The 57,671-nt window shown below is 46.6% G+C and carries 56 protein-coding genes (2 of these 56 only partly in view); 45 read left to right on the top strand and 11 right to left on the bottom strand.

Annotated features, from left to right (window positions below; all coding sequences use genetic code 11):
• Positions 1-420, bottom strand: the start of a protein-coding gene (locus tag ACJJIV_RS05610) for a multidrug effflux MFS transporter (RefSeq protein ID WP_444891053.1). It extends 780 nt beyond the left edge of the window; the window shows 420 of its 1,200 coding nt (coding positions 1-420); its start codon is at positions 418-420; its stop codon lies beyond the left edge, outside the window.
• 534 nt (positions 421-954) lie between these two features.
• On the opposite strand from ACJJIV_RS05610, the gene ACJJIV_RS05615 reads away from it, so the two are divergent.
• Complete coding sequence (locus ACJJIV_RS05615) at positions 955-1,926, top strand: glycosyltransferase family 25 protein (protein ID WP_444888256.1); 972 nt, start codon at positions 955-957, stop codon at positions 1,924-1,926.
• Positions 1,927-2,102: 176 nt separating this feature from the next.
• Here ACJJIV_RS05615 and ACJJIV_RS05620 read toward each other — a convergent pair whose 3' ends face one another.
• From ACJJIV_RS05620 to ACJJIV_RS05635, 4 genes are all read right to left on the bottom strand, one after another.
• Complete coding sequence (locus tag ACJJIV_RS05620) at positions 2,103-2,540, bottom strand: potassium channel family protein (protein ID WP_252084886.1); 438 nt, start codon at positions 2,538-2,540, stop codon at positions 2,103-2,105.
• The gene (gene tadA, locus ACJJIV_RS05625; RefSeq protein WP_444891054.1) at positions 2,527-2,982 is read right to left on the bottom strand and encodes a tRNA adenosine(34) deaminase TadA; all 456 of its coding nucleotides are present in this window, start codon (positions 2,980-2,982) and stop codon (positions 2,527-2,529) included. Before tadA ends, ACJJIV_RS05620 begins: the two co-directional genes overlap by 14 nt.
• Before the next feature lie 73 nt (positions 2,983-3,055).
• Positions 3,056-3,859 (bottom strand): putative RNA methyltransferase, encoded by an 804-nt coding sequence (locus ACJJIV_RS05630; RefSeq protein WP_444885808.1) that lies wholly within the window; start codon positions 3,857-3,859, stop codon positions 3,056-3,058.
• On the bottom strand, positions 3,856-5,490 hold the full coding sequence (locus ACJJIV_RS05635; protein ID WP_444891055.1) for a GMC family oxidoreductase: 1,635 nt from the start codon (positions 5,488-5,490) through the stop codon (positions 3,856-3,858). The genes ACJJIV_RS05630 and ACJJIV_RS05635 overlap by 4 nt, the downstream gene beginning before the upstream one ends.
• An 83-nt stretch (positions 5,491-5,573) precedes the next feature.
• On the opposite strand from ACJJIV_RS05635, the gene ACJJIV_RS05640 reads away from it, so the two are divergent.
• The 3 genes from ACJJIV_RS05640 (at position 5,574) to ACJJIV_RS05650 (ending at position 7,735) form a co-directional block, all read left to right on the top strand.
• Positions 5,574-6,263, top strand: coding sequence for a class I SAM-dependent methyltransferase (locus ACJJIV_RS05640; protein WP_444891056.1), 690 nt, complete (start codon positions 5,574-5,576; stop codon positions 6,261-6,263).
• A 409-nt stretch (positions 6,264-6,672) separates the two neighbouring features.
• Positions 6,673-7,161, top strand: a complete 489-nt coding sequence (locus ACJJIV_RS05645) for a hypothetical protein (RefSeq protein ID WP_444885811.1) — start codon at positions 6,673-6,675, stop codon at positions 7,159-7,161.
• Between the two features lie 76 nt (positions 7,162-7,237).
• The gene (locus ACJJIV_RS05650; protein ID WP_444888252.1) at positions 7,238-7,735 is read left to right on the top strand and encodes an RDD family protein; all 498 of its coding nucleotides are present in this window, start codon (positions 7,238-7,240) and stop codon (positions 7,733-7,735) included.
• A 27-nt stretch (positions 7,736-7,762) separates the two neighbouring features.
• Here ACJJIV_RS05650 and lptG read toward each other — a convergent pair whose 3' ends face one another.
• A complete protein-coding gene (gene lptG / locus ACJJIV_RS05655) occupies positions 7,763-8,824 on the bottom strand; it encodes an LPS export ABC transporter permease LptG (RefSeq protein WP_444891057.1) in 1,062 nt (353 codons plus the stop codon).
• Positions 8,817-9,947, bottom strand: a complete 1,131-nt coding sequence (lptF, locus tag ACJJIV_RS05660; RefSeq protein WP_444891058.1) for an LPS export ABC transporter permease LptF — start codon at positions 9,945-9,947, stop codon at positions 8,817-8,819. Before lptF ends, lptG begins: the two co-directional genes overlap by 8 nt.
• A gap of 187 nt (positions 9,948-10,134) precedes the next feature.
• Between lptF and ACJJIV_RS05665 the strand changes: the two genes are divergently transcribed.
• The 6 genes from ACJJIV_RS05665 to ACJJIV_RS05690 all read left to right on the top strand — a co-directional run bounded on the left by ACJJIV_RS05665 (position 10,135) and on the right by ACJJIV_RS05690 (position 17,449).
• Positions 10,135-11,601: a leucyl aminopeptidase gene (locus ACJJIV_RS05665; RefSeq protein ID WP_444888249.1), complete on the top strand. Its 1,467-nt coding sequence runs from the start codon at positions 10,135-10,137 to the stop codon at positions 11,599-11,601.
• Between the two features lie 89 nt (positions 11,602-11,690).
• On the top strand, positions 11,691-12,122 hold the full coding sequence (locus ACJJIV_RS05670) for a DNA polymerase III subunit chi (protein WP_444891059.1): 432 nt from the start codon (positions 11,691-11,693) through the stop codon (positions 12,120-12,122).
• Between the two features lie 15 nt (positions 12,123-12,137).
• Positions 12,138-13,001 (top strand): hypothetical protein, encoded by an 864-nt coding sequence (locus ACJJIV_RS05675; protein WP_444891060.1) that lies wholly within the window; start codon positions 12,138-12,140, stop codon positions 12,999-13,001.
• A gap of 148 nt (positions 13,002-13,149) precedes the next feature.
• Positions 13,150-15,924, top strand: a complete 2,775-nt coding sequence (locus tag ACJJIV_RS05680) for a valine--tRNA ligase (RefSeq protein WP_444891061.1) — start codon at positions 13,150-13,152, stop codon at positions 15,922-15,924.
• A gap of 576 nt (positions 15,925-16,500) precedes the next feature.
• The gene (locus ACJJIV_RS05685) at positions 16,501-16,995 is read left to right on the top strand and encodes a hypothetical protein (RefSeq protein WP_444885818.1); all 495 of its coding nucleotides are present in this window, start codon (positions 16,501-16,503) and stop codon (positions 16,993-16,995) included.
• 52 nt (positions 16,996-17,047) lie between these two features.
• Positions 17,048-17,449: a hypothetical protein gene (locus tag ACJJIV_RS05690; RefSeq protein ID WP_444891062.1), complete on the top strand. Its 402-nt coding sequence runs from the start codon at positions 17,048-17,050 to the stop codon at positions 17,447-17,449.
• Positions 17,450-17,592: 143 nt separating this feature from the next.
• Here ACJJIV_RS05690 and csrA read toward each other — a convergent pair whose 3' ends face one another.
• A complete protein-coding gene (csrA, locus tag ACJJIV_RS05695) occupies positions 17,593-17,781 on the bottom strand; it encodes a carbon storage regulator CsrA (protein WP_282951427.1) in 189 nt (62 codons plus the stop codon).
• A 1,288-nt stretch (positions 17,782-19,069) separates the two neighbouring features.
• Here csrA and ACJJIV_RS05700 point away from each other — a divergent pair.
• From ACJJIV_RS05700 to ACJJIV_RS05810, 22 genes are all read left to right on the top strand, one after another.
• Positions 19,070-19,759 (top strand): hypothetical protein, encoded by a 690-nt coding sequence (locus tag ACJJIV_RS05700; protein ID WP_444891063.1) that lies wholly within the window; start codon positions 19,070-19,072, stop codon positions 19,757-19,759.
• Positions 19,760-19,816: 57 nt separating this feature from the next.
• Positions 19,817-20,215 (top strand): hypothetical protein, encoded by a 399-nt coding sequence (locus tag ACJJIV_RS05705; RefSeq protein ID WP_444891064.1) that lies wholly within the window; start codon positions 19,817-19,819, stop codon positions 20,213-20,215.
• Positions 20,216-20,638: 423 nt separating this feature from the next.
• Positions 20,639-21,061, top strand: a complete 423-nt coding sequence (locus ACJJIV_RS05710; RefSeq protein WP_444891065.1) for a hypothetical protein — start codon at positions 20,639-20,641, stop codon at positions 21,059-21,061.
• A 143-nt stretch (positions 21,062-21,204) separates the two neighbouring features.
• On the top strand, positions 21,205-22,377 hold the full coding sequence (locus ACJJIV_RS05715; protein ID WP_444891066.1) for an SIR2 family protein: 1,173 nt from the start codon (positions 21,205-21,207) through the stop codon (positions 22,375-22,377).
• 2 nt (positions 22,378-22,379) lie between these two features.
• The gene (locus tag ACJJIV_RS05720) at positions 22,380-24,215 is read left to right on the top strand and encodes an ATP-binding protein (RefSeq protein WP_444891067.1); all 1,836 of its coding nucleotides are present in this window, start codon (positions 22,380-22,382) and stop codon (positions 24,213-24,215) included.
• A 582-nt stretch (positions 24,216-24,797) separates the two neighbouring features.
• Positions 24,798-25,196 (top strand): hypothetical protein, encoded by a 399-nt coding sequence (locus tag ACJJIV_RS05725; protein WP_444891068.1) that lies wholly within the window; start codon positions 24,798-24,800, stop codon positions 25,194-25,196.
• 107 nt (positions 25,197-25,303) lie between these two features.
• A complete protein-coding gene (locus tag ACJJIV_RS05730) occupies positions 25,304-25,765 on the top strand; it encodes an SF0329 family protein (protein ID WP_444891069.1) in 462 nt (153 codons plus the stop codon).
• Between the two features lie 775 nt (positions 25,766-26,540).
• Positions 26,541-27,098, top strand: a complete 558-nt coding sequence (locus tag ACJJIV_RS05735) for a hypothetical protein (protein WP_444891070.1) — start codon at positions 26,541-26,543, stop codon at positions 27,096-27,098.
• An 801-nt stretch (positions 27,099-27,899) separates the two neighbouring features.
• Positions 27,900-28,412, top strand: a complete 513-nt coding sequence (locus ACJJIV_RS05740) for a CbrC family protein (protein WP_444891071.1) — start codon at positions 27,900-27,902, stop codon at positions 28,410-28,412.
• Positions 28,413-28,509: 97 nt separating this feature from the next.
• Positions 28,510-28,923 (top strand): hypothetical protein, encoded by a 414-nt coding sequence (locus ACJJIV_RS05745; protein ID WP_444891072.1) that lies wholly within the window; start codon positions 28,510-28,512, stop codon positions 28,921-28,923.
• Positions 28,924-29,501: 578 nt separating this feature from the next.
• Positions 29,502-30,146, top strand: coding sequence for a hypothetical protein (locus tag ACJJIV_RS05750; protein ID WP_444891073.1), 645 nt, complete (start codon positions 29,502-29,504; stop codon positions 30,144-30,146).
• Between the two features lie 656 nt (positions 30,147-30,802).
• Complete coding sequence (locus tag ACJJIV_RS05755; protein ID WP_444891074.1) at positions 30,803-31,285, top strand: YcxB family protein; 483 nt, start codon at positions 30,803-30,805, stop codon at positions 31,283-31,285.
• 124 nt (positions 31,286-31,409) lie between these two features.
• Entirely contained in the window at positions 31,410-31,778 is a 369-nt protein-coding gene (locus ACJJIV_RS05760) for a DUF6559 family protein (RefSeq protein WP_444891075.1), read from the top strand.
• Positions 31,779-32,378: 600 nt separating this feature from the next.
• Positions 32,379-32,873, top strand: coding sequence for a T6SS effector amidase Tae4 family protein (locus ACJJIV_RS05765; protein ID WP_444885832.1), 495 nt, complete (start codon positions 32,379-32,381; stop codon positions 32,871-32,873).
• Positions 32,874-34,042: 1,169 nt separating this feature from the next.
• Positions 34,043-34,630, top strand: a complete 588-nt coding sequence (locus tag ACJJIV_RS05770) for a hypothetical protein (protein WP_444891076.1) — start codon at positions 34,043-34,045, stop codon at positions 34,628-34,630.
• Positions 34,631-35,123: 493 nt separating this feature from the next.
• Positions 35,124-35,369 (top strand): VF530 family protein, encoded by a 246-nt coding sequence (locus tag ACJJIV_RS05775; RefSeq protein ID WP_252084859.1) that lies wholly within the window; start codon positions 35,124-35,126, stop codon positions 35,367-35,369.
• Positions 35,370-35,977: 608 nt separating this feature from the next.
• Entirely contained in the window at positions 35,978-36,664 is a 687-nt protein-coding gene (locus ACJJIV_RS05780; protein ID WP_444891077.1) for a DUF1963 domain-containing protein, read from the top strand.
• A gap of 432 nt (positions 36,665-37,096) precedes the next feature.
• The gene (locus ACJJIV_RS05785; RefSeq protein ID WP_444891078.1) at positions 37,097-37,375 is read left to right on the top strand and encodes a hypothetical protein; all 279 of its coding nucleotides are present in this window, start codon (positions 37,097-37,099) and stop codon (positions 37,373-37,375) included.
• 82 nt (positions 37,376-37,457) lie between these two features.
• Positions 37,458-37,733, top strand: coding sequence for a hypothetical protein (locus ACJJIV_RS05790; protein ID WP_444891079.1), 276 nt, complete (start codon positions 37,458-37,460; stop codon positions 37,731-37,733).
• 563 nt (positions 37,734-38,296) lie between these two features.
• Entirely contained in the window at positions 38,297-38,917 is a 621-nt protein-coding gene (locus tag ACJJIV_RS05795; RefSeq protein ID WP_444891080.1) for a class I SAM-dependent methyltransferase, read from the top strand.
• A gap of 808 nt (positions 38,918-39,725) precedes the next feature.
• Entirely contained in the window at positions 39,726-40,970 is a 1,245-nt protein-coding gene (locus ACJJIV_RS05805) for a cytochrome-c peroxidase (protein ID WP_444891082.1), read from the top strand.
• Between the two features lie 28 nt (positions 40,971-40,998).
• Positions 40,999-41,199 carry a hypothetical protein gene (locus ACJJIV_RS05810; RefSeq protein ID WP_353505467.1) on the top strand — a complete coding sequence of 67 codons (201 nt, stop codon included), beginning with the start codon at positions 40,999-41,001 and terminating at the stop codon, positions 41,197-41,199.
• A gap of 100 nt (positions 41,200-41,299) precedes the next feature.
• Here ACJJIV_RS05810 and ACJJIV_RS05815 read toward each other — a convergent pair whose 3' ends face one another.
• Together ACJJIV_RS05815 and ACJJIV_RS05820 are read right to left on the bottom strand one after the other, a co-directional pair.
• Positions 41,300-41,440: a hypothetical protein gene (locus ACJJIV_RS05815; RefSeq protein WP_252084852.1), complete on the bottom strand. Its 141-nt coding sequence runs from the start codon at positions 41,438-41,440 to the stop codon at positions 41,300-41,302.
• 30 nt (positions 41,441-41,470) lie between these two features.
• Positions 41,471-41,881: a reverse transcriptase domain-containing protein gene (locus ACJJIV_RS05820; protein ID WP_444891697.1), complete on the bottom strand. Its 411-nt coding sequence runs from the start codon at positions 41,879-41,881 to the stop codon at positions 41,471-41,473.
• Between ACJJIV_RS05820 and ACJJIV_RS05825 the strand changes: the two genes are divergently transcribed.
• The gene (locus ACJJIV_RS05825; RefSeq protein WP_252084851.1) at positions 41,837-42,058 is read left to right on the top strand and encodes a hypothetical protein; all 222 of its coding nucleotides are present in this window, start codon (positions 41,837-41,839) and stop codon (positions 42,056-42,058) included. The genes ACJJIV_RS05820 and ACJJIV_RS05825 overlap by 45 nt on opposite strands.
• Positions 42,059-42,672: 614 nt before the next feature.
• A complete protein-coding gene (locus ACJJIV_RS05830; protein WP_252084850.1) occupies positions 42,673-42,906 on the top strand; it encodes a DUF5062 family protein in 234 nt (77 codons plus the stop codon).
• A 259-nt stretch (positions 42,907-43,165) separates the two neighbouring features.
• Here ACJJIV_RS05830 and ACJJIV_RS05835 read toward each other — a convergent pair whose 3' ends face one another.
• Entirely contained in the window at positions 43,166-44,575 is a 1,410-nt protein-coding gene (locus ACJJIV_RS05835; protein ID WP_444891083.1) for a YdgA family protein, read from the bottom strand.
• Between the two features lie 722 nt (positions 44,576-45,297).
• On the opposite strand from ACJJIV_RS05835, the gene ACJJIV_RS05840 reads away from it, so the two are divergent.
• From ACJJIV_RS05840 to nuoJ, 11 genes are all read left to right on the top strand, one after another.
• Positions 45,298-46,854: a transposase gene (locus ACJJIV_RS05840; protein ID WP_444889496.1), complete on the top strand. Its 1,557-nt coding sequence runs from the start codon at positions 45,298-45,300 to the stop codon at positions 46,852-46,854.
• 47 nt (positions 46,855-46,901) lie between these two features.
• Positions 46,902-47,624: a DUF3885 domain-containing protein gene (locus tag ACJJIV_RS05845; RefSeq protein WP_444891084.1), complete on the top strand. Its 723-nt coding sequence runs from the start codon at positions 46,902-46,904 to the stop codon at positions 47,622-47,624.
• Positions 47,625-48,078: 454 nt separating this feature from the next.
• On the top strand, positions 48,079-48,492 hold the full coding sequence (ndhC, locus tag ACJJIV_RS05850) for an NADH-quinone oxidoreductase subunit A (RefSeq protein ID WP_252084847.1): 414 nt from the start codon (positions 48,079-48,081) through the stop codon (positions 48,490-48,492).
• An 18-nt stretch (positions 48,493-48,510) separates the two neighbouring features.
• Positions 48,511-49,158 (top strand): NuoB/complex I 20 kDa subunit family protein, encoded by a 648-nt coding sequence (locus ACJJIV_RS05855; protein ID WP_444891085.1) that lies wholly within the window; start codon positions 48,511-48,513, stop codon positions 49,156-49,158.
• Between the two features lie 41 nt (positions 49,159-49,199).
• Positions 49,200-51,005 (top strand): NADH-quinone oxidoreductase subunit C/D, encoded by a 1,806-nt coding sequence (nuoC, locus tag ACJJIV_RS05860; RefSeq protein WP_444891086.1) that lies wholly within the window; start codon positions 49,200-49,202, stop codon positions 51,003-51,005.
• 130 nt (positions 51,006-51,135) lie between these two features.
• Positions 51,136-51,702 (top strand): NADH-quinone oxidoreductase subunit NuoE, encoded by a 567-nt coding sequence (gene nuoE, locus ACJJIV_RS05865; RefSeq protein WP_444885847.1) that lies wholly within the window; start codon positions 51,136-51,138, stop codon positions 51,700-51,702.
• On the top strand, positions 51,680-52,954 hold the full coding sequence (gene nuoF / locus ACJJIV_RS05870; protein WP_444891087.1) for an NADH-quinone oxidoreductase subunit NuoF: 1,275 nt from the start codon (positions 51,680-51,682) through the stop codon (positions 52,952-52,954). Before nuoE ends, nuoF begins: the two co-directional genes overlap by 23 nt.
• 56 nt (positions 52,955-53,010) lie before the next feature.
• Complete coding sequence (nuoG, locus tag ACJJIV_RS05875) at positions 53,011-55,851, top strand: NADH-quinone oxidoreductase subunit NuoG (protein ID WP_444891088.1); 2,841 nt, start codon at positions 53,011-53,013, stop codon at positions 55,849-55,851.
• Positions 55,852-55,854: 3 nt separating this feature from the next.
• The gene (nuoH, locus tag ACJJIV_RS05880) at positions 55,855-56,811 is read left to right on the top strand and encodes an NADH-quinone oxidoreductase subunit NuoH (RefSeq protein ID WP_252084841.1); all 957 of its coding nucleotides are present in this window, start codon (positions 55,855-55,857) and stop codon (positions 56,809-56,811) included.
• Between the two features lie 40 nt (positions 56,812-56,851).
• Positions 56,852-57,370: an NADH-quinone oxidoreductase subunit NuoI gene (nuoI, locus tag ACJJIV_RS05885; protein ID WP_252084840.1), complete on the top strand. Its 519-nt coding sequence runs from the start codon at positions 56,852-56,854 to the stop codon at positions 57,368-57,370.
• 165 nt (positions 57,371-57,535) lie between these two features.
• Positions 57,536-57,671 carry the beginning of an NADH-quinone oxidoreductase subunit J gene (gene nuoJ, locus ACJJIV_RS05890; protein ID WP_252084839.1) on the top strand. It continues 389 nt past the right edge of the window, so the window shows 136 of its 525 coding nt (coding positions 1-136); it begins with the start codon at positions 57,536-57,538; its stop codon lies beyond the right edge, outside the window.

The raw sequence follows: 57,671 nt of genomic DNA on the forward strand, positions 1-57,671 counted from the left end.
AATCACCAACATCACCGTAGTCATTAAGCGAGTGGCCTGGGTACCTGTGTAATAATCTCGAATCACTGCCCTGGGGATCGACATCACCGAAGCGGCACCAACGCCCTGTAAAAACCTTAAAGCGATCAGCGCCTCTATAGAGGGCGCCAGAGCACAACCGATAGAAGCCAGGGTAAAAAGAACCAATCCAAAATACAGCGGTGGCTTTCTACCAAACATGTCCGAAGCGGGGCCATAAAATAGTTGGCATACCCCAAAAGCAACAAAGTAAGATATCAGGGTGTACTGAGCAGCCTCTATAGGGGCTCCCAAATCCTGGGCGATATCCGGTAGGGCCGGCAGATACATATCAATAGCAACAGGCCCAACACAGCTCAATAACCCCAGAATGAGTGCCATCTTAATAAAATTCAACTTCATAGAATGTCCAATAAATCAGGCTCGGAAATACAAAAAAATCGAAATGTCGCTATCAGGAAATAACCTGATGCTTCCAGAGTAAATTCTCTTATTTCATTCAAGCTAGCGCTCTTGCAGTACAGAATACCTGCCTAGGTATAAGAAATGCGAACACAAACGTTTACAGCCCAAAAGTCGGCTCAACCCCGCAATCTTTTTACTCCCCAATTCCCACAGTTATTCAGTGGCAACTAAAAGCTCTATCGCCCAGAAGTACTGACCATTTCCTAAAAGCCTATACCGACTGGATAGTCGGACATTAAGATTAGCCAAGGCAAAATTTTGGATGGCGATGACCTAGGAGGATAGCGTTCAAGACGCTGGGGGTTAGGTAAAAATAGATGAAATTATGCATTCACTCCCCTACTGAGCCTGTTGAACTGCCTTTTTAGCCCTCTGATGATGGGGTAGAAATATGTTCGAATCCTATATCTCACTAGCCAGACTGCAGTTTACTATCGGTGGTTTTATCCGTTCACAGAGAAATCAGAAATTGTGGCACTAGAAAAACGCCGCAGGAATCACTCTGTACCCAGTTGGTCATTAGCGGCTGCAAAAGCCGAACGTTTGCCCCTGCGCTCTCGCCACCGCTTTGCCCCACAAATTCCTTTGCGCACTCGGCCGGCACTCAACCGGCGGCAGCAAAAAACCCCTTTGTTTATTGCCCACACGCCCTGCTGGGTAATCACAATGTATCCAGAGGGCGAAACTGTAAATCGGTTACTGGGAACCCTGAAATCTCAGCGCCTTCGTGCCAGCCAAGTCGCTGGCGTTGAAGGGCGCAATGGTATACCCAAGCTTGAGGACGATGAGGTTCTCTGTAACGCCATCACGCGTTGGCGTCACTTGTGTGAGCTGAAAAGTTCTGAGATTGGTTGTTATCTGGCTCACCTTCGCGCTATTCGTCAGGCTTATCAGGCTGGTCTACAAAGGGTATGTATCCTTGAGGATGACGTTCAAGTGGAAGGTGACTTTGCCAGAGTATTGGCGGAGCTGGAGCGATTGCCCCCAGAAGTGGAAATGATCCGTTTGATGGGCCTGAAAGTACGCAAGCGCAAGATCATCCGATCCCTCAATGATGGTGTGCACAAGCTAGTTCGCCCAGAGCGGGGCTGGTGCGGGGCCCAGGGTTATTTGATCAATCGCTGTGGAATGGAAAAGGTTCTGAGGTATGCCAGGCGGATTTTCGAGCCTATCGATAAGGTCTTTGATCACTTTTGGCAGTTTGATCTGAAGCTTTATGGTATCGAGCCCCATCTACTATGGGAAACCGAACACATTTCCAGTATCGAAAAATCTAACGTCCACAAGGCCAAGGTGGCCCGTTGGCTGTATTGGCTACACCCTTTTGGCAAGCTGTGGCGCAGTATTGAAAGACATAGCTACCTATATCGTTTTAAAGGCGATTTTTACCCAGCAGAGAAACCAAAGAAACGCCCAGGGCGCACTGCCCGAATGAAACTCTAATTCAAGAGATAACCAGGGCGCCTCTGAATAATTCCGTGATGCCTCTGGGTTTCAGAGCCGTTCTCTATCAAAAAGTGGCTTTGCACAAATATCTAAGACCTTTCAAGAGAGCACAACGCATAGTGTGAACACTCCACAAGGCCCGCATAGATCTTATGGAATTATTCAGTGGCTCCCTAGATATCCCAATAGCGCTGCATTTTTAAAAACATGAAAGAGGCCGTCCAGGTAATCATGACCAACCCCGTTAAAGCCTCTAAGCCAGCAGTGAAGCGTAGATGCCCCAAAGGCTCAATATCGCCAAAGCCAAGGGAGGTATAAGTGGTAAATGAGAAATACGCACAATCAAGTAGGCTGCCGTTGAAATTACCTTCTAGTGTGCCGAAGTAAGGCGAATTCACCATAAAGTAATAGCCATAGGCGAAGAGCCAGATTTCCGCTACGTGAGCCAAAAGGGCACCAAACACCCCCAGCACTATGGCAAAGTTGTGCCGCACCGGTAGCCAGCGCCCCAGGTGCACCAAAGCATTGAGGACTTCATGATGAATCAGCACCACAATAGCAACAATGATGCTGTTCACCGCAAAGGCAAAAGCCAATTCAGCGTCGATCATGGAAAAACTCGCGCACCAGCCTCCCGGCCTCTTCAGCCATCACACCAGACTCCACAGAAATTTTGTGATTGAAGAAACCGGCTTCACCAAGCTTCAGCTGGCTTTCAACCACACCGGCACGTGGCTCTTTGGCACCAAAAACCAAACGACCAACACGCGCATGCATCAGGGTTCCAAAACACATGGTGCAGGGCTCGATAGTGACGTAAAGCGTGGTATTTGGCAGGCGGTAGTTTTGCTCTGCCTCCGCCGCGTGACGCAATGCGACAACTTCCGCATGAGCGCTGGGGTCACAGTTGCCAATAGGGCGATTACTGCCCTCGCCAATGATTTTACCTTCCCGCACCAATACGGCCCCAACCGGTACTTCTCCCCGCTCTGCGGCAAGCTCGGCTAATTCCAGGGCTCTGCGCATAAACGCATAGTCTTTAGGTGTCGCCATAACTCTTTCTTAGACCTCTACTACACGGAGTACCAGCACATACACAAAGTATTTCGCTGTCATTTCTACTAGATTATTTTCTCTTGATGAAACGACGAACAATAAAATCCGCCTCGAGAACCAGGCTTTCCTGCCCTTCCAGCTCCGCGCGAGCCTCTCGATTGCCCTTCCAGGCAAAAGGCGTCATCGCGAGAAAATCCGCAATCGCTTCGTGCCCGCGCAATTCAAAAGGAAAACAGCAGCGTAAATCAACCTCGGGATACAGCCCCTCAATCAATTTTGGGGCTGGGTGTTTACGAGGCTCCCGGTAGAGGTGTCCCTTCAAACTCCACAAGTGATCCGGACCGGGAGAAACATCCAGCAAATGCCCCCCCTCCTTTATTACCCTAAGCATCTCAGTATCCGGTGCAGGCGCAAAAATACGTAAGAGGTGATCCACGCTATTTGAAGCCACTGGCAGGTTGGTATTGCTGGATACAACAAACTGAGCACCACTGTCGGCTTTAGCCGCCATACGGACGCCTGACTTGGAAATATCTACCCCGGCCAACGCATGGCCGTGCCATCCGGCAGACTCCAACTGGCGTAAATAGTAACCTTCGCCACAACCGATATCCAAAAGCCGGCGCCCAGACTGGTAGGGCAGCAGCGCGGTAATCGTGTCCACTAGTGGGCGATAATAGCCCGCCTTGAGAAAGCGGCGACGGGCATGCAGCATTTCTGTGGAATCTCCCGGGTCCTTGCGCCGCTTGCGATAGACGGGTAACAAATTAACGTAACCCTCCCGCGCGCGATCAAAACTGTGCCGGTTACTGCAGTGCCAGGTATCTTTACCCAGCGTCAATGGCGTTGCGCAGAGGGGACATTGCCAAATCATTCAACTTCCTGAACTTGTGTATTCTTCATCATTGAGGGAGGGGTGCGCTGTAAAATAAGATCCGCTGCCTTCTCCGCAATTGCGATCACCGGTGCATTGGTATTACCGCTGACCAGGGCCGGCATTATGGAGGCGTCCACAACCCTCAGTCCATCTACTCCATGTACTTTTAACTCCGCATCGACTACTGCGAGATCATCATTGCCCATCTTACAAGTGCCCACCGGGTGATAAATTGTCTCGGCATGCTGACGAATATAGTGTTTGATGGAAGCCTTGCTGCTGAGCTTATGCTCCGGCAGCCAGAGGCGCTTCTGGTAGCGTTGTAAATCTTCCTGGTGAATGATGTCCCGAGCCATTTCGAATGACTCCAGCATCACCTGCATATCTTCGGGCTCGCTAAGATAATTGGGTTGGATACTCGGCAGGGCCTTGGGATCCTCTGTATTGAGAGTTATTTCACCACGGCTTTTGGGGCGCAATGCACATGCATGTAAGGTGTAGCCATACCCCGACTGTTTATTGAAACCGTGTTCAAAGGATGGCACTGCCGTGAAGTGGAATTGTATGTCCGGGCGGCCGTTGGCCAAGGTTGAACTCGCGAATCCCCCCGCTTCGGCAACATTACTGGTCAATGGGCCCCGATTCAGGAAGAACCATTCAGGCGCACGCATGGCGTGCTTCACTCTCGCCCACAAGTCATTCGAAAAAGTGATTGGGTCTGAGGTCTCCACCACCTGAGAGATATCGAGGTGGTCCTGAAGGTTTTTACCCACCCCTGGCAGGTGGTTCTGCGGCAGAATATCAAACTTACGCAGCTCCTCTTGTGGGCCAATGCCTGAGAGCAATAGCAAGTGCGGGGTCTGTATTGCGCCTGCGCAGAGCAATACCTCCTTATTGGCCAATATTTTTTTACCATTGAGCAATTCCACCCCCACAGCCCTGTCACCTCTCAATATCAGCCGAGCGACTGGACTACGCGTGAGTACTCGTAAATTGGGACGCTTTTTTATCGGATGTAAATAGGCTGCAGCAGCAGAGCACCGCCGACCTCTGCGCTGTGTTACCTGGTAAAAGCCCACTCCATTCTGCTGGCTGCCATTAAAATCACTGTTTGCCCGGTGTCCAGCAGACTGAGCTGCGCGCAGGAAAGCCTGCCCAGACTCAGTTTTCCACTTCAGATCACTTACCGTGAGCGGTCCATAGCCACTATGGTGCGCATCACTGCCACGCTCATTGCCCTCCGAGAGAAGAAAGTAAGGCAATAAACTACGCCATCCCCAGCCTGCATTACCTGCGGCTTCCCAGGCATCATAGTCTTCACTTTGACCACGGATATAAACCATCGCATTAATCGCGCTACTGCCACCGAGGGTACGGCCTCTCGGCCAGAACAATCGACGCTTGTTCAGGCTTTGCTGTGGTTCCGTGTAATGGTGGAGGTTATAGTCTGTGCCTGACATCAACATCCCGATACCCAGGGGCATGGATATCAATGGACTGCGATCCGGAGGCCCTGCCTCGAGCAGGCAAACACGATGCTGCTCATCAGCACTCAGCCGGTTGGCCAATACACAGCCGGCAGAGCCGGCACCTACGATCACATAATCAAACACCATTTGAGTGGACATGGGACCTCAGCACCTTTGCAGCTGGATTTTCCTCGACGGTACACTCAACCTCGTCAAAATTACAGAGATGAAGGAACGCAAAGATGAGGGATTGCGAATTTAGTGACAATAAAGTCCTACGCAGCTGGCACAATAATGCCGGCGAGTGGGTGAAGGTGGTGGATCGGGGGGCAATACCCAGCCGCAGGCTGATCACCGACCAGGCAATTTTTGAGGCTGTCCTTGCGCATAATCCCTCCAGCGTGCTGGATATTGGCTGTGGTGAAGGATGGCTATCCCGCCGCCTAGCGGCAGAGGGCATGGATGTCTGGGGGATTGATGGCGTGGACGAGTTAATTAATGAAGCCAAGCGCCGAGGGCAAGAACGGCAACAATTCCGTACTGTTTGTTATGAAGAGCTAGATCCGCAGGCATTTGAGCGTAAATTTGATTTGATTGTATGCAACTTCTCTCTGATTGGGGAGGAAGCCACCAATGCCATTTTTCACAGGGCTTGCTCCCTGCTCAACCCACAAGGGTATCTACTCCTCCAAACTTTACATCCCCTACTCTCCTGTGGCGATGAAAAGTACCTGGATGGATGGCGACCGGGTTCCTGGCAAGGTATAGACGGTGATTTTCAGGAGGCAGCGCCCTGGTATTTCCGTACGCTATCAAGCTGGACCCAATTATTCATCGAACATGGATTGATGCTCACCACCCTGCAAGAACCCCTCAACCCAACCACCGGAAAACCTGCCTCATTAATCCTGGCAGGACAAGTTTGCCCTTAACCCCTGAAGCAGTTACTGGCGCCAGTTTTTGAATGCCCGGTTATCAGCGTAGTCGCTTTCAGCGACACTTTCGCGCTCAAGTCTACTGAAACCCCACAAGCTCCCCTCAAATACGGCGCTCAAAGCAAGACCGTTTTTTCATCAACCATGGCGCACCAATATCAAAAAAATAATAAAAAAACATTGGCGCTCTCCTGATCACAGCTACGACTGCTTGGACAAAAATGGAAAAGGGTCCAATCCATGCGGCTTTCAGGGATGTTTCCGACAATTTGCGACTGTCCAGTAAGTGAAGTAGCAGAAGCCGCCTATTTTCTATGGGAAAACGCTTCGAGGTGGGTATCCCATAATAAATTCAACGACCGCTTGCGGCCTTCCGAAATGAGATGCAACACCTGGGGTAGATAGAATGGCACTCTGCAGTTTCAGAATCAGACCGGGCAAATCCTTACCCAAAACAGTTGGATTACTGCTTTTTCCCACCTGTTGTATCTGCTCTGCGGACGAACTTTTTATCCCCGATTCACAACAAGCCCTAAATATACAATCCGTGAACCTGTTTTTCTCCGACAGTGCCTTCGCCATGGACAATGCTGCACTATTCCAAGCCGCAGATTATCTTCGCAGTAATTCCATGAATAGTACGCAACGACGCCTCAACTACCAGTGGCTACAAATGCATACCTACCCCAGTGAGTTTCGACCAACCACTGGCGGTAAGGCACTATTCAAAATTGTTAAGATTGGTTTAGATACCTACAAGCAGCGCAACAAGAGCACGGTGCAGAAAAGTCTTCTGCGTTACACCACCAACCGGGGCAAGATAGGCAACTCGGTAGATTATGGCATCAACCTTTCTGACGACAAATTCAAGATTTCTTTCGAGTACGAATTTTAGACCTGGCAGACGACTTGCCCTTGCCCTCCCCTAGTTTTGTTAGAATCTCCGCCAATCGATTTTGGCGGAGATAGCCGTGAGCAGCTCAAGTACCCCTTCTTCATTTCCCGAACTTCCAATCGCCAGCGTCGGCCGGCGCTTGGCGGCCCTGATGTACGACCTGCTAATCCTGATGGGACTAATGATGGTGTACGGCTTTATCGCCCTGCCAGTGGCCTCGGTATTTGGTGGGTTAAGCTGTCAGCCAGAAGCTATGGATTACAGCCCTTGTGTCGGCGGACCAATTTATCAACTGGGCGCTCTAGCGGTAATCGCCGGCTACTTCTTCTGGTCCTGGCGGGTAGCCGGACAAACTGTGGGAATGCGCGCGTGGCGCTTGATCGTGGCGAATCCAGATGGCGTACAGCTTACTTGGCGCCAATGTATCCTGCGAGCCATTGTCGCCCCTCTCTCTATCGCCTGCCTGGGCCTCGGCTACTTTTCCGCCTGGGCCCGCTCCGACAAGGCTACTTGGCACGACTTGATTTCAGAGTCTCAAGTGCGCCTTTTACCCAAAAAGAAGAAAAAAGGGTAACTGCCAACAAATTAAGCTCAAGGGGCCCTATCGGGCCCGCTTGAGTAATAGCCAGCCCGCACCAAAACAAAGAAGAACCGGTAGCAGTACAGCCAGCAGTGGTGGAAAACCAAAAACCAGTGAAGAGGGGCCGAGTATCCCCTGCACAGTTTGGAAGATGATCCCCACCATAATCCCGGTAAAAACTCTCAACCCGGTGGTTACTTCACGCAGTGGGCCAAAGATGAAAGAAATTGCCACCATAACCAAACTGGCAATGGTCAGTGGTTGCAGTATTTTCTTCCAAAACTCCAGCCAGTAGCGCCCGGAATCTTCACCCTTACGATCCAGGTAAGTACCGTAATCCCAGAGGTTACGCGGGGAAAGGTCTGAGGGCAGCGGCACGATCAGGGCAAACAACTCCGGTGAGACCTCCGCTTTCCATACACTGGTTGGCAGGTCTTTACTCTGCGTATCTTCCCCCAGGAACTGGGTGCTGCGACTGTTCTTAAGTAGCCACTGCTCATTCTGAAACTGCCCCCGTTCAGAGAACTCCACCCATTGCAGCTCCCGGTTATCCGCAAAGTGATAACGGGTTACGCCATAGAGTTCACCATCTGGCAGGGCAGCATTAAAGTGCACAAATTCGCCACTGTCTTTTAACCACATACCACTTTCGAGGCCACTCGCTTCAAGCTCACCCAGGGCGCGTGCTTTGTTGTTCTCGGCGATTACATTGGTCTTAGGAATCACAAACTCCGCCAGGGCCAAACCGATAAAAATCAACAGAATGATTGGTTTCATTACCGCCCAGGCAATACGGCCGATAGAGACACCAGCCGCACGCATAACGGTCAGTTCACTGGTGCCTGCCAGTGTTCCCAGCCCCACCATACATCCCACGAGGGCGGAAAAGCCCAACTGCTCGTAGATACGCCCTGGCAATCTCCACAGGACATATTGTATTGCCTGGCTAAAGCCGTAATCGCGCTTGAAGTCCCCCAATTGGTCGACAATGGCGGAAATAATATCCAGGCCGAGAATAATCAGCAGCACCACGAAAACCGCTAGGGCAATGGTACGACCAATATACATATCCAGCTTATACATCGGCCGACTCCTTAACACCTTCCGGCAATAGTCTGGGTTTAGGACGCCAATTCCTCGCCGCCAGAAGCAATAACCCAATTAGTAGGAAGGGCGGGTGTACCAACCAGATCACCGCGGGGTTGGCAAACTTACCATCCTCAACAGCCCCGCGAACCCCCTGGAGGATTAGCAGATAAATAAGATACAAAAGTATCGCGGGGAACATCTTGATAAAGCGTCCCTGGCGCGGGTTGGTGCGCGATAGCGGTACTGCCAGCACCGCAACCACCAGCACCAGCACCGGCAAACTCAGCCGCCAGTAGAGGTAGGCTGTCTCCCTGGGATTATCACTGCCAATCAGCTGCGTAGTGGGAGCAGACTCAATCTGGTCGCGCCAACGGCTGCGCAGTCGTGGCGCCTCCATCAACACTTCATAGCTGGAGAACTCCATCTGCCGGTATTCCCGCTGTCCTGGTACTCCCTCATAACGGTAGCCATCGCGCAGTACCAGGTAACGCAGCCCTGTCTCGGGGTCGATTTGCTGGACCCCTTCCTTGGCGCGAGTAACCACCTGACGATTCGCCTCAGTCTCAGCTTCAGTGGCCCTCAACTCGGCGAGGAACACTCCCAGCATGGTGGACTTATCCTCACTCAGGGCCTCTGCGTAATACACTGCCTGGCCACCACTGGTGGAAATAAATTTCTTCGGTATCAGGTGATCAAACTCATTGCGGGATTTTTCCGCGTTGAGCATCAGGTTGGAACGCTCGGCACCAGCGGGGGTCAGGTACAAACTCATTGATGCCACAAACAAAGCCACTGCCAGAGCCGGTGCCAGGGTGTAAAACAGCAAACGCCATTCACTGAAACCACAGGCGTGCAGCACTGTCATTTCGCTCTCTATATAGAGGCGCCCATAAGCCAAAAGAATCCCGACGAATAATCCCAGTGGCAATATCAATTCCAGGAATCCCGGTAAGCGGTAGGCCATTAAGGAGAAAAGGATATTAGCCGAAAGATCCCCTGCGGCGGCTTCCGCAAGGTATTTCACAAATCGGCCACTCATCACCATTAATAGCAAAACTGCGCTGACCGCCAGCGTGGCAAACAGCAGCTCGCGGCAGAGATAGCGGAAAATAATCACAGGGCGAACGAATTCCTTGGTGACAGCGGTGTGATGAATTGGACTTCAGTCGAACAAGTTGCCCACTAGGTACAGCAATCCATAGACGAGCAGGTTAAACTTGTGCGACGCATTATCACTAAAAATTCTTGCTATGTCTCGGTTCAGAGCTATGCAATCTATTGTCAGATTTTAAGGAAAGCGAAAAATGCAGTTCTCCGCAAAGGTCTCGGATATCTCCAAACAGCGCGCAGCCTGTTCCGTTATTTCAGCTGATGCTAAAAATGGCTTAAGCCCCAGCGGTAAAAACCTCGATCAACTCGCAAAAGGAACCATTGGCAAAATTCTCAAGCGTGGTGACCTGGGCGTAAAACCCGGCAGCACCCAGTTAATCGACCTGCTGGACGGACCCAGTGAGCGAGTGCTGGTCGTTCGCACCGGCAAGGGAGACATCAGCCAGGCAGAGTTCCGCAAACTGGCCAGCGCCAGTGCCGCAGTGGTGAAAAAGTTCAAAGACGCTACCAGCTACCTGTGCGAGCTCGAAGTAAAAGGGGCTGATAAAACCTGGCAAGCCCAGCAGATTGCGCTGGCCACAGGTCTGGCCACCTACCGCTTCACCCAGTGCCTCACTGATGCCAAACCCTACCCTCTCACTAAATTCACCCTGCATGCCATTGATCGCAAGCAGCTAAAAACCATCCAAAAAGGGATGGAGATTGGTGCCGGCCAAGCACTGGGAAGCAATGTAGCACGGGAACTGGGTGATCTGCCTGGCAATATCTGTACACCCAACTATCTGGCAGCTCAGGCCCGCACACTGGCCAAAAAACACACAAAGCTCTCCACAACTGTGCTCGACGAGAAAAAAATGAAGGCGCTTGGTATGGGCGCACTCCTCAGCGTAGCAAAAGGCAGTGACCAGCCCCCCGCCCTGATCGCCATGAACTACAAGGGTGGCAAAACCAGCGAAAAACCCATTGTGCTGGTGGGCAAAGGCATTACCTTCGATAGCGGTGGTATCAGCATCAAGCCCGGTCAGGCTATGGATGAAATGAAATACGATATGGGCGGTGCGGCCAGTGTTTTCGGTGTGATGAACGCCCTGGTGGAGCTGCAGCCATCTATCAATGTGGTGGGCCTGGTCGCCGCCGCAGAAAATATGCCCAGCGGCCGCGCCAGCAAGCCCGGTGATATCGTCACCTCCATGTCCGGAAAGACTATTGAGATTCTGAACACCGACGCCGAAGGCCGCCTGGTACTTTGCGACGCACTCACCTATGCCAGCAAGTACAAGCCCCGCGCGGTCATCGATATCGCCACTCTCACCGGTGCCTGTGTAATCGCTCTCGGCCACCACGCCACTGGCCTCTATGCCAATAACGAAGAACTCGCCCAAGACCTGCTCAAGGCCGGCGAAACCAGTGGCGACCGCGCCTGGCAAATGCCTCTTTGGGATGAGTACCAGCCCGCCCTGGACTCCAACTTTGCCGATATGCAAAACATCGGCGGCCGCGATGCCGGCTCTGTAACCGCCGCCTGTTTCTTGTCCCGCTTTGCCGAAGAGTACACTTGGGCACATATGGACATCGCCGGTAGCGCGTGGAAATCCGGTGCCGCCAAAGGGGCCACCGGACGTCCGGTACCGCTTCTGGTGGAATACCTGCTGGGAAAATAACTGGCAAAAGCGCACAATAGCCGCCCCCGAGCGGCAGCCGTAACGGCCCCTCGCGGGCCGTTGTCGTCTCTGTACAAATAAAAGCCAGCATGACCCGTATCGACTTTTACATCCTCTCCTCCGATCAGCCCCAGCAAGCGGATATCTTCGCCTGTCGCCTGGCGGAAAAGGCCTATCGCAACGGTCTGCGGGTTCTGCTTGCCGTGGATAACCAGGAACGTGCCGAGCAACTCAACCAACTGTTGTGGACCTTCCGTGAAGACAGTTTCCTGCCCCATGCCAACCAAGTGAATGGCGAGCAGGCAGCCATCGAAATCAACTGCGGTGAAGATCCGCAGGCACACCACGGCCTACTGATCAACCTGTGCAGCAAAGTCCCCAACTGGTTCAGCCGCTTCGAACGTCTCGCCGAGATCGTCGTTCAAGAAGCCAATGCCCTGCAACGCTCACGATCGCGATTTGGTCACTTCCGCGATCGCGGATATCCGTTACAATCCCATAAGATCAACCAGAGCATGTAATCACTAACTACCGCCATGTCCGGTCGAAAGAACAAGCACAAGCAGCGCGGACAACCACGCAAACCTTCCAGCGAGCTGCTCGATGAGCTGAACTCACTGCACGACCTACTCAACAGTGACGATCTCGATGAAATCCCACTGCTCAACCAGGTAGCGGGCCAAGCAACGGGGAAGGATGAGCCAAAAACCCTAACCGCTGCGCCTCCTACAGAGCCGCCATTGTTATCCACCGAGCCAGAAGCCCCGCCCCCTTCCCCAATGGATGACGCCTTAGAAGAGGAACTGCTTCAGCAGGAGGACCTGCCCATATTGTTTTCCCCAATCGAGGAGACACTGGGCGAAGAACATAAAGTGCAGTTGGCCGAATCAGATCTAGCCCTATTGCGCCCCTTACAAAACCTGCCCGGCAAAACAACCGCAGAACCCCAAATGCAGGCTTCCCAGGAAGCGTCAGCCCATGGCGATAATGACCAGCCTGGCAATAACGCTCAATCGAATAGTGAGGGGACTGACATTGATCGTACAACCGCAACGGATACCGCTGCGGAGGCTCCCGTACCGGCACCCGACAACCCCTTCTTGCCAGCCCATATTCGCTCGCGGCTTACCGGGGGGCGTATTCCATCCCATGAAAGGCAGCCCCAAAACAAACCCGAGGCCATAGAAACCGCCAGCGCGGGTACCCGTACCCAGGCATTGGTAATGGCCCAGGCGATTGCAGAAAAGGAGGGGCCAGTAGAAAAATTGGAGCCCTCAGAGAAAGAGCGCCAGCGCAACGATTTGATTGAAGAATTGGTAGCCCAACAGCTTCCCCAACTGGAAAAACAGCTGCGTGCCCAGATAGAAAAAGTGGTCGACGAGCTAGAGATCTGGGACTGAGTGCGATTTAGCCCCAAAGCTGCCTTTTGCCCACCCTACCCCCGGCGGTATAATTGCCGCCTTTTCCGCGCAGCCCGAGCAAGCACCAGACTATCCTGAGCCAAAACGCTGTGCACGCAGTCAGTTAAACACAAGGTTTCCCGCCCGCATGGACAAAACATACCAGCCCAACGCCATCGAACAGCAGTGGTACAAAACCTGGGAGGAGAACGGCTACTTCAAGCCTTCCGGGGATACTGAGGCCAAGCCCTACAGCATTATGATCCCGCCGCCGAACGTCACCGGCAGCCTGCATATGGGCCACGGTTTCCAGGAGTCCATCATGGACGCCCTGATTCGCTACCACCGCATGCAGGGAGACAACACCCTGTGGCAAGTGGGCACCGACCATGCCGGTATCGCCACCCAGATGGTGGTAGAGCGCCTGCTGGGCGCCGAAGGCGTATCCCGCCACGACCTGGGCCGCGACAAGTTTATCGAGAAGGTCTGGGAGTGGAAGGAAGAGTCCGGCGGCACCATTACCCGCCAGCTGCGCCGCCTCGGTGCCAGCCCCGACTGGTCTCGCGAACGCTTCACCATGGACGACGGCTTCTACAAAGCGGTGCAGGAAGTCTTTATCAAACTGTATGAAGACGGCCTGATTTATCGCGGCAAGCGCCTGGTGAACTGGGACCCGAAATTCCACACTGCGATCTCAGATCTGGAAGTATTAAACGAAGAGAAGCAGGGACACCTGTGGCACTTCCGCTACCCGCTCTCAGACGGCTCCGGCCACTTGGTAGTTGCCACTACCCGCCCGGAAACCATGCTCGGCGATACCGCCGTAGCCGTACACCCGGAAGACGAGCGCTACCAGCACCTGATTGGCAAGACCATCAAGTTGCCCCTGGCGGATCGCGAAATCCCGATTATTGCTGACGAATACGTCGACCGTGAATTCGGCACCGGCTGTGTAAAAATCACCCCAGCCCACGACTTCAACGACTACGAAATGGGCCAGCGCCACAACCTCGAGATGATCAACATCCTCGATGCCGACGCCCACCTGAACGACGCAGTGCCGGAAAAATATCGAGGCATGGAGCGCTTTGCCGCGCGCACCCAGATTGTCGACGACCTGGACGCCCTCGGCCTACTGGAAAAAGTAGAACCCCACACCCTCAAGGTACCTCACGGGGACCGCTCCGGTGCAGTGATCGAGCCCTGGCTCACCGATCAATGGTATGTAAAAACCCAGCCCCTGGCCGATGAAGCCATCGCCGCCGTTGAAGATGGCCGCGTTGAGTTCGTACCGAAGAACTACGAGAACATGTATTTCTCCTGGATGCGCGATATCCAGGACTGGTGTATTTCCCGCCAACTGTGGTGGGGCCACCGCATCCCCGCCTGGTACGACAACGACGGCAATGTCTATGTTGGCCGCAGCGAAGAGGAAGTGCGCGAGAAGCACAACCTGGGCGCCGATATCAGCCTGCGCCAGGACGATGACGTACTCGACACCTGGTTCTCCTCCGGCCTGTGGACCTTCGGCACCCTGGGCTGGCCAGAAGATACCGAAGAACTGAAAGCCTTCCACCCCAGCTCCGTACTGGTCACCGGCTTCGATATTATTTTCTTCTGGGTTGCACGCATGATGATGCTGACCCTCTACTTCAAAAAGGAAGTACCGTTTAACACCGTGTACGTGCACGGCCTGGTGCGCGACAACCACGGCCAGAAGATGTCCAAATCCAAGGGCAACGTGATCGATCCTATCGACTTGATCGACGGTATCGACCTGGAGACCCTGGTAGAGAAGCGTACCTCTGGTCTGATGCAACCGCACCTGCGCGAGAAGATCGAAAAGCAAACCCGCAAGGACTTCCCCGAAGGTTTCTCTGCTTTTGGTACCGATGCCCTGCGCTACACCTACTACTCGCTGGCATCCACCGGCCGCGACATCAAGTTTGATGTGGGCCGTATTGAAGGCTTCCGCAACTTCTGTAACAAGATCTGGAATGCCTCCCGCTACGTACTGCAAAACTGTGAAGGACAGGACTGTGGCCAGGACAACAGTAGCGACTTCGAGCTGACTATCGCCGACCGCTGGATTATTTCCCAACTGCAGCGCACCGAAATTACCGTGCGCGAAGCGATGGATACCTACCGCTTCGACCTCGCCTCCCAGGCCCTGTACGACTTTATCTGGAGCGAGTACTGCAGCTGGTACCTGGAACTGTCCAAGCCGGTACTGTGGGACGACAACGCCTCCGACGCAGTGAAGAAAGGCACCCGCCGCACCCTGATCCGCGTACTGGAAACCATTTTGCGTCTGGCCCACCCGCTGATGCCGTTTATCACCGAAGAAATCTGGCAGCGTGTAAAAACCCTCGCCGGTGCTGAAGGCGATACCATTATGTTGCAGCGTTATCCAGAACCTAACAAGAATAAGATTGATGAAGAAGCGGAAGCGGCTGTTGCCTGGTTGAAGCAGGTAACTGACGGCATCCGTAATATCCGTGGTGAAATGAAGATCGCAGAGAAAAAGAATATTCCTCTCTTCTTCAAAAATGGCTCTCAGAGAGATCAAGAACTACTAGAGCAGTCTCGCAATCTTCTAATCAAACTGTCGAACCTTGAGGGGATAACCTGGCTGGAAAGCGGCGAATCCGCACCCGCTTCCGCTACCGCCCTGGTAGGTGAACTAGAGCTGCTAGTACCCATGGCCGGCCTGATCGACGTTAAAGCCGAGAGTGCGCGTCTGCAAAAAGAGATTGATAAACTTTCCAAAGAACTCGCACGGGTTGAAGGCAAACTCAACAATCCCAAGTTTGTAGACAAAGCTCCCGAAGCCGTTGTTGCCAAGGAGAAGGACAAGCTCGCGGAAATGAAAGGTGCTCACGAGCGTCTGCAACAGCAGCTTGAGGAAATCAGTAACCTTTAAGGCTTCTGTAATCCGCTCCAATAAAGAGCGGATCTGATTTAAAAAAGGGGGCTCTGCCCCCTTTTCTTTTTTTGATATAAATCAAACTGCCCCTTCTAGCCCTAATGCCTTTCGATTTTCTATCAACTTCAGAACCCGAGTATGTGCGCAATGTACCTGCATCGCTTATGAGTTTGTCAGCTCCAAAATCAGCTTTACCGAGGTGGTATACGACCTAAAGCGCAGTGAAACGCTTCAGGCACTGCTCAATTTTCTACCCTCCTAAGTAACTGATAAGAAATCAACATGATTCTGAATCGGTTTGGCTGTTATTTTTTATAGAGATCCTGATTGGAGATATTACGGAATTATTCAGAGACTCCCTATGTATAACAGCGAGTAAAAGAAAGTTTATTCATTGGGGACAGTGACCAAAGTAATTATTTTTGAACTTGGGACAAAGGTCCTAGATTCTATGTGATTTATTCATTCGTCAAGGTTATTACGCACTTCTTCATTAGATTGATTCCAGGGTGGCAATCATGATAATAGTGGTCAGAATGATTACTATATAAATGTTAAGTGCCAGGAGATCTAATGTTCGACCTGAATATAGATAATAAAAACAATCTCCATGTCATTGAAAATGGCAATGAACATATAATCCCTATTGTAATGGAGTATTGGAATACCAGAGATTTAATACTTCACTGGGGATATGAAACATACGACTTACTAGATGGTTATGCTTTGAGGTTTCTTTTAACAGGAATGCATGTTCTTAAGGGGCAAGGTTATATAAGAGCATTTCGAACAGTTAGGACACGTAACAAAATTCACTTTGATGATGTTCTAATAGTGGCGCCATGGAACGTACAGCAATGGGAGCCAATAGAAGCGCTCGAATATATTGTATCTCCGCATACTCAAACGGTTTATGACTATCAATTTAAACTCCCAGATAGAATTCCTGAGTTTTTTGTTACAAGTGATGAGCTCTCTTTCTGGAATAATGAGACAATAGAAAAAGATCCTCTGGCAGGTACTTATGAGCCAAAATATAAGCTATACACAGAACAACAAAGCACCTAACCAGCGAAGGCGCACAAAAGTCGCCGTTGCTGCGTACTTAAGGCTATAGATTATGTATCGAGCAGGTGAGGAAATCATCAATAAGGGGCTGAGCCCATTCACTCGCATACTACTTGGCTTTGTATCAGGAATGTTTGGCCTTGTAATGATCATCTCTGCACCGCCAACTGATAAAGCAATCGGCTTCTATGTCTTTGCTGGTGCTTGTTTAAGCATTTCATTTGCATGTATCTTTACTGGTAGAGTTCGTCAATTTTTCGGTAGCTTAATTGGTCTTGGATTGTTTTCTGCATCAATGTGGTATCTTTTAACTCAGCTACTACATGGCCCACTATTCTCGGCACGCTCAGAGCAATCTATTCTAAATGCAGTGTTATTTCTCGTTTTCTTCGGTGTTCCAGGTGTTTCTTATATATTCAAAGTTAGATTTGGTTTTGTACGTAAAAAGTCTTAACAAACGCAATCACGCGGACCGGCTTTAAGCTGTCTCCGCTTCGCTACATCAACTTAAAGCCATCCAGCGTTGCGGGCGTTAACTCTATCACCCGGCGGACTGAACACGCCAATGCGCGCGCTTGCTTCGCGCGTTCCGAAATCTCAACCACCTCCATCCCCCAACACCGGCTCCTTTTGCAAACGTCTATAGATTTCCTCACGGTGAACGGGTAGGGATTTGGGAGCACGTATGCCTATCTTTACTTGATTACCCTTAACTTCCAATACCGTAATTGAGACGTTAGCTCCAATCCGTAAGTTTTCACCCGTCCGGCGCTTTAAGATCAACATAATTGCTTCCTATGAATACTCAAACCATACGTAGACCTCCCTTAATGGAAGGATTTGAAAGTAACTTTTAAGGAAAGCAAGGTGGGGCGCGAGAACGGTAGGCATAGAGGTAAAAAAGCCAGACGCAACGCTTCCAGAGCCAGGGGACATGCCCCAACCTGCTGAATGAACTCCACTTTATTGAAGACGAGCGGGTTTCTAGCGTATGATCCATATAGCCATTTTGATAGGTCGATTATCAATTTGGTTAGCTGGCCCCAGGTGTTAGCGCACCTTGGGTCAGCGCCTTTTACTTACTCTTACGTCACGCTACCGTTCTCCTTTGAGGGAATGGTTTTAGAAAATTCTTGATTCTCTCGAATCTCTTTGGTCATCGGCCTTTAGAAGGCTGCTCAATGACGACCCAAATACCGATAAATATCCACCGATTTTACGCAGCTTTGACACTAAAACAAACTGAATAAAATCCAATAAGATTATTTTTGTGCCTATATTTTTTTGTTGCTAGCGATTTAAAATTTAGGCTGCAAATAAAAATGGCCATGAAAATTAATACCCCCACCCGCTCCCACACTGAAATTCAGAAAACAATAGATCATCAATACTGATGAAATATCTTCCACATATCTACAGAAAAGGTCTCTCGATATATCAAACAGCATGTAAATTTTTAGGATATTACTACAGGATTTAGAAGCCTCTGAACAACTCAATGATGCTTCTAATTACAGAGCGGTCACAATCAGAGCCTAGCTTCGCAGGAATGTCTAGACCTTACAAGCTGTCGCAACACGGGGTATCACTATGAAAGCCCCCTCGAGCCGAGGCTTGAAGGCCACAGCTGCTGCGTTGCAACACCTGTAAAGGGCTACCGTCATTCACGGCAAACTGCACCTAATATCTGTAGCCTTCAAAAGCCGAAGAGATATTACGGACTGATTCAGAGGCACTCTAGATACCTTAACCACTCCCCAATTAATACCAGCCTATAAAAGTTTGTGAGTGCTAGCTTAGGGGTTTACGTTCATATTGACCTTTATATTGGAGAACAAGAAGATACACAAAAAAAAATTGTGAAATCAATGGGTTAAGAACTGGTGTTAAAATCGGGATAGTAGTCAAAGTGATCGCTTTTCCAGTTAGTACACACGTATCAGGTTGCTTTAAGTCTATGGTGTTAAATAGAAATTTAGGCTGTGGAGTAGAAATTGATTCTGAGGTAATAATCATGATAATAGTGGTCAGAATAATTACTATATAGCTGTTAGAGCAAATCACGAGATACTTAATGGAAGATTTACTAAATAACGGATGGGTCATTGGAGTTGGAGGCGGTATTTTAAGCGGCCTTTTTGTTACTTGGCTTACGAGAACACTATTCTCCAAAAAAGACCAAAAAGAATTAGCGATAAATATATCTTCTGCGAATCGTGAAATTCTCTATGCCATCAGGCCTGAGATCTCTGAAAATGAGCTTCCATCCTTTGAGGTGGTTGATGCGTTAAAAAATGCTACCGCTAGAAAGTATAAGATCGAGCCAGAAAGGTTATTTAGCACTACTCAGATAATCGAAGAGCTAATTAAAGAGATTATGGATTCAAGTTTTATCTCTTCAGCAACTAAGAAATCTTATTGTGAAGCACTAAATTCAATCATCCCTGAAGCGACTGAAAGTACACCTGAAGAAATAGATAACGAGTTTTTTGTAGCGAAGGTTGAGTACAAGGAAAAAATGACAATGCTGCTGTCAATGACAGTAGGTACTATTGCAGCATTTGCAACAATGTTTTCCCTTGTAAAGAGTACCTTTGATTCATCCAATGTATTTGGCAAGGTGATGGACTCAATTTTTCCAATGCTGTTAGTAATGGCAGCAGTTGTGTTGGTTATGAATGTTATGCAAATTGCTTTAAAGCTAAGGCACAAAAGATTAAGAGCTGAGTACGGTATTCCTAGCGAACAAAGCTCTAACAAGTAGCTGCACAGAAAAAAATTACTCGCTGCGCTCATAACTCCCCTATGAACTAGGCGTTATATGTCCGGCTGGCGCATGAAAATATACATAAATTTATCTCTTATGATTCTTTTAGTTAGCTGCGCGCACCATGCGAACTTGACTCCGGTAAGCCCTGGTTCAGATGAGTATATTATGTTCTATGACAAATCAGACGTACAAATTCGGATGGCTAAAGGAGTTTCGCCTGAAGATAGAAATAGAATATATGAGAGCAAAGTTAAATTAATTCTAAATACTGACCCGGACACATCAGAGTGTGAAGTAGTAAAGGGAAGCGTAAATTTGGGGGAGCCTGGATCAGGTGGAACTGCTAAGGTCATTTGTCTTAGGTCACCAGCGTTAGAAAAAGACGGCATGTTTAATATGGATGGTTCACCCAATTATCGTTACCGGTTAAAGCCCTATGGTCGCATATAACAAGGCAAAACTAGGGACGCTTCCTTCGCTACGGAAATTTACCCCAGCTCGTAGCGCTATGAGTCTACATAAACGATGAAAAATCTGGCACTAGCACTTGGGAGTTTATTCGGTACCTATTTGTCACTTTTCTTTCTGTGGGCGCCAATCAATATGATAGGGGTGAAGTACCACCAAGTATGGCTGATGAATCTCTCTTACAAGTATGATGCAATTGCCAATAGCTCATGGGTTAGTAAGCTCGAGAAGGAAAACATCATATTTAAGCTTCGCTACAACAATACAATTTTTTGGTGCAATCAATTTGAACGCTGTAGCACGGATGAAAATTCATAACAAGTGCATGTTGTTCACCCACTTCATGGGCTGGGACCTACGCACTGTGTACTCCAGCCCCAAATGTAGGTGTTAAATTTAAATCATATGAAACTAAATTCTCATAAATTATTAAAATGTATAGTAAAAGGAAGAGAGGTTTCTCTTGCCAATATTATTCCTTTCATTGATACGAAGTTCAATGACTACAGGGATTGCTATCCGCTAGCAATGCTATGTGCGGATGGCTATGTCAGATGTGATTGGAGTGTTAACGGTTCGGTACCTGACGAATACACTCTGGCCTCAATGATTTATTCGTCTATTTCAGGGCAGAAAAAGGTCAATAACTACACAGCTTCAAATAAGCCGGTTAGTCCAGAAAATAGTAGATTTTATACAACCTCGAAGGCTGAGCTATATTTTGCACAAAACGCTGAAAAACGCTCGGATAGAATTTATGCAATGGCAGTGGGTATCGTCGTTGGCATATGCACCGCTATTGTTGCATATAAGCTTGGGGTTAAGTAAAAATTTAACAAGGCCATTAAATTCGTTCAGACCACAAAAAGCGTGGCTTCCTTCGAACTGCCTACGCATTGCTTCGGCATCCACTTATGGCGACGTTATAACGCTTTGCTAACTTGGTTGCAACTCTATAAAAAGGAAAATAAATGAATGATTTGATTGATGATGAGTTGTTCTTGCAAATAGAAGAGCACTTGAAGTGCAGTGAGCAAAGTTGGCTACTGGGTGCAGGAATAAGCTTCGAGGCTAAACTGCCGCTAATGTATCCTTTGACGAACAAAGTTAAAAAGGATGTAGAAGCTAGCCACAAAAAATTATATGATGATATTATAACTCCACTATTTCAAGATTTGCCTGAACAATGCCATATAGAACATGTTCTTAGTCATCTTGGCGACTATGCTGCATTAGCTGAAAGAAACAAAAAGAAAAAGACAATTATTAGTGGCGGTGAGGTTGAGTTAGACACCTTAGAAAAAGTACATAATACGATCCTTGAGTCTATCTCAAATGTGATCCGATGCGGCTATGTTGAGGACGAGGATGGAAATACAGTTGAAGAAGGCTCTTTGTCTAAACCAATCGTGGACATCAACGCACATTTAGAATTTGTTGATACTCTGTTTAACCACGCATCCGCTGGCGTTCATGAGCGAAGAAAAGCTGTAAATATTTTCACAACCAACTATGACACTCTTTTAGAAGATGCACTAGCACTAAGCAAAGTACCTTATTGGGATGGGTTTGATGGCGGAGCTGTAGCCCATCGAACTCATAAGTATGGGGAGCCCGCACCAGGGAATGGACAACGTGCGAATATAATAAAAATGCATGGCTCAATAGATTGGTATCTTTGTGACAAAGGGTATGTATGGCGAGTTAGAGACAACGACCTCTACCCAAAGGCGGAACGGAGAGTGCTAATTTACCCACAAGCTACAAAATACATTGCCACTCAACAGGATCCGTTCTCTACGCAATTTGATCTATTCAGAAAATCTCTGAATTCCTCCAATAGCAATATCTTAGCTGTTTGCGGATATAGTTTTGGCGACGATCACATCAACAACGAGATTGAATTTGCTTTATCAAAAGAAGAGAACAAAACCGTATTACTCGCTTTCTTGGAGTGTAGGGATGAAATTCCTCCATGTTTAGAAAAATGGCGTAGTGATAGTTTTGGTTCAAGAGTAATTATTGCATCCATACACGGCCTGTATATTGGAAAAGGTGGCCCATATAAAAGAAAAGACGAAGACGATTATTGGTGGACATTCAACGGTGTAACATCAGTATTAAAGAACGGATGCGAGGTTTAGTTATGTTTACACCATCTGAAGAGCTGAAAATTGGCCAAGTTGTCGAGGTATCAGGAACCAATATAAAAGTTGAGATTTCCGATAAAATATCAGAATTAACAAGAACTTTTAATGGTCGTGTTTACCCTATCGGTCAAATAGGTAGCATGGTTAAAATTCACTATGGTCGTAAAATAATTTTCGGCTTGGTGACAATGCTCAGAATGCGATCAGAAGAGTTAATTGAAGCAGGTATGCCTGTAACTGCTGATTCTGATCAGCGTGTAATGGAAGTCCAACTGCTAGCTGAAGGCAGCTGGAATAATACAAAATCAACTTTGGCTTTTAATCGTGGCATTAAAACCTATCCTTTGCCCCAACAAGGCGTATTTCTTCTAACCAACGAAGAAATCTCTTTTGTCTATCGCTCCGCAGAAGGTACAAGAGATGATGAAGTAGATCCATTAGTTCCCTTTGCAGTTTACAGTGCTTCTGAATCTACAGCCTGTCGAGCTAACATTAATAAAATGTTTGGTATGCATTGTGCGGTTCTTGGCTCTACAGGTTCTGGTAAGTCAGGTACCGTCGCTGCGATTATTCATAGCGTACTATTGCATAAAAACAATGAGCAAGAGCTGTCTCCTCAGATAGTGGTCATTGATCCTCATGGAGAATATGGTTCAGCCTTTAAATCTAGAGCGGTACAGTACCGAGCATATGACATCGCAACTGGTGATGACGGGCAAGAAGAGATAAAGCTTCCGTATTGGTTAATGTCTAGCGACGAGTTTACTAACCTGATCGTCGGTAAAACAGAAAGAAGTGCTACTAGCCAGAACAACGCGGTTCAGAAAGCACTTGCTCACGCCAGAATGGTTGCAGCTAAGATTATAAAGCCTTGCCCTAGAGAGTTTGGAACAAAGGAACTAGATCACTTAGAAAGTTTTGATGACCCAGACCTTTGTGATGGCAAAGATACGTCGGACATTCTGGAATTCGACCGTGATAAACCTAGACCATTCTGTTTGGAAGAATTTGAAAGTCATATTAAATATATACAGGGAGGTAGAAAAACAAATGCTGGACATGTAACTCTCACAAATACTGATCTGGCAAAATCACCTGTTCCTTCCATACTGGATAAGCTCAAGGTTCTTCGAAGAGATACTCGGCTTTCATTTATGATGAAGTGTTGGATCGATAATGATGATGAAATCCAGCTACATCAAGTCTTGAACCAATTCATAGGTGCGCCTAGCCAGGAAGGTAAAGATATCAGAATTATTGATATTTCAGGCCTGCCAAACGAAGTTGCAGGGCCACTGACTGCATTAATCGCTCGATTACTTTTTCAGTATAAAGTATTCCAAACTCAAGAAGAGAAAGAGAAAGACCCTATTTTACTGGTTTGTGAAGAAGCGCATAGATATGTTCCAGATCATGGAGAGGCTCAGTACGCAGCTGCCCAGGGAGCAATAAGACGAATAGCAAGAGAAGGACGAAAATACGGAATTGGTCTAATGCTTGTAAGTCAACGACCAGCTGATGTAGACAGTACAGTAATATCACAATGTGGTACATGGGTTGTTTTAAGACTTACAAATTCTGCAGATCAGCAACATGTTGCTCGATTCTTACCAGATGGACTTTCTGGTATGGTTGGAGCGCTACCTATTTTATCTCAGCAAGAAGCAATTTTTGTTGGTGAAGGCGCTGCTCTACCTTCTAGAGTAAGAGTAAGAGACCTAAAAGAAGAGCAATTACCGAAATCTAATACGATTCCGTTTGCTCAGGGCTGGGCGAGTGATCGCTTAGAATTAGATAAATTGAAGAAAATATCTGAAAGGATGTGCAGCTAATGAGCGCGTTATAAATCGGGTGGCCGGTAGTTTCTAGCTATCGGCTACCAAACCACTCATCGTGCGGATCCGCAATGAATCTCTACCCAACGATAGTGTCGAGCAGCTCTTCATTTGAGTTGAGTGTCATGGCAGTGCGCTACTTCTGAGTCAGCGGCCACACTGACAGCTTCACAGCAACTAGCTAAACAGATCTCCCCAAATAAGAACGTGGGCTTTCACTACACAACTGCATCATTTACTCTACCCGTTAGATCACCCGGCTTCGGTGTCCTTTGCCACCTCGCCTCCAGGCTAAGCCTTATAGGATTTTCTGTTCGCCAGCTCATAGTCTTGCTAGCAGCTTCCTCCCAACAAAACCTCACTGTGTAGCAGTTGCCATTCGCTGGTAGTTATCATTTAATGGCGCCCATTAAATGGTGATCCTCCTACAGGGGACTTTCACCCCATTAGTCCTCGCCCATACTGGGCGTACCAAGGCGAAGTACAATCGCCAGCAAAGCTGGCTGGACCTACATTCCGCAGCTTCGCTGCTTCATTTCGGTCCATGCTACTGGCAGCGTTATAACTCATGAGGCCTCTGTGACCTACATAAAGTACTTGTTTGTAATCTTGTTTCCTTGGTTAGCTTTTTTCGTAGGAGATATGATTTATGGTTCTTCGCACGTGATGTTTCATCATCCCTGCGAACAATCAGAATATGGATGTTGGCCTATGGATTCTACAAGTTTTGCTATAAAAGGGGCGTTGTTTGGTATCTTTATAGGCTTGGCAAATTTGTCGTCCTCTCAGCTTAAAATATCATTGGTGTCGGCATTAGTGTTGTTGGCTTTGATTACCGTCAGGCTGGGTGCTGTTCAAATGGAGGGTATTCTGTCTGTACTATTGGGCGGGTATTATTGGTTAAGTTTATTTGTCCCATTATTATTTAGTGCAGTGTTTTTTTACCTAGGTTCAAAGTATGTGTCAGGTAAGTTATAACAATACCAAGTACGATCACAAGAAAAGCTGGCTGGACCTACATTCCGAAGCTTCGCTGCTCCATTTCGGTTCATGTTGGCGACGTTAGTACTATAGAGATATAAGTAATGGGAAGACCTTGGAGTAAACTGCAGAAGGAATTTTATTTGCTGCGAGCAGATGGACTTGATCTGCAATTGCATTGCCGAGCCTATAGAATGGATTCACAAATGGGATCTACCGATATTCCTAGATATTGGATTACATTAGGCAAGGAGATAATCTGGGACTACCCAAGAGATTTTATTGGGAAGAATCATCCTAAACGAGTAAATACTAAGTGGTATCCTTATGGCAGTGATGTTCCAGATATTTCCAATCTAATACGAGAGTATATTGACACTCCAAAAGATGAGCTGATGTCAAAGAATTTTCAAAATGACCATTGGGGGTTGATTAACATATTTCGAGCTTCAGATAAGCGTATAGGTTTAAGACGCCTACCTGAGCTAAAGAGGAAAACAAAAAATAGGGCCGCATTGAAAGTAATTGAGGTGCGGCTAGAAAGCACTAAATCGGGTAGCCGGTAGCTTCTAACTACCGGACCCCAGACCACCCATCATGTGGGTCCTCAATAAGCAGCTCCCTATCCGTAATTAATCTCTACCCAACGATAGTGTCGAAAAGCTCTTCATTTGAGTAGAGTGTCATGGCAGTGCACTACCTCAACTTTAACCGACTGGAAACATATCGGTAGGCTAACCCTGCCTTCTAACTCGTGAAATTTGGGTTCAGGCCTTCACCGTACCCAAGGTATTAATCTTGACATTAGGCTACTATGCCGTCGGCTAACTTCAGCTTAATCATTACTGACCAAGGCGCTGCTATGTCCCGCCACTTTTGTCTATCCCCACGATGATGGCTAGCGAGCTGGGCCTACTTATGAATCAGCGGCCACGCTGCCAGCTTCACAGCAGCAAGCTAAACAGATCTCCCCAGATAAGAACGTGAACTTTCACTACACAACTGCATCATTTACTCTACCCGTTAGATCACATGGCTTCGGTGTCCTTGGCCACCTCGCCTCCAGGCTAAGCCTTATAAGATGTTTCTGTTCTTCAGCTCGTAGTTTTGCCAGCGGCTTCCTCCCCACAAGACATCCCTGTGTTGCAGTTGTCATTCGCTAGCAGTTAGCATTTAATAGAACCCATTAAATGGTGATCTTCCTACAGGGGCTTTCACCCCATTAGACCACGCCAATGCTGGGCGTACAACGTAGCAGCAATACGTAGCCTTTGGCTGCTGGGCTCAGCACTATGAGTTTCACCGTTGACCCAGACACAATAACTCAGTAAGGAGGACTAAATGAAAAAAGTGATTGGACTCGCCTTTGCTTTAATGTCTGTAAATACTTATTCTTCATGTGCAGGCGATGAGTATTCTAAATACCTAAATGCTCAAAATAAGGCTTTCATGTACGCAGCATCAGAGATGTCCAAGGCAGATTCAGAAAACTACAATAAAGTAAAAGAATTCGTGTCACTGCACATTAAAAGTAATAACTTACAAGTTTACATAGCAAAGAAATTTGAACAAATAGCGCCTGAACAGTTGAATACAGACAGTATTATCGGGAAGTACGTAATAAACAACAGTATAGTTCTTGCCGATGGCACCACAGCACCAGCTTGGGATGAAATTCTTAAGGACGACTATCACTACACCAGTGAGAGAAAAGCGCTTGAACATTTTAATGATTTTTATATGATGGGCGGCTTTTCTTCGGACGTTGAGGAAAAGGCAAAGTTTGAAACCTTTTATAAGGCTAGAAATATATTTAACAATTACTTAATGCAGGCGCCAACAATGAAGATTGTTACTGCTGCTTTTAGCACAAAAATAAAAGATGTCTGCTCATTATAAGTCGGGTAGCCGGTAGCTTCTAGCTACCGGCCCCACACCACCCATCGTACAGGTCCGCAATGGGCGGTTACCTATCGGTAATAAACCTCTACCCACCGATAGTGTCGAGCAGCTCTTCATTTGAGCTGAGTGTCATGGTAGTGCGCTACCTCAACTTTATCCAACTGGAAACATATCGGTAGGCTGGCCCTGTCTTTGAACTCATGGATTTAGGTTCACGCCTTCACCCTATCCAAGGTATTAATCTTGGTATTAGGCTACTATGCCGTCGGCTGATTTCTGTTTAAAAACCTCGGCCATTACTGACCGAGGCGCAGCTGTGTTCCACCATTTTTGTCTATCCCCGCGATGGTGGCTAGCAGGTTGGGCCTACTTATGAGTCAGCGGCCACGCTGACAGCTTCACAGCAGCAAGTTAACCAGGTTGCCCCAGATAAGAACGTGAACTTTCACTCCACAACTGCATCATTGACTCCACCCGTTAGATCACCCGGCTCCAGTGCCCCTGGCCACCTCCCCTCCATGCTAAGCCTTATAAGATGTTTCTGTTCGTCAGATCGCAGTTTTGCTAGCGACTTCCTCCCCACAAAACCTCTCAGTGTTGAAGTTGCCATTCGCTAGCAGTTAGCATTTAATGAAACCCATTAAACGGTGATCCTCCTACAGGGGACCTTCACCCCATTAGTCCTCGCCCATGCTGGGCGTAACAAGTACAAGTAGGTTGCTACGGGCCTTTGGCCCTTCGCGGAACGGCCTACGCTGCGCCCCATCCACCCCTGTTGTAGTCGCTATGAGTAAGAGCATGGAATTCAGATACTTTAGAGATCCAGAAGGGTTTGCACTTCTAGTAGACAGCCCGCAACCTTGTTCTGTCTGTAGCAAAGTAGGAGTTTGGTTTGATACTGGCGGCTACCCTGGTATCAATGAAATTGACTGTATTTGCGAAGATTGTCTCAAGTCTGGAAAGTTAATCGACTTAGAAATAGAAGCAAACCAATTCTACGACGATGATTCGGAAGAGTCGGTCACTCTAATGTATAAGACTCCAGCGTTACCCACTTGGCAGGAAACTGCATGGCCTTTAGTAAACGGCGAGTTTCCTGTGTTCGAGAGAATTGCATCTAAGCAAGATTTCGAAAGTAAGGACGATTTTTTGAAGTCATTTTCAGGGGAAGGTCAGGACGTGTCAGAGATCGAATGGCTGTGGGATAGACTACCAGAAAAGAAATTGAACAGTTACAAAGATGCCGGTGATGTCTCGGTTTACCTATTTACATTGGAAGGCAATAAATACTGGGTGTGGGATGCAAACTAAAATTTATAACAAAAACAGCCTAGGCGACGCCAAAAAGCGGCCCGCTTGCTGTTGACGTTAGGTATTGATGGGTATGCTCATAAAAAGAATTTATATAATGTCACTTGAACATCCAGGGCCCGGATTTAACGGGACCTTGGGGCGAGTCGGTCAAAAAGCTAATCTTCTGGATCTAGAAATGTTTGTGAGAGGCTATGAGTCATGCTTACTAGATGCTTATGGTGAGAAAAGAGCTGAAGATGAGTGGCTAGATTTTATTGAATACTTGCGGCATGAAGGGTTATTTCCTACAGAAGGGTGGGCAGCGAAAATCAGTCAGCAAAACCAATATAGTGAAGACTGTTTTGAGTACTTTCGTGAACTTCTCCATAAGTACCTTGTGTTGCGAATGCCCGATTGGTTTATTGAGTTCAACTGCTCAGCTCAGCCTAGCCCATGGCATAATGTCAATGGTCCTCGCAGTCAAGATATACGTCTAAAAAAACATATAGTGGCCGTGAACAAAGCCTAAATTGGGTAGCCGGTGGTTTCTAGCCACCGGCCCCCACACCCAGCATCGTGCGGCTCTGCAATGGGCGGTTCCTATCCGTAATCTCTGCCCAACGATAGTGTCGAGCAGCGCTTCACTTGAGTTGAGTCTCATGGCAGTGCGCTACTTCTGAATCAGCCGCCACGCCGACAACTTCACAGCAGCAAGCTAAACAGATCTGCTCAGATAAGATCGTGAACTTTCACTACATAACGGGATTATTGACTCTACCCGTTAGATCACCCGGCTTCGGTATCCTTTGCCACCTCGCCTCCAGGCCAAGCCATATAAGATGTTTCTGTTCATCAGCTCGTAGCTTTACTAGCCGCTTCCCCCCCCCTCAAGACCTCGCAGTATTGCAGTTGCCATTCGCTAGTAGTTAGCATTTAATGAAATTCATTAAATGGTGATCTTCCTACAGGGGACTTTCACCCATTAGTCCGCGTCCATGCTGGGCGTACCAAGTACAAGCAGGTTGCTGCGGGATTTTGGCCCTTCGCAAGACGGCCTACGCTACGCTCCAGCCATCCCTTTTGTGGTCGTTATAACCAAGGATAGATATGGAAAATAATAAGATATTTCTAACAATCAACAGAGTTAACTCAATACTCTTTCTACTCTTATTGATTGCTTCATTAATTGGGGCTTTTTTTATCTTTCAAGAGATAACGAAAAACACAAGGAGAAATGCGATAGAAATCGCAACTCCTGACAAAGAAACTAAAGAAATAATCGAGCTTTCAGATGTAGAAACAATTCGAGACAAAGGAATCCAGTATATACGTGTCTATTCAAAGCGTGACGGTGTTTTAAAGTCTGGGGGATATAGCCGAACCCTTCGAAACCTGCTTTTCTTAAGTCAAATCGGAGAGGAACCTACATGGTTACTTCCGGATAATAGCTCTCAAATTATTAATCATCGCATTCTTAGAACATATGATGATCAAACAAATGAATCGACATCCGACTACATATATGTGGAGATTAGCCCTAAATCTGAAGGGGTAAGCGCTTGTGTCAGCGCCACCGATGGAACAACCCTTGAGTGCCTTGATACTGGATTAAACAAAATCATCCAGTACGAGTATTTCTCAGATAAACAGACGTTGGGCTTGCTTGTTCAAGTGTCAGATGAACTTCGCTACAAAGTTTTTGACCTTATCTCGAAGAAGCTAGAGTCTGACAAATTTGTGATAAAGCTATAAATCGGGTAGCCGGTAGTTTCTAGCTACCGGCCCCCACACCACCCATCGTGCGGGTTCGCAATGGGCGGTTCCCTATCCGTAATGAATCTCTACCCAACGATAGTGTCGAGCAGCGCTTCATTTGAGCTGAGTGTCATGGCAGTGCGCTACTTCTGAGTCACCGATCACTCTGACAGCTCCACAGCAGCAGGCTAAACAGATTTCCCCAGATAAGAACGTGAACTTTTACTACATAACGGTATTATTGACTCTACCCGCTTCGGTGTCCTTGGCCACCTCGCCTCCAGGCCAAGCCATATAAGATGCTTCTGTTCGCCAGCTCGTAGTTTTGTTAGCGACTTCCTCCCCACAAGACCCCACGGTATTGCAGTTGCCATTCGCTGGTAGTTAGCATTTAATGGCGCCCATTAAACGGTGATCTTCCTACAGGGGACTTTCACCCCATTAGTTCACGTCCATGCTGGGTGTGCCAAATTTAGGCAAGCGGACAAATTACTACGCCTTCGATTCCGTAATTTGCCGTGGCTAAAGGCGTTATGTGGGGCTAAACCGAGGTCTTATTGAGAGATGTGGCGTAATTGACATTAGCTTAAAGAATCATCCTGACACTCACTGTAGTGCTACGACAAATTTACCAGACACAATAAGTTGTTTTTATGCAGCCTTTTAATACTCAATTTACCTTATCTAGAGATTACCTTGCCGAATGCTATGATCAGTCTCTACCCTATGGGAAAAATGTCAAGCCCAATTATCTTCTTCCTACATTATTATTATCTTCTGGTGCGGGATTACTGTTTTTTACTGAGCAGCCTAAGATCGCAAGTTGCACGTTAATTGCATTAGGCGTGCTGGAACTGATTCACATTCGATATCGACGAGCTTGGTGGTTAGCACGGCAGATGCTTGGGAAAAGTGCCGGTAGTGAGGTGAAATTAACCATAGATAAGGATGGAATCCAGACACAGAATCCTTATACGACAACAGCTCTATTGTGGGCAGATATCGAGCATATTATTGAAACCGATTTAGGGCTTATTTTGGTGGCTAAATCCGGGGGGCAGCAGTACTTGTCTAAATCGTTATTACCTGCTGAATTAATTCATGAGATAGTTACCAAGATTAAGGGTAAACATTGATTTCAATAAAAATTAAAATCGTGCCTACAATGCAGCTAATACAATACATAACAAGCTGCTCAAACGCGACGACCCTACGGGGTCGCCGCTTGGCAAGGCGTTAAATACACACAAGGAACACGTAATGCAGTTCATCCGAAGAATACAGCGAAATAGAGCGATAAAATCGTACTTACGGAAATTGCCTAAGTTGCTAGCGAAAGATTATGGAAAATCTAAAAGGTATCGCCCAAAACAAGTAAGGGCTACGATTGAGAGGTCAGGGCTCTCAATTATTTATACCTGTTACGCGATTTCAATTTTTTGCTCAAAGAAGGAATTTGATGCATATCATCATGAAATTGGTGAAGTGTGTGATTACGGAGCAATGCGTGGAGAAGTAGGAAATCTTCATTTTTACGGAATTGCAAACTTTAGTAGTAACGATGTTGCATCTGTTGGCTCTGACTTTGGTGTCGGTTCACATGGCATGGATGACGGCGGCACAGATTGAGGCATTTAAATCGGGTTTAGCTACCGACCCCCACACCGCCCATCGGCGAGTCCACAATGGGCGACACCCTATCCGTAATGAATCTCTGCCCAACGATAGTAACGAGTAGCTCTTCATTTGAACTGAGTGTCATGGCAGTGCGCTATTTCTGAGTCAGCGGCCACGCCGACAACTTCACAGCAGTAAGCTAAACTAATCTCCCTAGATAAGAACGTGAACTTTCACTACGCAACTGCACCATTGACTCTACCCGCTAAATCACCCAGCTTCGGTGTCCTTGGCCACCTCGCCTCCAGGCTAAGCCTTATAGGATGTTTCTGCCCATCAGCTCGTAGTTTTGCTAGCAGCTTCCTCCCCACAAGACCTCGTGGTGTTACAGTTGCCTTTCACTAGTAGTTAGCATTTAATGGAAACCATTAATCGGTGATCTTCCTACAGAAGACTTTCACCCCATTAGTTCACGCCATACTAGGCATATCAAACGTCTGCAATCTGACTTCCGGCCATTGGTACCTTTTGTACAAAAGCCGTACAAAAGCTGCCGGCAGTTAAGGTAGGCGTTAGCTTTAGTCGGAAATAGCAAACCAACAAGGAAGTTAAATGGTACGTTTTGATAGATTATGGGAAAACTACCCAAATGAAGATCCATGCGACGCAAAGAACCGGGATGGTGAAAAGCTTTTTGGAAACCAATGCGCGATTCGGCTAAGTCATGCAATGAAAAAATCTGGTATTAAATTCAATACTTTTCCAAAAGGAAGGAAGTGTTGGGTTCACCCAGGAGAGGAACATATTCTCGCAGCAGCAGAGCTTGCAGATTGGATTCAAAACTCAAAAATTCCAAATATGCTAGTTACTGAAAATATTACCGGTGAAAACTGGAGAGAAAAAGTAGAATCGAGGAAAGGAATTATATGCTTTGAAGATTACTATCTCCGCAGTGATGGTAGCGGTGGAGATCATATCGATCTCTGGAATGGTAGAGCTATGACTGGAATTGGCTCATACTTTCGTACGAGATTCAATATAGTTATTCCAAGCATTTGGTCTGACTTAGGTAAATCTAAAAAAATAAGGTTCTTTCCGGTAGCATGATGAAAAAATTACTCTGGTTTATCATCGCGTTTGTTTGCATCAGCATTGCTTATTTCTTCTTAGTGTATTTGGCTGGGTGGGCCTTGAGTCTGGCAGATTTCAGGCTCTACAATTCTGAAGCGGATCAGCAGCGTAATTTCAACATCGTAATGTCAGGGTGGCTTTTACTTTCCATAGTGGGTGCTGCTTGGTTAAGTAGGCGAAAAAACTGATAATGCGCAGCAAGCTGCAGTAGAGCGCGGAGTTAGCACCAAAAAGGTGTTAAGCAACGCATCAAGAAGAAGCTCAGGCTTTTGTACTAGATATCCTATGGTCAGTTATCTACGTGTGGAACCACAATTATATTTCTAATAAAGTTGACTATAAAGCTAGCTGCGCTAAAGCGGGTAGCCGGTAGTTTCTAGCTACCGCCCCCCACAACACCCATCGGGCAAGTCCGCAATGTGCTGCTCCCTATCCTTAATGAATCTCTACCCAACGATAGTGTCGAGCAGATCTTTATTTGAGTTTTGTGTCATGGCAGTACGCTACCTTAAATTTATCCGACTGGAAACATATCGGTAGGCTAGCCCTAACTTTTAACTTGTGGATTTTGGGTTCAGGCCTTCACCCTGTCCAAGGTATTCATCTTGGCATTAGGCTACTATGCCGTCGTCTGACTTCTGCTTAATCACCTTGATCATTATTAACCGAAGCGCTGCTATGCTCCACCACTTTGTCTACCCCACGATGGTAGCTAGCAGGCTGGGCCTATTTATGAGTCAGCGGCTACGCTGACAACTTTACAGCAGCAAGTTAAACAGACCTCCCCAGTTAAAAACGTGAACTTTCACTCCACAACTGCATCATTGACTCTACCCGCTAGACCACCCAGCTTCCGTGCCCCTGGCCACCTCGTCTCCTGGCTAAGCCTTATAGGATGTTTCTATTTGCCAGCGCGTAGTTTTGCTAGCAGCTTCCCCTCAACAAGACCTCACAGTGTTGCAGTTGCCATTCGCTAGTAGTTAGCATTTAATGGAATCCATTAAATTGTGAGCTTCCTACAGCGGGACTTTCACATCATTAGTCCATGCCCATACTGGGTGTAGAAAGTCAATCAATGCCACCCCTTCGGGGCTGGACCTCCACACTAAGTGCTTCGGCCCATTATTGAGGCGTTAAGTGAAGTGATGAAATACACTCCATTACTCTTACTATTGATGTGGGCTACACCAGAAAATGTTTTTGCGTGTATGAAAATTGCTCCCTTCATGCTTAAGGAGTATGAGGGTATGTCAGCCTATGAATCGAATTTGGCTTCGAGTGATATTGCTTTTCGAGGGTACTTGATACAAGCGGAAACTACGGCACGAGCATCTCGGGAAGAGGGTGGTGTAAGAATCTATAAGTATCTCGTAATTGAGCCATTTAAAGGGAATATTAAAAAAAATGAGATCGTAGAGGTATCACAAAATCGTATTTATTGTAGCTTTACCTATAGTATCGACAAAGAACATTTAGTTTATCTTACAGAAGATAAAAACGGACTATATCAATTTGGTATGGCTAACTCTGGCCCGCTATTAGATCAAATTCTTGATATGGAAAAAGAGGAAGATGAAGAGTTTTATCAAGAGATCGTGGAAGCCGGTAGAGGATCTGATTATACGGTGCGATCATATTTTCCCGACGGGAAGCCAAGAATTTACACATATAGTGCTGAAAAACAGCTGGACAAAGTTCGTGCCGCATCATTATTTAAATCGGGTAGTCAGTAGTTTCTAACTGTCGGCCCCAAACCATCCATCGTACGAGTCCGCAATGGGCGGCTCCCAATCCGTACGAGCCAACGATAGTCTCTAACAGCTCTTCATTTGAGCTGAGTGTCATGGCAGTACGCTACTTCTGAGTCAGCGGCCACGCCGACAACTTCACAGCAACAAGCTAAACAGATCAGCTCAGATAAGATCGTGAACTTTCACTACATAAAGGTATTATTGACTCTACCAGTTAGATCACCCGGCTTCGGTGTCCTTTGCCACCTCCCCTCCAAGCTAAGCTTTATAGGATGTTTCTGTTCGTCAGCTCGTAGTTTTGCCAGTAGCTCCCTCCCCCACAAGACTTCCTGGTGTTGCAGTTGCCATTCGCTAGTAGTTAACATTTAATGGCGACCATTAAATGGTGATTTCCCTATAGGGGACTTTCACCCCATTAGTTCACGCCCATGCTCGCGGCATTATGCGTCATTTAACATAGGGTATTGATTGAAGAATGAGTAAAGAACAACCAAATAATCCGCTACATGGTATTACTCTTGAGAAAGTTGTTACACGATTGCAGGAGCATTATGGCTGGGATGGTTTGGCAGATAGGATTAATATCAATTGCTTTAAGAGTGACCCATCAATTAAGTCTTCGCTCAAGTTTTTACGCAAAACCCAGTGGGCGCGAGATAAAGTCGAGAATCTGTATATCTCAACTTTTGAAAATAAATCTCCGTGGGCTAATCGTAAATAAGCACTATTTGGTAACCACATAGATGTCGCTGTGATTAGGTAGGGACAGGCGCATAAATCGGGTAGTCGGTAGTTTCTAGCTACCGGCCCCCACACAACCCATCGTGCCAGTCCACAATGGCCGGTTTCCTATCCGTTGAATCCCTACCCAACGATAGTATCGAGTAGCTCTTCATTTGAGTAGAGTATCATGGCAGTGCGCTACTTCTGAGTCAGCGGCCAGGCTGGCAGCTTCACAGCAGCCAGTTAAAATGATCTCCCAAGATAAGAACGTGACCTTTCACTGTATAGCTGCACCATTGACTCTACCCTTAGACCACCCCCTCCAGGCTAAGCCTTATAGGATATTTCTATTCGCCAGCTCGTAGTCTTGCTAGCGGCTTCCTCCCCACAAGGCCTCACGGCGTTGCAGTTGCCATTCGCTGGTAGTTAGCATTTAATGGCGCCCATTAAATGGTGACTTTCCTACACGGGACTTTCACCCCATTAGTCCACGCCCATACTAGGCGTACCAAGTTACTCAAGTACACTCCGTTCCGCTTCCATGGGACAGCCTACACTGAGTTTCAGCTGCCTATTAGCAAGGGTTTAGAGTACACAAGGATAAGTATGATTACTCGGAATACAATAAAATTCAAAGTAACTGAATTACCGATTTCTGATGTTGTTACAAAATTTGGCGGTCAGCCTAATTGGCTTGAGGAAGCTCAATGGCCAATAAGCTCTGAAATGGATTCTCCCATGCGCTTTATTTGTCAGATCAAACTTACAAATGATCTATTTCCAGGCTGTGAGGGAAAAGTGGCCTATATCTTCATGACAGATGATGATGAGTACGTTGATGGAACATGGGAGCCAGATGGTGGCGAGAATGCAGTAATTATTCAACCGGGTGGTAAGCCTCAAATTAAGGTACGAAATATCACCACTGGACCAACTTTACAGGACTATGTTGAAGTAAAGGGGAAAACTGGTCTTTACCCAATAGACATCGAATTAGCTGTTGATCTTTCAGCCTCAAAAGACCCAGAGTTCATTCCAGAAGCAGAACGCTTTGACCTAGCTGACGAGGACTATGAAAAATACTGTAATAAGCTGGGAGGAAATAAAATTGGTGGGACACCCAGCTTTCTTCAAGGTGACGAATTTCCCGGACATACGGATGACTGGTCACTTCTTATGCAACTAGATTCGTGTGAAGTTCCATTTAGTATCAATTTTGGAGACTCCGGTGTTTCATACGCATTCATAAATAAAGAGGGAACGATTGGTAAGTTCCTCTGGCAATGTTGTTGAGCTGCTCAAAATCATGTAGCCGGCAGTTTCTAGTTACCGGCTACTACATCAGTCATCGCGGGGGTGCGTAATAGGCCGTTCCTTATCCATGTACTTAACGATAGTCTCGAACTGATTAGGCCTATATATGAGTCTGTTACCGCCCTGACAGCTTCACTGTAGTAAATTAAACAGACTTCCCCAGTTAATTTCACTACACAACTGCATCTTTGACTCTACCCTTTAGATCACCCGGCTTCAGTGTCCTTGGCTGTTGCAGTTGTCATTCTCTAGTAGTTAGCATTTAATGGAACCCATTAAATGGTGATCTTCCTACAGGGTACTTTCGCCCCAATTAGTCCACACCCATACTGGGTGTACCAAGCATAGGCACACCGACGAAACTGGCGTTGCGCTTAAATTTTGCTCGCGCTACGAGCGCTAGGTGTACGCATGGATATTACGATTGATGGACCAACTTTCTACGACCAAGAAGATGAAAATATTTTCTTTTCCTGCATCTATGAGCTTCCTGATTACAAACAGGTGCGAGGCCATGGACTGGAGCTAACTATCAGCTTTAACCAATCACCTTCAGATGAGGCCATAATTAAGTTATTGGTAATCTGTAGGCGCTGGCATATTAATGCAAATATGCTTGAGGGTTTTAAACGTAAATCAAATTTAAAATGCTACCTATGGCAAAATGAAATCCCACAGTCGAGCACCTAACAAATAAAGGCTGTACGCCCTGCGGACTGGACGTGCTAACCTGCGCCGCTGCTTTGGGCATTATGTGTAGGGGAGAGAAAAAATGAAAACCTTTGCATTAAGCTTGATTATTATTGGTAGCGTCATTGGTCTGTCTAACTGGGTATCAGGGCTAAATGCTTTAATAAAGAAAGGTAGTACATCATTTTTTCCATATATAGGCGGTATAATTTTCTTGGGTGGAGTATATTTACACCCAACATTACACTTATTGGATTATTGGTGGCTTGCTTTAATCGTAGACTTTACATTGCTTCCATTAATATTAGTGTTAGCTTGTCAAGCTGCTAGAAATATAGGAAGAAATGAAAACACATAAATCGGGTAGCCGGTAGTTTCTAGCTACCGCCCCCCCATCGTGCGGGTCCGCAATAGGCGGCTCCCTATCCGTAATGGCTCTCTACCCAACGATAGTGCCGAACAGCTCTTCATTTGAGTAGAGTATCCTGGCAGTACGCAACTTCCGAGTCAGCGGCCACGCCAACAACTTTACAGCAGTAAGCTAAACCTATCTCCCCAGATAAGAACGTTAACTTTCACTATCCAACTACACCATTTACTCTACCCGCTAGATCATATGGCTTCGGTGTCCTTGGCCACCTCGCCTCCAGGCTTATAGGATTTTTCTTTGCATTAATTCGTAATTTTACTAGCGGCTTCCTCCCCACAAAACCTCGCGGTGCTGCAGTTGCCATCCGCCAGTAGTTAGCATTTAATGGAGCCCATTGAACGGTAATCTTCCTGCAGAGGACTTTCACCCCATTAGGCTACCCCCATGCAGGGCTTACCAAGTAAAGACAGCATCGCCCCTTCGGGGCTGGACCTCGCTACGCTCGGCTACTGTTCGCGGCGTTAGATTTTTTTACTCATCGGAGATAGGGAATGTCAACGAGAGAAATCTCCAACTATTATGACTCAACAGAACATAGTGATACTCGTGAAGATTTGATTTTTGCTCTAAGTAAAGTAAAAGGAAAAAGGATTTCTGTTGATTGTGGCTGTGGAGCAGGATCAGATATAGCTTATTTGCGCAGTAATAATTTCACGGTTCATGCCTTTGATATCGAGAATGAATCTATATCTAGATGTCGTAAACGATTCAAAGATGATGAGCAGGTTATTCTATCAAGGGATAGCTTTAATACTTTCCATTATCCTGAGTCCTCGCTGGTAGTTGCTGATGCCAGTCTTTTCTTTTGTCCTGAAAAAGATTTTGAGTCAGTTTGGTTGAAAATAACTAACTCTTTGACAGAGGGTGGAATCTTTTGCGGTTCATTCCTGGGGCCGAAAGATACAATGGCTGGGCCTGAGTATGATAAGGAAGCATTTTGGAGTGATACTCTAATTATGAATGAATCGAAGATTAAAAAACACCTCAGTAACTTTGAGCTATTAAAGTGGACTGAACATGACCTTTCAGGAGAAACTACAGATGGCACACCGCACCATTGGCATATATTCTCCATCGTAGCGAGAAAAAAATCTAAATCGGGTAACCAGTAGTTTCTAGCTACCGGCCCCCACACCACCCATCATACATGTCCGCAATGGGCGGTTCCCTATCCGTAATAAATCTCTACCCAACGATACTGTCGAGCAGCTCTTCCATCGAGTTGAATGTCATGGCAGAAGAAAGGAGGTGATAGCAGATGTAAGAGCCTATATTGCTTTTTACAACTCAAGCAGAATACATACAACACTGGGGGACCTAGCCCCTATCAAATTTGAGAAATGTACTTAGAGGAGTGTTCGGTTGGAGTTGACCGCAACAGAGTGGGGTGAAAGAACTTAAATAGGCGTTTAAATTTACTAACGGTGGTTAGAGTCTGGCAATCTGACTTAAGTGCGCCACGCCCCTGAGCTATTTTTTTAAAGAGGCTAGGCTACCGTAGATTATTTAATTGCAAATATATTTACCAGATTGCCACTTTATAGGAAATCTATAATCTAAAGTAGCTAATAGATTCGCTTTGGAACTTAAAGGGTCTTTAATAGAAAGATAGATAGTGAACCACTGGCTCCCTGGTCAACTATTACATGAAATCAGGGCTCTTAACTCATGAGTAAAGATACAAGATTTTTTCATAGTGTTTTTTCAATATACGGTGATCTTTCCAAGGAGCAGTGGAAGCTGGCGCTATGTAATGTAACGCAAATATATACAGCGGATAAGATTAAAATGTTCTCTGTCTCAGAAAGAAAGGGAAGAAGCGAAATTGTAGCTTCAACGAGAGAATTTGCTGTAAAGCAGCATGCAAAGTACGAGGATTACAGCAAGATAATTAAAGCTAATAGGCGCGGGGGGCTGGGTATGTTGATCGTGGCCGGCACCATGATTGCCTTCTCGGTCTTCGTCCTCCCTTTGACGGGGGAAACGGCCACCTCATCAGACACGACACCCGCGGCGCTTCCGCCGCTGCAGAACACCCCACTCCCCGATCGGGTTAAGCTGGGATTCCTTCTTTACAACGACCTGAACATCTCGGCCAGGCGTAACACCGGCTGCGTCACCTGTCACGCGCACTCGGCCGGTTTCGCCGATCCACGCAGTGCCGCCGATCCCGTAAACATGCCGGTCTCCCCCGGGTCCGAGCCAGGGAAATTTGGCACGCGTAACGCCCAGACCGCCGCTTACGCGACGTTCAGCCCCCCATTCCACTGGGATGAGCAGAACCAGACCTATGTCGGCGGGCAGTTCTGGGATGGCCGGGCCAACTCGCTGAAAGACCAAGCAATCGGACCGCCACTCAACCCACTGGAGATGGCCATGCCGAACAAAGAGGCGGTCCTCGCGCGCCTCGCGGAGAATCCGGTCTATCTCGAGGCCTTCCGGCGGCTCTACGGCGTAGACCTCAAGTGGCCACAGGTCGAGATGGTCTACCCCAAGTTCGGCGCCGCAATCGGGTCCTTCGAGCCAACTGACGAGTTCGCCGAGTTCAACTCCAAGTACGACTACTACGTTGCAAGCAAGATCGACCTGACCCCGCAGGAACAGTTGGGACTCCAACTGTTTAATGGCAAAGCCAAATGCAGCAACTGCCATAGTAGCAAGCCGCCGGCGAACTACCCGCATGCCCTGTTCACCGACTTCACCTACGACAACCTGGGGCTTCCTGTGAACCCACGAATCGCCGTCCTGCACGGCGTCGACAGCCTGCCACTCGACCTGGGCCTGGGCGGTAGGCCGGAGATTGCCGCCAAGCATCCCGACGGATCGCAGAATGGTAAATTCAAGGTGCCCACTCTCCGCAACATTGAGATCACCCCACCCTACGGGCACAACGGCGTCTTCGCCACGCTCGAGCAAATCGTCCATTTCTACAACACCCGTGATACGCTCGGTGAAGTGCCCGACGCAACCGACCCGAACTTCGGAATCACCGGCTGGCCCAAACCGGAAGTCCCTAAGAACGTCAACCGGGCCGAGCTGGGCAACCTCGGGCTGACAGACGAAGAGGAAGCTGCGGTCGTGGCGTTCCTGAAGACGTTGACCGACGACGCGTTCGACGAAAAGGACCTCGAACACCCCGAAGGCCAGGCGCCGCTACGCCGTTGACGATAATCAAATTGTCGAGCAGCTTTGGATGCCTGCAGTCCATTCAAATAACGGTGGATCCTATCCAGGTAGTAGACTTTCGGACATCTCGCTCAGCTGGATGGTAGCTAGTGCCACTAAGCATACCGACCTCTTTCTCGATGAAAAATGCCTCCCATACCCAGATAGCTTTGAATCCAACATCAGGGACTGGTTACGAGAGTCAATCAACCTTGAATCTGACTTCTAGACTTTATCCCTATCAACGCCTGATGAATTAGAAACTACCGGATAGTAGGGATATCGGGAAGAGGTTTCGACACAAATTCGAGAGCACTGATCGACGCAACTTACTGCCTGCGGGTTTCAAAACAATCGGGGATTACTTGGCTTTTAGTATCGTTAACCTTGAGCTTAAGCTTGCGCTCAACAAAGCGTTTAATACTCGCCATAACCCGTCCACCCGCGCGTTTAGAGGAAACGACGATCACAAAATTCTCCGCATAGCAGATAAAATTGTGTCAACGTTTTTCCAGTTCTTTGTCTAGCAGGTCGAGTACAATATTGGAAAGCAGCGGCGATAAAGGGCCACCTTGTGGCACCCCCTCATGACAGGCTTTCCAATATCCATCTTCTACACATCCTGCGCGCAAGTAGCTTGCGATCAATTTGAGTAAACGCTTATCGCTGATTCTTTGGCCAAGTAAACTCATAAGGAAATCATGATTTACTCGATCAAAAAATTTAGATAAATCGACATCCTCCGCTATTCGTTTCCCTTCCTCGATATATTTTCTAAGCTTGCTCACTGCATGATACTGTGATCGTTTTGGACGGAAGCCATAGCTAAACTCCGAAAAAATTTTATCGAAGTTGGGGTGGATAACTTGGGCAACAGCTTGCTGAATAACACGATCAAAGATCGTAGGTATCCCAAGACCTCGCTGACCACCATCTGGCTAGCGGATGTAGACACGCCTAACGGGAAGCGGTTGATAATGACCTTGCCGAATAATTTCAACAATCTCATCGCCAATTACCTTGAAGTGCCGAACAAACTCATTGATGGTAATCCCATCAATGCCTGTGGCACCTTTATTGCCGGCTGACAACAGATCGATAGGCTGCCCTGTCTTATAACTCGTGGATTTTGGTTGAGGCCTTCACCGTGCTCAAGGTATTAATCTTGGCACTTAGCTACTATGCCGTCGGCTGAGTTCTGTTTAATCACCCTGGTCATTTCTGACCGAGGCTCTGGCTATGTTCCACCATTTTTTCTACTCCACGATAGTGGTGGACCTACTTATGAGTCAGCGCCCACGCTGACAGCTAAACAGATCTCCCTAGATAAGAACGTGAACTTTCACTGCACAGCTGCATCATTGACTCTACCTGTTAGATCACCCAGCTAAACCTTATAGAATGTTTCTGTTCCTAAGCTCGAAGTTTTGCTGGCGGATGTCTCCCCAAAAGACCTCGCGGTATTGCAGTTGCCATTCGCTAGTAGTTAGCATTTAATGGAATCCATTAGCGGTGATCTTCCTACAGGGGACTTTCGCCCTATTAGTCCAGGCCCATGCTGAGTGCACCAAGCGCCTGTAAATTGACCTCCGGCCATTGTCATCTTTTTTGCCAAAACCTTAATAAATAAGGTGACAGTAGCCACCGGCAGTTGAGGCGGGCGTTAGGTGCGTAATATCGACGACCTCTTTGAGAGATGATAATGAAGAAACTCAAAAACGAAAAAGAGATGGTGAAAAAGGCTATAGCACTCGGTACTGCATATGGTACCAAGCGAGGCGTTGTCGAATTCGAAGCTACCGATTCAGCTCACGAGAAACTCGAATATATTTACCGTCTTTTAGTTCACGATAAATTAATTCAACCCCTTCCAGAAGACAAAATATCACAGAAGGCTATCATGCATAGGTTAGCAATATGGGCCTCAAAGCAGTGAAGAGAGGAGTTTTATCGTAAGACCAGGAAGTATTTGGTAGACATACTAAAAGGGCTTAAAAAGTCATAGTCATGGATTAGCAGCCATTAGCGCCGATATTCCTACGTTTCACCACAAATAAAAACTAAACCATATCCGGCATTGTTTATAGCTTAGGTAAACACCGTAAACACAAAAAAACCGATAAATCGCCAGCCTTAGAAGAAGAGTATGAAGTGGCTTAAGATAAGCCACTTCAGTCACAAACAGCTAATATCCGCTAAAGGGGCAGCGGCATAGGTTTTTCATTCACCTTAAACTCGCTGTCTTTCAGACTGATATTGGAGCTGTAGCCGTCATTGGTTGATACTAACAAACCTTGTTGCTCAAGAGACGCTAATATGGTCGGCACTTGTTGAGCAGCTACTTGCTCCAGCTGCTCTTCACTCATGCCTTGGGTTTGCGGGTTATTTTTCAATTGAGCTTTCATCACTTGTACGGCCATAAATTCAAACAGGGCTTTATCGCCGCTTAGATTGCCGTCAACTAAGGCATGTGACAGCCAGAAAGCCGGATCTAGTGGTTGCTCCGGTAACACGCTAATGCCAACTAAGCTAGTATGAAGGTTACTGTTAAAGCTGCCTTGCGGGAAAGTACCCCGTAAGCTGGTAATATTCACTTGAGGTTCGCCAGCCACTAAAGATAACAGATTAGCGTTCATAAACTCCATAGCCTTAGATCCTGCGTCTTCAGCAGGCAACGTATTGCGTGAGTAGGCAAAATCCTGATAAGACTTCCAAAATTCTTGGCTGATATTGGCGACCTCAATCTCAAGGGCCAGATCTTCACCATGGAATTCAGCTATGTCGACCTTTTTAGAGCCGTAGGCAACCTGCATATTTCCCAGTTGTTTTTCTTGGTTGAATTCAGTACTGCCCTTCACATATAGGTCAGCAATGTCAATATTTTCGTTTTGTTCTCTATCATTTAAACTGATGGTACCAAGATTAATTGTTATATCAGAATCATAAAAAGCACTTTCAAAGATTGCCTTAAGGGAGGAGGGCATGGTCATATCCATAGTCAACCTTTCAGCCTTGACATCCCTTAACTCAGAAGTGACAGTAAGGCTATCGGCACCCCCCTGGTAAGTTAGTTGCCCATCCTGATATTGCCCGTTACCCTGAAAACCGCTGAAAGTTAACTGAGCTTTATGATCTTCAATATCAGTAGTAAATGGCGTAATGCTGTCGTTATAGTAATAACCACCTATAACATTCATATTGCCATGAAGCTGGTAAAAAGGAGTTTTCTCAGCCCATACCAAATGTTCACGTAATTGATCACTGGCAACTTCTAGCGTCCAGCCAAGCCACCCAAAACCGGCATGTTCACCGAAGCGAAAGGGGCCGTGGGAAGCACTGAAATCTACTTCCACAGAAAAAGATTCAAGTTCAGGGGTATCTGATACATCCGAGAAAGCATTGAGATCCATGCTGACCAAAAAGGTGGCCTGGGTTGAAAACCAGGATGAATCCATGCTTTTTATTTCAACCGTGTATGCCGAATTTTCATTTGCGGCAGTGACTATTTCATCAATGGATGACTCAAGTTGAATGCCGGCAATTTTCGGTGCAACAACACCAGTAAGCACTGCTGCTGGAAGCAATACACTCAATAATTTCCTCATTAAAATAAATCCAAACTACAAATTGGCTGAGAAGTAAGTCTATTATTATCTCATATTTACAGGCAGCTGTAAGTCAAAATATAAAATACTTATTCTTTCTTGGTGTGAACTACAAACGGACACCCCTATAACAACGATATTTAAAGCGGACTCAATGAAACTCACCACATCTACTCCGTAATGTTGGAGGCGGGAAGCCTTGCTCGCCGACAATGCGAACGCTGTAATTAGTTGTAATTGGTACAAACTTTTATATTCTATAAGGGATCGCGTAAATGTAACCATTGGTAAGTTGAGATTCAGTTTGCTGGGCCACCCGAAAGTATAAATTCATGTATTTGTAAATGTAATTATTGCCTACATTCAGCTTTAAAGTGCATCACTTACTCTACCCGTTAGATCTACCGGTTTCTGTATCCTTGGCCAGCTCGTAGTTTTTCTATCGGCCTCCTCCCCACAAGACCTTGCGATATTACAGTTGCCATTCATTATTAGTTAGCATTTAATGAAATCCATTAAACGGTGATCTTCCTACAGGGACTTTCACCCCATTAGTCCACGCCCATGCTGGGTGTACCAAAGCCATCAACCATTGCCAGTAAAGCTGCCTGGACCTCTGCACTATGTGCTCCAGCCGCTTATGACGGCGTTCAGGCTGTAGAAAAACTCTTAAAAGGTAGCTTTTTTGTTAAAATGGAGGTCTTGATGTCGAGATTATCCATATGCCCAACTTCAAACGTTACGATTACAACCAAGATGCAATGGTCGTCATCAATTTCGAAGAACAATTACAACCTGAAACCTTTGAGTTTACACTTCATCATCTGATTGATGATCATATCGACCTCTCTGCCTTCCATAAAAAATATCAAAATGATAGCGGCGGGCGAACCGCTTATGATCCAGCTATCCTCCTGAAAATCATATTGTTTGCTTACTCAAAAGGCATTACCTCAAGTCGTGAAATTCAATGGCAATGTGAGAACAATATCCTCTTCAAAGCACTGTCATGCGATACCGTTCCGCATTTTACTAGTATTGCAAGTTTCGTAAGCAGTTATCCTGATGCGATTGAGTCGGTGTTTGAGCAAGTGTTACTGGTCTGCGATCAGCAGGGACTGCTTGGAAACGAACTTTTCGCAATAGATGGATGCAAGATGCCATCCAATGCCAGCAAAGAACATTCGGGGACTTTTAGAGAGCTAGCACAGAAGCAGGAAAAAATTCGCAAGAAGATCAAATATTTCCTCAAAGAGCACAAGAGGCTGGATGGCAGGAAGCCTAAAGAAAAAGAGCGAAAGCAAGCGGTAGCTAAAGCGGCGGATACGCTGCAGAAACACTTTGATAAAATTGATCAGTTCTTAAAGAATCATTCCCCCAGGATGGGGCAAGGTAAAAAACCTAAAGAAGTGAAAAGTAATATCACGGACAATGAATCAGCTAAGATGACTACCAGCAAGGGAACCATCCAGGGCTATAACGGTGTTGCCGCAGTTGATAGGAAGCATCAGATAGTTGTTGAGGCCCAGGCCTTTGGAGAGGGCCAGGAGCATCATACATTGAAACCTATTCTTGATGGCATCAGTTGCCATTATCAGAATATAGGAATAGATGAAGACATCTTGGCCAAACAGGTCATCATTACTGCTGATACTGGATTCTCCAACGACGCTAACTACAACTACCTGCGAGAGAACGGCATCAATGCCTACATACCTGATAATAAATTCCGTTCACGTGATAAAGCTTTTACAACGCAAAAAACCAAGTATGGCAAGCGCAATCAAAAAGGTAGGGCTAATGTCCAGAAGACTACCCCAGCTAGTGAATTTACATTCAACAAGAAAAAGAAAACCTGTATCTGTCCTGCAGGAAAAGCCATGCTCTTGTTAAAAGAAGAGCATGTCAGTGAAGGTAAGAAGAAACTACTGTTCGAAGGGCGCCTCACCGACTGCAGGGCATGCAGCCTTAAAAGTCAGTGTATGCGAAACCCAGACTCTGCTGACTCTCGAAAAGGACACGGAAGGCAAGTATCCCTTACGTGGACAAACGGACGGACAGCCACCGACTGGATGAAGAAGAGGGTTGATAGTATCGAGGGCAAGACCATTTATGGACATCGAATGTCTGCTGTCGAACCGGTATTTGGAAACATTGGTACCAATAAACGATTGAATCGCTTCTCGCTACGAGGAAAAAGTAAGGTTCAAGGACAATGGCAGATGTTCTGCTTGGTACATAACATTGAAAAGTTGATGAGATATGGCAGTATCCACTGATTGAGTATAAATTAAGGGCATCAAGATGCCTAAATTTAATACAATGAATGAAATTTGGTGGTATAGATAAAATTTGGCCGAAATTTCAATTGGAGGAATCTGGGAAATGGCAGATTTTTCTAAAACTGTTTTTCTACAGTCTCGTTAAGGCTACAATGAATATTCGAGAATCTATCCAGTCTCAATTTTCCGGAAAAGCTTTCGAAAGACCTTTGTTCTATACCCACAAAGGAGGCCTTCGTTTTGAGCTTTCCTTAGGTGGAGATTGGCTCGATCAATTTGATTTAGCATTACGTAAATCTCACGAAATATATGAAGAAATATTCGATAAGGAGATTGTTGCCTGTTACCGTATCTTTAGTAACGAACCCCTAGTTTCTTCTATCTCCACTTTTCGTGAGCTTAGAAACATTGGATTATTTCCCAAGAAAGTGAAAGAGAAAGAGCACTGGTTTGAGCGTGTAGCGGTAGATGAAGGCTGGATTGAGGGGGAAACTGAAGATTACTGGCATACAATTGCGATAAAACTACCCAAATCAAGTCTGAAGAAGCTACTTTGGTGCAGCATGGCACAAGACTTAGGCGTCAAGCCATGTCCGCTAGTAAACATCTACCTCTTTGATCTAACTAAAGGAGTTGAAGCTTGGCCTTATGATGTTCGAGGCATGGACGTTATTGGCAACAAGGCCATACTGTCTCAGCTATACAAGAAATTCGACTCATACCTTCTCGACTACGATAGAGAGATGATGGACACCAATTTCGGCTAACGCCTTAAATCGGGGGGCACAGTCTCCTGATTTATCTCCGCACCACTCCCCATACGAATCCCAATCCCAGCTCTCTCTATCTTGCATCGCCTTTTCACCTATTTTATTGCGCCATACATGTCTTAAATATCTCCATTTATTGACACAAAATTAAGTTTTCCGATCACTGACGTTAATTATCACAGAATTCCATCTAATAAAAAGTAAAGGTATAAGAATTAAACGTTCCTTAGTGATACTGGCGTAATCTTGGACTAAGCCTTATAAACAGTGAACAAGCAAACAAGGATTTTGGGAGCTAGCAGGCACCTCATTGAAGTAGAGGGCAACTCAAAAGTATTCCATTCGTTTTCTGTACTAGAAATCGTTCCTATCAAAAAAATACCAAGTATTTTCGCGGCGGTACTAAGAATCAATTCGGGCGTGACCCATAAGAAAAACGGGGAGAAAGAAGTTGAACTACCCAGAGCAGCTCAACCCGGAAGTGTGGCCTCTTGTCGTTTATTGCCTTGCTGTACTCGCACTAATTGTCCTGATGCTGAGCCTTTCCTATTTTCTCGGGCAGAAGAGAAGAGATCCCGCAACAGATGAACCTTTTGAATCCGGGATTATCTCCCAGGGCAGTGCTCGCCTGCGAATTTCAGTTGCCTACTATTTGGTTGCCATTTTATTCATTGTATTCGACCTGGAAGCGGTTTATCTGTTTAGCTGGTCAATTGCCTTCTTTGAGACCGGACTTCTCGGCTTTATCGAAGCCACAATCTTTATTGTCATCCTACTGGTAGGGCTGATCTACCTATGGCGCCTGGGTGCATTGGAGTGGGGCGGACAACAAAAAAGTTTGATTGGCCGCAAAAATAATCAATAAAGAAACCAGGAAAACACCATGCGCTGGCAGCTGAGTAAGGCAGATGATGTCATCGCCTCTGACTCCCGTAAGTCAAGTGGCGAGGAACTCGAAGAAGACCTGCAAAAAAATGTTCTACTCGCCAAGTTGGAAGAGTTAGTCGCCTGGGGACGCTCTAATTCACTTTGGCCATTTAACTTCGGGCTTTCCTGCTGCTATGTGGAAATGGCCACTGCATTTACCAGCCGACATGATATCTCCCGCTTCGGCGCAGAAGTCATTCGTGCAACGCCACGGCAAGCTGATCTTATTGTAATTTCTGGCACCGTATTCCTAAAAATGGCGCCTGTGGTACAGCGGCTCTACGAACAAATGATCGAGCCTCGCTGGGTGATATCCATGGGCTCTTGTGCCAACTCTGGCGGCATGTACGACATTTACAGCGTGGTGCAAGGTGTCGATAAATTTTTGCCTGTTGATGTCTATGTCCCCGGGTGCCCCCCACGCCCAGAAGCATTACTGCAGGGTCTCACTCTGCTACAAAAATCCGTTGCTGCCGAGCGCAGAAATTTCAGTTGGGTAGTGGACGAACAGGGAACCAGAAAAGTAGCCAAACCAAGCCAACGGGATTTGCATCGTGAAGAACGGATGCGTACGGAACTACTGCGCTCTCCAGATACGGTTTAAAGCTTAAAGCGCTCTAATAAAACAATAACAATGGGACCCTCATGACAGGCGTTATAGCAAAAAGTATTTACAGTGAGACTGCCTATAGCAAGGAAGCTGAGCTATTCCTGCGTGATATCGACCAGGAATATCATTTGCACAATTACTGGTTGCAACCAAATTGTGGAGATATGCCCACTCTATGGGTAGATGCCCAGTCCCTGATTCCCTTATTGCAATTCCTCAAGGTGGATATTTCTCGTCCATTCGCCATGCTTTACGACCTCAGCGCAATAGATGAGCGCTTGCGAGTAAACCGCGGAGAAGGACCTGAAAAGCAGCCAGCTAGTGATTTTACCCTGGTCTACCAACTCCTCTCTTTCACTCGCAATTTATTTATCCGCATTAAAGTCGCTCTGGACGAATCCAAGCTTTCAGTGCCATCAATTGATAATATTTGGCAAAACGCTAACTGGTATGAGCGGGAGGTTTGGGACCTCTTTGGGATTAATTTCGAAGGGCATCCACATTTGCGCCGGATTATGATGCCCACTACCTGGAAAGGACATCCCCTGCGTAAAGATCATCATGCCCGCGCCACAGAAGTAGACCCTTTCAGTCTTTCTGAAGAAAAAGAGCGTAAGGAGCAAGAGGCACTATTATTTCGTCCTGAAGATTGGGGCATGGCTCGTGCCAATGAAGACTCAGAATTTATGTTTCTAAATCTGGGGCCAAACCACCCCAGTGTGCATGGCGTTTTTCGCATCGCCTTGCAACTCGATGGTGAACAAATAGTGGATGCGGTACCAGATATCGGTTATCACCATCGCGGCGCAGAAAAAATGGCAGAACGCCAAGCCTGGCATACCTATGTGCCCTATACAGATCGCATTGATTACCTGGGTGGCGTTATGAATAACCTGCCCTACGTTTTGGCTCTGGAGCAACTCGCTGGAATTCAGGTGCCAGAACGTGCCCAGGTTATTCGTGTAATGATGTGCGAGTTTTTCCGCATTTCCAGCCATCTCGTCTTTTTCGGCACCTTTGCTCAGGACGTCGGACAGATGTCCCCTGTCTTTTACATGTTTATCGACCGGGAGAAGCTATTTGGCATAGTCGAGGCCATCACTGGTGGGCGTATGCATCCGGCCTGGTTTCGGATCGGCGGTGTTGCCCAGGATCTGCCAGAGGGTTGGGAAAAGATGGTCCGGGAATTTCTCGACTATATGCCACAACGCTTGCGCGATTACGACGGGATGGTAATCAAAAATAAACTGCTACAAAAACGTACACGGGGCATCGGCGTCTACAATACCGCTGAAGCACTGGAGTGGGGAGTGACGGGTCCCGGTCTGCGCGCAACCGGGCTTGAATGGGATTTACGTAAAAAACGCCCTTACAGTGGCTATGACCAATTTGAATTCGATATTCCCAGCTATGATGGTGGTGATTGTTTTGATCGGTGTCGTGTGCGAGTGGATGAAATGTGGCAGAGCCTGCGCATTATCCGTCAGTGCCTGGAAAATATGCCGGCTGGGCCCTATAAATCCGATCACCCATTGACGACGCCTCCACGAAAGGGGCGCACTATGCAGGATATAGAAACCCTCATCCAACACTTTGTAAATAACAGTTGGGGACCTGTAATGCCCGCCGGTGAGGTGTGTTTCCCAATCGAAGCCACTAAAGGCCTCAACAGTTATCAAATTGTCAGCGATGGAGGGACGACATCATACCGCACCAGAATACGCACACCCTCATTCCCACATTTACAAATGATTCCACTTATGTCACGGGGACTGTTAATTGCGGATCTTATTGCAATCATTGCCAGTATTGACTTTGTTATGGCAGATGTTGACCGATAACAACAATAAATTCAGCTTAGATTATGGGGAGTTTTATGAAATACAGGATTCGATGCTCTTATGTCGCAGTAACCACCGGCGGCAGTAGCATCTTCTAGATGCCTCCGTGATTCAACCATAGGAGGCGAAAATGTCCAGCGTACTAGAACCGGAACTGATCGAAGTAATGGAGCAAAGTAACAAGGATCCAGAAGAACTCTCCGAAACCCTCACCGATGAGGAAAAGCGAGAAATTGATGAAGAGGCCTCTCACTATGAGGGAAAATCTTCTGTGGGTTTAGAAGCACTTAGAATCGTACAAAAGTATCGGGGCTGGATTTCAGACGGTAGTCTACGGGCCATTGCAAACTACTTGGAGATGCCTGTAGCCCAACTGGAGAGCGTAGCCACTTATTTTCAACTAATTTTTCGTCAGCCCGTTGGGAAAGAAGTGATCTTGCTTTGTAAAAGTGCCAGCTGCTGGGTTATGGGCTGTGATCAATTACAAAAACACATAAGCCAGAGTCTACAAATTGAACCAGGGCAGACAACAAATGATGGAATATTTACTCTATTGGAGGCTCCCTGCTTAGGCGATTGTGATAAAGCGCCTGTACTCATGCTGGGAGAGGAAATGTATAGAAACCTCGATGAATCAGCTATCGACGCACTAATCGATAAAAAGAAACAAATCCATGCTGACAAATCCTCTCACTAAAAATATCACCAAAGAAAATACCGCAGCAGATATCACCCGGTACCTGGATAATGATGGTTACCAAGGATGGCGCAAAGCGCACTCTATGGTACCGGATGACATTATCAATCTTGTTAAAGATGGCGGGTTACGTGGACGCGGTGGGGCGGGATTTAACACTGGATTGAAGTGGAGCTTTGTTCCCCGAGGCGAAGGATCCCCTGAGCAAAAGTTTGTTGTCTGCAACGCAGATGAAATGGAGCCGGGCACATTCAAAGACCGCCTCCTTATGGAGCGTGATCCACATTTATTATTAGAAGGGATGGCAATTGCTGCCTACGCCATAGGCGCATCCATTGGTTACATATTCATTCGCGGGGAATATCACCTGGCAGCAGAACGCCTGGAGCGAGCAATAGAGGAAGCAAAATCTCAAGGTCTTATCGGAAAAAATATTTTTGATAGTGATTTTTCATTGGAAATTTTTGTGCATCGCAGTGCAGGTAATTATATCTGCGGTGAAGAGACAGCTCTTCTCAATGCTCTCGAAGGGCAACGTGCAATCCCCAGAGCTAAACCACCATTCCCTCAAGTAAGTGGCTTATGGGGTAAACCTACAGTTGTAAATAATGTAGAAACCTTCTGCAATATACCCCATTTGGTAGCATATGGAGTCGACTGGTACCGTGGCTTGGGCGTCGGACAGGATGCTGGCAGTAAAATATTTGGCGTCAGCGGCAAAGTCAAAAATCCCGGCACTTGGGAATTGCCAATGGGTACCCCTATTCGCGAAATTATTGAACAGTATGCCGGTGGCATGAGAGATGGACTTCGGCTAAAAGGCTTCCTACCAGGCGGAGGATCTACTGATTTCCTGGGGCCCGATCACCTTGATCTTCCTATGGATTATGACGTGATCGGCAAGGCTGGTAGCCGTATGGGGACCGGTACAATTATTGTGTTAGATGATAAAACCTGTCCTATTGGGCTGGTACTAAATCTTACACAGTTTTTTGCGCGCGAATCCTGTGGATGGTGTACTCCTTGCCGAGATGGCTTGCCCTGGATTGTGAAAGTTCTGCAAAGAATCGAGAATGGGGAAGGTCTACCCGAAGACCTTGAATTGCTACATGAGCAATGTAAGCGCATTGCCCCAGGTAAAACTTTCTGTGCATTGGCTCCTGGGGCAGCAGAACCCATTCAGAGTTCCCTCAAACTATTTGAACAGGACTATATAGATCATATCAAGAAAGGCTGTTGCCCCTATAAATAACTAGCGAAAGAGATTGGCCGGACTCCCAATAATATCAAATAAATAATGGATTAACGATGCCAACCATAACGATCGATGGCGAGAAGTATCAGGTTGATGGCGATCAAAATCTTCTCAGCAGCTGTCTGACTGTAGGTCTAAATGTCCCCTATTTTTGCTGGCACCCTGAAATGGGCTCGGTAGGTGCCTGCCGGCAATGTGCCATGATCGAATATAAAGACACTGAAGACCAATCGGGTCGATTAATTATGAGCTGTATGACACCAGTTCGAGATGGTGGTATCTACAGTGTCAATGCCGAGGCAGCAAAAGAATTTCGCGGTAGTATCATTGAAGACCTGATGACCAATCATCCCCACGACTGTCCAGTTTGTGAGGAAGGTGGTGAGTGTCACTTGCAGGATATGACTGAAATGTCAGGTCACACCATGCGCCGCTATAGGGGCACCAAGCGCACACATCGCAATCAATATCTTGGTCCATTTATCAATCATGAAATGAATCGGTGTATTACTTGCTATCGCTGTGTACGGTTTTACAACGATTATGCTGGAGGGAGTGATTTACAGGCACTCGGTCGTAATCATCAGGTTTATTTTGGTCGTCAAGAAGAAGGTCGCCTACAAAATGGCTTCAGCGGAAACTTGGTTGAAGTCTGCCCTACCGGTGTATTCACTGATAAAACATTCAGTGCACATTTTGTTAGAAAATGGGATCTACAAACAGCGCCTTCGGTTTGTGAACACTGTGCAGTAGGGTGTAACACTGCACCTGGTGCAAGAGAATCCAGCAATGGTAAGGACCCTGTACTAAGGCGTATTACCAATCTCTTCCACCACGATATAAACGGTTACTTTCTCTGCGATCGAGGTCGTTTCGGGTACGAATATGTCAATGGCTCAACACGCATTGATCAGGTATTGAGTGTACATAATGAGGAGCTTATTAGCTCCACTGCAGATTCAAAAGATAAACTTCACTGTAAAGTAAACCCCCGCGATGGTGTTCTACACCTATCGGTACAAGTCACCGCTGCTCAACGCCAACTCCGCCGGATCATTGGCGTTGGCTCTCCCCGAGCATCAATAGAAAATAATTTTGCTCTACAGCAACTAGTTGGAGCCGACAATTTCTTTTCTGGGCTAAACCGTCTCGATCAGCAATTATTGCAACAGATCAACGCTATACAGAGTGACGAACGAATAAAAAGTCCCAATACTCCAGAAATAGAATCCGCAGATGCGGTTCTGATAATCGGTGAAGATATCTATAACACGGCGCCCCGTATTGCCTTGGCTGTGCGTCAAGCAGCACGTAATCGTCAAAAAAAGCAAGCACAAAATTTAAAAATTCCTTTGTGGCAAGATGCTTCCGTAAGACAACTAGAGGGTGATCCCAGCCCGATTATTTTTATAGGAACAGAGCTTACCGACCTCACAGATATAGCCAAAACTACCCTGTTTGAGTCACCAGAAAAAGTTGTACAGTTTACTAATGCACTCACTGAGGAAATCAAAAATTCTAACAACCAGGGAACTGAAAATACCTCAGAACTACAGAAACAGATTAGACACGTGGCTCAAATACTGGAAAACGCGATTAATCCACTGATTATATCCGGAGTATCCAGCAGGCATCCCGACACTTTAAGCGCCGTAGCCAAGCTGGCTTGCGTAATAAGCGATCGCAAAAAGTCACCCACTAATCTGTATTTAAACTGTGGCGAAGTTAACAGCTTGGGATTAATTCAGCTTGTTAATGAAAGTGATAACAATCTGGATCAGCTCTTAGAGTCACTGACAACAACAAAGAATACTATTCCAACCAGTCTTGTTGTGCTGGAAAATGATCTATATCGGCGACTGGATACACCATCTGCAGAGAAGATTTTTTCTCTAGTGGATGAAGTTATTCTGATGGATTCTCTACTTACGCCTACCGCCAAGAGAGCCAACTGGATCTTCCCAGCATCTACAACGGCCGAATCACAAGGTACTTATATAAATAATAATGGTTTAGCCCAGCGGTTTTATGCAGTCTATGAAGGCAAAGGGTACATTCAGGAGAGCTGGCGCTGGCTAGTAGATGCTGTAGATTTCTGTACTGAGAAGTCCGCTAACCTCTCAGTGATCAACAGCTGGAAGCACAGTACAGATCTCAGTAATGCCATAGCGAAGGAGTTCACGACACTGGGGGTTCTCGCTGATCTCGGCCCCAATGAAGACTATCGCATTGATGGTCTTAAGATCGCTCGACAAAGTGCCCGTTATAGTGGGCGTACCGCTATCCACGCCCAACAACATGTTTCAGAAACACCCCCTATTAAAGATCCTGATGCTCCCATGAGCTTCAGTATGGAAGGCATACACAATCCCAATAAAACTCCACTCCAGGCAAATATTTGGTCACCAGGATGGAACTCCAACCAATCTATCTTTAAGTTTCAACAACAAGTTGGTGGTGAGCGTAAAGGGGGGCCGTCAGGCAAAAGAATTGAACGAGCTCCACGACCTATCTCTGAATACCTCCCCTCTAGTGGTGAATTAGAGCATCCATCAGAAACCTCCAATAAAGTACAGATGCTTCCCATTTATCGCCTCTTTGGTAGTGAGGAACTCAGTAACCAATCAATGTCTCTCTCTGAGATTATTGATGCTCCATTTATATTAATACATCCAGATACCCTAGCTCACTACACTCTGACTATGGGAGAACTGGTAGATATAGAAACCAGCAATGACACCCATAGAGCAGAAATAAGACCCTGCAACACCATACCCCATGGGTGTATTGGTGTGCCTTTTGGATTACCGGGAATGGAGAGCCTGGCTCCTCAGATTCCTGGCTATGCCTCTCTACGTCCGGCAGTGGCACCTATGATTAGCGAGGATCAATAAGCCATGAGTACACCAATCTGGATTACTCTGCTCAATATTTTCGGTGTACTTATCGTTACCGTGTTACTCGCAGCTATTCTCACTTGGGGAGAGAGACGACTTCTTGGATTTTGGCAGGATCGGCCAGGTCCAAATCGGGTGGGTCCCTTCGGCACATTACAAGTTCTTGCCGATATGATTAAGCTGTTCTTTAAAGAAGACTTCATTCCTCGGTTTGCCGATATTCCTGTCTTTGTTCTAGCGCCTACAGTCGTTATGGCAACCATGCTGATTGCTTTTGCCGTAGTGCCCATGTCACCAAGTATTGGGGTTGCCGATCTTAATATTGGTCTACTGTTTGTGCTTGCAATGAGCTCCATTGCCGTTTACAGCATCATCCTTGGTGGCTATGCCTCTAATAATAAGTATGCGCTACTAGGTGGTCTCCGAGCCGCCGCACAGACAGTCTCCTATGAAGTCTTTATGGGGTTGAGCCTGATGGGTGTAGTGATGATGTCCGGTAGTTTCAATTTGAGGGATATTGTCAATGCCCAGGCGGACACCTGGTTTATTGTGCCCCAGTTTCTAGGTTTTATTGTTTTCTTTATTGCCGGTATCGCCGAGAGTCGCAGGACACCCTTTGACCTCCCCGAGGCAGAACATGAATTAACAGCAGGATTTCATACTGAGTATTCAGGTATGAAGTTTGGAATGTTTTTTGTTGGTGAATACCTTGCTGTAATTCTGATATCCGCACTAATCACCACTTTATTTCTAGGAGGATGGCATGGCCCTCTACTCCCTCCTATTATCTGGTTCTGCCTCAAAACTGCTTTTCTGGTTGCCATTTTCATTCTATTGCGTGCAGCCCTTCCTCGTCCTCGATACGACCAGTTGATGAAATTTGGCTGGAAGGTCATGTTGCCCTTGTCTCTGTTTAATCTGCTCGCAACCGCTGGAGTACTGTTATGGATCGCCTAGGCATTCAATCACATCCCCACAGTATTGCAGGAGGACGGAAATGATCGCCAGTCAAATTCGCAGTATGTGGTTAATATTTAAACACCTATTCCGGCGTAATGTCACCGTTCAGTATCCAGAGGAGAAACCTTACCTAGCACCACGCTACCGTGGGAGAATTATTTTAAGCCGGGATCCCAATGGCGAGGAGCGCTGCGTAGCCTGTAATCTTTGTGCAGTTGCCTGCCCGCCAGATTGTATTTCTTTACAGAAAACCGAAGATCCTGATGGTCGTTGGCGTCCAGAATATTTCCGTATTAATTTTTCGCGCTGCATCATGTGTGGACTCTGTGAAGATGCATGCCCAACTTATGCTATCCAATTAACACCTGATTTTGAAATGTGTGAATACGATCGTCAAAACATGGTGTATGAAAAGGAAGATCTATTGATCGATGGACCAGGAAAATATCACGACTATAGTTTTTATCAGGTCGCAGGCAAAGCCATAAAAGGAAAAGATAAGGGCCAGGCAGATAATGAAGCAGAGCCAATTAATGTTAAGGGCCTGAATCTATAGCTTTAAAAATACACATCATTATTGGCCCCAACAATCATCAACAAGCCAACAGTCGCCGGCAAAGAAAACAATAATTAAAAACAACAAAAATAATTCACTAAACAAGAAAAGTCGCTGAGAAAAAATCACTCAACCGACTAACACAATACCAGGGAGCCGAAAGGCATGAATCTTATCTTCTATTTGACAGCTGCCATAGCCGTAGCGTCCACAACCATGGTTATTTTTCATAAAAATGCTGTACATGCCCTTCTTTATCTAGTGACATCGCTACTCGCAGTGGCTGTAATCTTTTATCAAT

Source organism: Microbulbifer mixtoriginis (SeqCode) (assembly GCF_052466765.1).

What these genes read in the sequence shown, in the direction of transcription:
- ACJJIV_RS05620 (WP_252084886.1), bottom strand. Translation starts at nt 2,540, where the DNA reads ATGATCGACGCTGAATTGGCTTTTGCCTTTGCGGTGAACAGCATCATT.
- tadA (WP_444891054.1), bottom strand. Translation starts at nt 2,982, where the DNA reads ATGGCGACACCTAAAGACTATGCGTTTATGCGCAGAGCCCTGGAATTA.
- ACJJIV_RS05630 (WP_444885808.1), bottom strand. Translation starts at nt 3,859, where the DNA reads ATGATTTGGCAATGTCCCCTCTGCGCAACGCCATTGACGCTGGGTAAA.
- ACJJIV_RS05635 (WP_444891055.1), bottom strand. Translation starts at nt 5,490, where the DNA reads ATGTCCACTCAAATGGTGTTTGATTATGTGATCGTAGGTGCCGGCTCT.
- ACJJIV_RS05640 (WP_444891056.1), top strand. Translation starts at nt 5,574, where the DNA reads ATGAGGGATTGCGAATTTAGTGACAATAAAGTCCTACGCAGCTGGCAC.
- ACJJIV_RS05645 (WP_444885811.1), top strand. Translation starts at nt 6,673, where the DNA reads ATGGCACTCTGCAGTTTCAGAATCAGACCGGGCAAATCCTTACCCAAA.
- lptG (WP_444891057.1), bottom strand. Translation starts at nt 8,824, where the DNA reads ATGTATAAGCTGGATATGTATATTGGTCGTACCATTGCCCTAGCGGTT.
- ACJJIV_RS05665 (WP_444888249.1), top strand. Translation starts at nt 10,135, where the DNA reads ATGCAGTTCTCCGCAAAGGTCTCGGATATCTCCAAACAGCGCGCAGCC.
- ACJJIV_RS05670 (WP_444891059.1), top strand. Translation starts at nt 11,691, where the DNA reads ATGACCCGTATCGACTTTTACATCCTCTCCTCCGATCAGCCCCAGCAA.
- ACJJIV_RS05675 (WP_444891060.1), top strand. Translation starts at nt 12,138, where the DNA reads ATGTCCGGTCGAAAGAACAAGCACAAGCAGCGCGGACAACCACGCAAA.
- ACJJIV_RS05680 (WP_444891061.1), top strand. Translation starts at nt 13,150, where the DNA reads ATGGACAAAACATACCAGCCCAACGCCATCGAACAGCAGTGGTACAAA.
- ACJJIV_RS05685 (WP_444885818.1), top strand. Translation starts at nt 16,501, where the DNA reads ATGTTCGACCTGAATATAGATAATAAAAACAATCTCCATGTCATTGAA.
- ACJJIV_RS05690 (WP_444891062.1), top strand. Translation starts at nt 17,048, where the DNA reads ATGTATCGAGCAGGTGAGGAAATCATCAATAAGGGGCTGAGCCCATTC.
- csrA (WP_282951427.1), bottom strand. Translation starts at nt 17,781, where the DNA reads ATGTTGATCTTAAAGCGCCGGACGGGTGAAAACTTACGGATTGGAGCT.
- ACJJIV_RS05700 (WP_444891063.1), top strand. Translation starts at nt 19,070, where the DNA reads ATGGAAGATTTACTAAATAACGGATGGGTCATTGGAGTTGGAGGCGGT.
- ACJJIV_RS05705 (WP_444891064.1), top strand. Translation starts at nt 19,817, where the DNA reads ATGTCCGGCTGGCGCATGAAAATATACATAAATTTATCTCTTATGATT.
- ACJJIV_RS05710 (WP_444891065.1), top strand. Translation starts at nt 20,639, where the DNA reads ATGAAACTAAATTCTCATAAATTATTAAAATGTATAGTAAAAGGAAGA.
- ACJJIV_RS05715 (WP_444891066.1), top strand. Translation starts at nt 21,205, where the DNA reads ATGAATGATTTGATTGATGATGAGTTGTTCTTGCAAATAGAAGAGCAC.
- ACJJIV_RS05720 (WP_444891067.1), top strand. Translation starts at nt 22,380, where the DNA reads ATGTTTACACCATCTGAAGAGCTGAAAATTGGCCAAGTTGTCGAGGTA.
- ACJJIV_RS05730 (WP_444891069.1), top strand. Translation starts at nt 25,304, where the DNA reads ATGGGAAGACCTTGGAGTAAACTGCAGAAGGAATTTTATTTGCTGCGA.
- ACJJIV_RS05735 (WP_444891070.1), top strand. Translation starts at nt 26,541, where the DNA reads ATGAAAAAAGTGATTGGACTCGCCTTTGCTTTAATGTCTGTAAATACT.
- ACJJIV_RS05740 (WP_444891071.1), top strand. Translation starts at nt 27,900, where the DNA reads ATGGAATTCAGATACTTTAGAGATCCAGAAGGGTTTGCACTTCTAGTA.
- ACJJIV_RS05745 (WP_444891072.1), top strand. Translation starts at nt 28,510, where the DNA reads ATGTCACTTGAACATCCAGGGCCCGGATTTAACGGGACCTTGGGGCGA.
- ACJJIV_RS05750 (WP_444891073.1), top strand. Translation starts at nt 29,502, where the DNA reads ATGGAAAATAATAAGATATTTCTAACAATCAACAGAGTTAACTCAATA.
- ACJJIV_RS05755 (WP_444891074.1), top strand. Translation starts at nt 30,803, where the DNA reads ATGCAGCCTTTTAATACTCAATTTACCTTATCTAGAGATTACCTTGCC.
- ACJJIV_RS05760 (WP_444891075.1), top strand. Translation starts at nt 31,410, where the DNA reads ATGCAGTTCATCCGAAGAATACAGCGAAATAGAGCGATAAAATCGTAC.
- ACJJIV_RS05765 (WP_444885832.1), top strand. Translation starts at nt 32,379, where the DNA reads ATGGTACGTTTTGATAGATTATGGGAAAACTACCCAAATGAAGATCCA.
- ACJJIV_RS05770 (WP_444891076.1), top strand. Translation starts at nt 34,043, where the DNA reads ATGAAATACACTCCATTACTCTTACTATTGATGTGGGCTACACCAGAA.
- ACJJIV_RS05775 (WP_252084859.1), top strand. Translation starts at nt 35,124, where the DNA reads ATGAGTAAAGAACAACCAAATAATCCGCTACATGGTATTACTCTTGAG.
- ACJJIV_RS05780 (WP_444891077.1), top strand. Translation starts at nt 35,978, where the DNA reads ATGATTACTCGGAATACAATAAAATTCAAAGTAACTGAATTACCGATT.
- ACJJIV_RS05785 (WP_444891078.1), top strand. Translation starts at nt 37,097, where the DNA reads ATGGATATTACGATTGATGGACCAACTTTCTACGACCAAGAAGATGAA.
- ACJJIV_RS05790 (WP_444891079.1), top strand. Translation starts at nt 37,458, where the DNA reads ATGAAAACCTTTGCATTAAGCTTGATTATTATTGGTAGCGTCATTGGT.
- ACJJIV_RS05795 (WP_444891080.1), top strand. Translation starts at nt 38,297, where the DNA reads ATGTCAACGAGAGAAATCTCCAACTATTATGACTCAACAGAACATAGT.
- ACJJIV_RS05805 (WP_444891082.1), top strand. Translation starts at nt 39,726, where the DNA reads ATGTTGATCGTGGCCGGCACCATGATTGCCTTCTCGGTCTTCGTCCTC.
- ACJJIV_RS05810 (WP_353505467.1), top strand. Translation starts at nt 40,999, where the DNA reads ATGCCTGCAGTCCATTCAAATAACGGTGGATCCTATCCAGGTAGTAGA.
- ACJJIV_RS05830 (WP_252084850.1), top strand. Translation starts at nt 42,673, where the DNA reads ATGAAGAAACTCAAAAACGAAAAAGAGATGGTGAAAAAGGCTATAGCA.
- ACJJIV_RS05835 (WP_444891083.1), bottom strand. Translation starts at nt 44,575, where the DNA reads ATGAGGAAATTATTGAGTGTATTGCTTCCAGCAGCAGTGCTTACTGGT.
- ACJJIV_RS05840 (WP_444889496.1), top strand. Translation starts at nt 45,298, where the DNA reads ATGCCCAACTTCAAACGTTACGATTACAACCAAGATGCAATGGTCGTC.
- ACJJIV_RS05845 (WP_444891084.1), top strand. Translation starts at nt 46,902, where the DNA reads ATGAAATTTGGTGGTATAGATAAAATTTGGCCGAAATTTCAATTGGAG.
- ACJJIV_RS05855 (WP_444891085.1), top strand. Translation starts at nt 48,511, where the DNA reads ATGCGCTGGCAGCTGAGTAAGGCAGATGATGTCATCGCCTCTGACTCC.
- nuoC (WP_444891086.1), top strand. Translation starts at nt 49,200, where the DNA reads ATGACAGGCGTTATAGCAAAAAGTATTTACAGTGAGACTGCCTATAGC.
- nuoE (WP_444885847.1), top strand. Translation starts at nt 51,136, where the DNA reads ATGTCCAGCGTACTAGAACCGGAACTGATCGAAGTAATGGAGCAAAGT.
- nuoF (WP_444891087.1), top strand. Translation starts at nt 51,680, where the DNA reads ATGCTGACAAATCCTCTCACTAAAAATATCACCAAAGAAAATACCGCA.
- nuoG (WP_444891088.1), top strand. Translation starts at nt 53,011, where the DNA reads ATGCCAACCATAACGATCGATGGCGAGAAGTATCAGGTTGATGGCGAT.
- nuoH (WP_252084841.1), top strand. Translation starts at nt 55,855, where the DNA reads ATGAGTACACCAATCTGGATTACTCTGCTCAATATTTTCGGTGTACTT.
- nuoI (WP_252084840.1), top strand. Translation starts at nt 56,852, where the DNA reads ATGATCGCCAGTCAAATTCGCAGTATGTGGTTAATATTTAAACACCTA.